This window comes from Ruegeria sp. CDSC042, assembly GCF_059610745.1.
Genome location: NZ_JBXWOF010000007.1, coordinates 108,157 through 163,973, shown reverse-complemented (window position 1 = coordinate 163,973; position 55,817 = coordinate 108,157). Strand labels below are relative to the sequence as shown.

The window sequence follows — 55,817 nt, the reverse complement described above, 5'->3', positions numbered from 1 at the left end:
TGCGCCATCTCAAGTGCGCGGTTCATCTGGCCCGACACAAAGAAATGCGTCCATCGGCAGAAGGTTGCGGCAAACAGGGTTTCGCCCGCACCCAGCGCCTGTGCAAGATGCATCGCACGGGCTGCGGTCTGCCCAACCTGTGTGGATGACCAACCGTGTATCGCCATGAACGCAGGCAATACATTCATCTGAACGCCAAGCTCTACCCCATCTCGTTCGGGACCGCCGGGCATCGTTTCGATATTGCGCAATGCGGCCTGAAAAGCGGCAATCGCCGGTAGGTTCGCAAGGCGGCTGAGGGCCTGTTCACCCGCCAGAACCCAGTGGGTAACAGCCTCGCCCTTAAGACCGCCTAGATCGCAGTGATGCGCCACGGTATCCGGTGTAGGGTTACCAAAAGCCTTGTGACCGGCCAGCAATTCTTTGGCGATTTTCAGGTGAATCTGTTCCCGGTCTTCAAGTAAAAGCGACTGGTACGCTGTGTCCTGCACCAGCGCATGGTGGAACGTGTAAGTCGGCGCCCCGGCTTCGCTGGTGATGGATACCAGACCTGCACCGATCAGTTGGATCAATGCTGATTCCACATCCGTGTCCTTGGGTGCTACCGCATGGATCATCGCCGACGTGAAGCTGCGGCCAATCACGGATCCCAACTGCGCTACAGGTCGCGCATTTTCCATCCGGTCCAGCCGCGACATCAGCGAGTCATGAAGAGTTGCGGGGATACTGAGGGTTCCCATTACCCCGGCGTCGATGGGCACGTCCTGCGGCAGCTGATCCAGAACCGCCTTGGTCATTTCCTCGATATAAAGCGGCACACCATCGGCTTTTTCGACAATCTGTCTGACCAAAGTGACCGGCAGGCTGCGCGGTACGGCAACACGGCGCACCAGTTCAGACGCTTCGAGAACCGAAAGAGGTGTCAATTCGACGATTGACGCGCGGCCTTCAAAATGTTCCGGAGGCTCGTATTCAGGGCGGTGCGTCAGAACCACAAGGATGGGCAACTGGTCCAAGGCGTCGATCAGCGCGTCCAAGGCATCCAGCGTGGTTGCGTCCGCCCAGTGCACATCTTCGAATACCAACAGCAATGACCCGCGTTCATCGCAGATGCTCCCGGCACAGCGGATCAGCAAGTCCAAAGATTTGCGGGCTTTCTTGATCGGATCGGGTTCGACCGGAGCGTCAGTTTCAAACCCGGCCAAATCCAATAGCAGCGCAGCATCTTCTTCGGTCAAACGAGAGGCGTTTTCCGCGTATTTCCTGATCGACTCGGTTACCTTGTCGGTATCAGTCTCATCCCCTGCAAACCGCCGAAGCTCGGCACGCAGCGGGTGCAGGGGCAAACTGGCAAGATGCGGGACACATTGCAGGGTCATAGGCCTTTGTCCCAGCGTTTTGCTGAGGGAATTGATCAGGCGCGATTTCCCGATACCGGCCGGGCCACCAACCAGCGCAACCTGACCCGATCCGCGCAGCACATGATCCCAAAGCCCTGTCAGGCCGGTCAGGTCGTCTTCGCGGGCAACCAATTTGACCGTCGACTTGCCGGTGCGCGCGTCGAACCGGCTGGCGGCGATCTTTTCGTCAATAACGCGGAAGACCGAGCGCTCACCATCAAATCCCTTCAATTCGTGATTGCCGCGCGGTTCAAAGTTAAAGGCCCCTTTTGTCAGGCGCCATGTCTCGGACGAGACGACAACTTCACCGGGATTGGCCAACCCCTGAAGGCGCGAGGCAAGGTTGGCCGTTTCGCCAACAATGAAATCCTGTGTTCCCAGGCTGGCAGAGGAAACAACCCCGACAACGACAACTCCGGTTGCGATTCCCGCGCGCAGGTCCAGGTTTTCACCGAACTTGTTTTCCAGATTCTGAACCGCTTCGATGGTTTCCAAAACTGCACGCACCGCGCGCTCGGTATCATCTTCAGTGGCTTTCGGATATCCGAAATACATCATGATGCCATCGCCCTGCTTATAAGCCAGGTGGCATCCGTGTTGTTTCATCGTGCCGATGGCGGTGTCCAGATACAGATTCATGATCTGCATCAGCTCTTCCGGATCATGCCGCTGTGCTAATTGTGTGGACCCGACCAGATCGCAGAATACAAGCGTCAGCTGTCGCCGTTCGGCCACACGGGACATTGCGGGTTTGTCGGACGCTTCCTGAAGCTTCAGTTCTGCTTGTGTTTGCCGAAAACGTTTCCTTTGACCGACCGTCAAACCCAGATCTCGAAGTTCCGGGTCTGTCAATTCGTCCAATATTACGTCGTCTATCCCTTCTTCGAGAAACCGCGCGCTGAAGTCATGTAGATCGGCGTTTTGCAGAATAGTTGAAAGGCGTGTGGATTTCCCGATGACAGTCGTCATTGATCAGCGCTTGCCCCCTGGTACTTCTTCGGCACATCGTTGCATGCCTCATTCGCGTCAATATCGCGCCGAATCCAAAAGATTGACGTGGTATAAGACCAATTTGGTAACAAGTGTGGCAGATGTCGGGCCGAATTGCTATGATATTGCGGTCAAGCCTCCCAAATGAATGGTTTTGTTGTCAAATCGGAACCAGCCCAGTGTGGTCGCACCACTCAGACGCAATTTCGGTCGGTCCGAGGTTAATTGGCACCAGGTACAAGGCCTCAGGGGTTCAGGTTAATCCGGGCGGAAACCAGTGGCCTGACCGGATGGCTGTAAATATGCCGGTTGGTCACAAATGCGTCGCGAGCCCTTTCGCGGGCCATAGCTCTTGGATAAAAGAATAACGCGCCAGCACCGAAACGCCGGCCTTCGATGTCTTCATTGAATTACCGGGAGCATACCTGTGACGTCTTTCCGCCTGGCGAAACTAGCGATCCTTTGTCTTGGCATTCCAACCATGTCCCCTGCGCAATCCGCCGAGGACCCAAGCGCTGGGCTGTTGATGGAACTGAACAATCTGCAACAGGTCGATGGCAACTGCCGACTGTCATTTCTGGTGCAAAATCAGACCGGTGCCGAGATTGAGGCCGCCAATTTTGAAACCGTTATCTTTAACGCGGAGGGCAATGTTGTCAGCCTGTCGTTGTATAATTTCCGCGATATTCCTGCGGGACGTCTGCGGGTGCGGCAGTTCAGCATCGCGGACATGAGCTGCGGCGATGTTGGCCGGGTTCTGATCAACGGATCCAATACATGTACGGTCGAAGGCGCCGAAAGCGATCTTTGCGACGAAGCCCTTACGCTAAACAACCGAACAGATGTGGAGTTTCTCAGATGAGCCCGCTTGATGCTTTGCGTGCAATTGTTGCCCTTGGCGGGCCAGTGGTTGCGGTCCTGATCGCCATGTCGATCGTGACGCTGGCCGTCACGCTGTACAAGCTTTGGCAGTTCACGGTTTCCGGTGTCGGTCGGCACAAAATCCTGTCCCAGGCGCTTGCGGCCTGGGATGCCGGTGACACGCAAGCCGCAAGGGCCAAGCTGGCGGAAAGCCGCAGCTATCTTGCGCCGCTGGTCAGCACTGCCATGGATGCGCCCATCATGCCCGGGTTGGACCAAAGGCTGGATGCCGAGGCCGGGTTGGCCTTGGCGGGCCTTGAACGCGGCTTTCGCCTGCTGGACACCGTGGCACAGCTGGCGCCTCTGCTGGGCCTGTTCGGCACCGTCCTTGGCATGATCGAAGCGTTCCAGAGCCTTCAGACTGCCGGATCGTCGGTTGATCCCTCGCTGCTTGCGGGCGGTATCTGGGTAGCGCTGGTCACCACAGCGGTTGGTCTGGCCGTGGCGATGCCGACCTCGATGGTTCTGTCCTGGTTCGAAAGTCGCACTGCGCGCGAACGGGTTTTTGCCGACAAGGCCTTGAGGACCGTTCTTGTTCCGGGGCGGGGATCGTCAGACTCTGCCCAGGTGGCCGCTGTCCCAACGACAGCAGATCATGCGTAATCGGGCACCATTTGTGCGACGGCCAATGTCGATGACGCCGCTCATCGACATCATTTTCCTTTTGTTGCTTTTCTTCATGCTGACTTCGACCTTCTCGAAATATGCCGAGATCGAATTGAGCAGTGCGACCGGCGGCGCCTCGACCGACGAAGTTACGGGTCAGCGGGTGTTTCTGCAGCTGGGATCAGAGCGCCTGATCCTGAACGGTGTGCCGGTCACATTGGACGACGTGGTCGAACAGGTGAACACCGGTCAGGTCCTGGTCAGCCTCGACCCCGATACAACCTCGCAAAGGCTGGTCAATCTGCTGGTACGGTTGCGTGGCCGTGACGGGTTGAGCGTTCTGGTGCTGGAGTGAGGCGATGATCCGCAATATTCGACCCCGCCGCAAACGCGATTCGACCATTGCTTTGATCAATGTCGTGTTTCTGATGCTGATCTTCTTTTTGATCACCGGAACGATAGCGCCGCCGCTGGATCCGGATCTGCAGCTTGTTGATACGTCAGAACTGGAGGGCAGTGAGCCCCCCGACGCGTTGGTTCTGCACAAGAACGGATTGCTCAGCTTTCGGGGCCAGCCGATGACCCCCGAAGCCTATATGACCGGCCGCGACCCCGCGCCGGTGCGGATCGTGCCCGACCGGGATGCACCGGGCCACCGGCTGATCGAGGTGACGGGGACTCTGCGGCGGTTGGGGGCGACGTCGGTCTTTGTCGTGACCGAAAAGGCGCTGGAATGATCAGACGCTCGGTTGTCATTGCGACTATTGCGGTGCTGGTGTCGCTGTTGATTCACTTAGGCGGGTTGAGCGTGACAGCGCCCCATCTGACGGAAACCGCAGAACCCGCAGGCCCGGCCGATGCCATCGCGCTGGGCAATGAGTTCGAAGAGATTGCCGATGTCGTTGCGGACCCGGTTGAGCCCGAGCCCGCCCCCGAATCCGAACCGGAACCGGAAGAGCCGCTGGAGCCCGAACCGGCACCCGAACCCGAAGAAGTGCCGGTCAGCGAAGCATTGGTCGCCTCTGATAACCCTCAGCAGGTCCCTTCACCCGATCTGGGCAAGTCCGAAATCGTGCGCCCGGTGGTGACGGAAACGGTTGAGCCGTCGGAAACCACGTCTGAGACACCTTCGGAGACGAATGAGGCCGCCAGCCAAGACACGGATGCCACGCCTCTGGCCGAACCCAGTGAACAGGCCGAAACACCGGAGGGAGAGCCCGAAGCCAGCCCGGCGCAAGCCGAAGAACAGGCAGCGCTTGACCCGGCCTTGACCGAGGTTCCAACGCCCGAACCATCACCGGTTCCAGAGATACCGCTGATAGCTGAGACGCCCGAGGTCGACATCCCACTTGTCGAACCCGAACCTGAGGCGGAAGAAGAGACAGAGACGGCACTGACTTCTTCGGTGCGTCCGAAGCTACCGGATCAACGGCCTAGTTCCAAACCGCAGGGCGTCTTGCCGGGCTCCAACGATTTCAGTGATCTGCGGTTCCCTGAGAAAGAAGTCGAATCCCCGCTGTCGCAGTACAAACGCGCGGGGATTGACCCGTTCACACGCGGCAACACCAGTGCCGGTTCAGGGGGAAGGGGGCCAGGCAATTCCAGCAAAACCAACTATGCTGGCCGTGTGCTCATGCATCTGAACCGGGCGCCTTTGGTCTATGTTTCGGCGCGCGGTTTCGCTCAGGTCTTTTTTCAGATCAACCCGGATGGAACCTTGGCCTTTGTCGATGTGGTCGACAGCTCTGGATCCCCCGAAGTCGACCGTGCTGCCAAGGCGCAGGTTCGCGCGGCGTCGCCTTTCCCGTTGCCCCCTGGCGGTGTCAGCCGCAGCCTGTCATTTTTCTATAGCAGCAACTAGCATATGGTGCCGTAGCAGGATCGCATCCGACCCGAGGCGCGGCTGGGCATTATGCCGTCTGAATGGGCGTGGTCTTGGACGAGGCAATACCCGGAACGCGGACTCTCAGATTGCGACTCACCTGAAATTGGGCTGCAGTCACAACAGGGCTAGGGACCGAGAATCCCTGAATCATGCGACCTGTCAATAATTCCCGGTTTAAAGAGGTGGTCTGGCTTTTTTGCGTTCAAATTTTTGTAACGTTTCCAATGGGCGAACAAAGTGCTCGAAAAGCTTGAATATCTGCGCCCTGCGGCCTTTTTGCCCGGTGCAAAGTGGCAACACCGTTGCAGGCAGAGGGCGTGGAAAATCCCGTCTCGCTATTGTGCCCATGTTGAAATTATTCGACGAATTTAGCCGCCGCTTCGGTGGCACTACTCCTCTCAAAACTTATGGATTAACCATGAAAAACGTACTCATCGCATCGACCGCGCTGATTGCAACCGCCAGTGTTGCTGCCGCGGAAGTCAAATTCAGCGGCTATGGCCGCTTTGGTCTGGGCTATGAAGAAGACCGTTCAGCAACCACCACCACAACGACCGCGTCTGGTGCGGTCAATTCAAACAACGCCTCGACCGACGATACCATTTTGGTGTCGCGTTTTCGTCTGAACATCGACGCCAGTGCCGAAACAGATGGCGGCGTTGAATTCCAGGGCCGTGTTCGTCTGCAGGCGGATGACGATTCAAGCACCGGCGAGCAGAACGAAGCTGGCCTGAATGGCGCCCGTTTCTCGGTTATCTATGGCGGCCTGCGTGTTGACGCCGGTAACGTTTCGGGTTCGTTCGACAACCTGGATGACTACTTCGGTACCGAGCCGGGCCTGGAAGAATTCCTGGGTCAGTATTCGGGCGTGAACTATTCCTTCCTGGAATACAGCTCAACCGGCACGGGCGCGAATGCTGTGTTCTTCCGCTACACCGTTGGCGATCTGGCATTCTCGGCATCCTATGACCAGGACACAAAATTCCTGGGCGCAGGCATCACTGACGACCGTGATCGCTGGGACGTAAGCGCATCTTACACCTTCAACAACTTCACAGCCTCGCTGGCATATGGTGAAACTGATGAAGGCGCAGGCGTTGACAAGGAAAGCCTGACTGTTCTGACCCTTGGTGCAGAACTGGGCGATTTCTACGGCACCCTGTTCGTGGCTGACGATGACGTCAACAACGACGCCGAAGATGGCACCGCTTATGGTTTCTCGGTCGCCTATGATCTGGGTGCGGCAACCACGCTGCAGCTGGTTTACGGTGACGGTTCGGCTGACGACGACACCCGCAACATTGGTGTTGGCGCCATCTATGACCTGGGCGGCGGTGTATCGCTGCGTGGTGCAGTTGGCGAGATCAAAGACGGCGACGACGACGGCAAGATCCGTGCCGACTTTGGTGCTCAGTTCAACTTCTAAGCTGATCTGAACCAGATTGATCTAAGGGCGGGCTTTCGGGTCCGCCCTTTTCCTGTCTGATCTGATCGGGCGAATCTACTTTAGTGTTTCACTGCTCAGGCTTGCAGGAGAAACCAATGGTCGATTCCGTGAGGTTCGGTACTTGGTTTGCTGAAGCGATCGCTGACAACCTGACTACGGTTCGCCTTGGCACGATCGGGTATGCTCGACCGGCCCAATAGTCGGTCTCAACTTTTCGCCATTAGAAAGTGTCGCGCACCAGTGTAGCTTTTGTCCCTTGTCCCCTCTGGTATACCAGCCAAACTCGTCTTCACCTGGATGTGCAACGAAATCTGCAGCACGCGCTTGTTCGTTTAGTATGAACCTGTGCTCACCGGGTTTCCAACTTATCTTATCATTGAGTATTTCATCCGCAGAATTTTGGATCGTTAGTGCAAGGGAATCCGTCGTTTCTGAAACCTCGTAAGATCTAAGGCTTACTAGTTCCAAACTGTCACTAGCTGTTTCGAGTTCCAGAGCATAGTTATGCCCCAAACCCTTCATCCTTACTGTTGGATAGGAAATGCCGTTCATCTTCTCAAAACCGGGTACATGCCGACGTGTCTCCGGCTCCTTAGAAATAGGACCGAGGTGCAGACGAGCGATTTGTTGGGTAGCCTCGTAATCTGTGCAGTGGGCAAACACCAAAGCAATGCCTCTTTGGATAACATCGTCCTGATCGGGCAAATCTGACTTTTCCGATATGTTTGGCGGGTTTGATCCAAGAGATTGATAAACATCGAGAACACCATAACCAATATTCGCTGTAATAACTTGTTTAACAACTTTCCAACTGGCTACGACAAACTCGTCGCCTTTCTCAATTGCCCCCAACTCATGAAATAATGGTTCGATTGCATCGCAGGAATAGAAGACACTTTGACCATCCGAATTTGCTCTGCCGACTTTAGCATATTTGGCAGGTGGGGGGCCAATATCGGACAATTTTGCGCACTCGTTCCAAGACATACGCCGCGCGCGATACAGCCACATCCCTTCAGGTAAGATTTGAGCTGAAGCAACATACCCTACACGGTCCCACTCAAGAAAACCCTTGGCAGCATTGTTTATGAGGTCTTCATCCCTATAGCTGTCCAACTGGACGATTTTCTGCATCGTTTCAAAAATACTCTCTTTGCTGACCACACTTGACGCTTTCTCGCTGCTTCAAAAACCGTCTCAAAGAGAGCTAAAATTCACCAAACAGGCAATCAAAAACCACCGTCAGTACGCACCTAACGAACAGCAAACCAGCTTGCACTGATTTGAGCAAATTAGTGTAGTTTCGGATTTTCATTTGCAAGTGATGGCTTTTCAAAGAACAGGATGACCTCACCCAGCCGGATGCCATAGCGCGAGACATAGGCCCGGTTCAGCAGCCGGTCATCGCTCAGCAGCCACATCCAGTCATCGAAATCGACCCGCATGGTCCCGTCCTTGACGGGCAGGTCGATCTTGTAGGTCCAGTTGAACGTGTCACCACGCTCGATCCCGCTGGCGGTGCCCAGCACGCCGGGGGCTGTGCCGGTCCAGGTATCCTCGCCGGTTTTGGTCAGGGTCCAGGCGCGCTGCTCGGTTGCGCCGTCGTCATAGACGAAATCCTCGATCAGGGTCAGCGTCTCGCCATCCCATGTGCCATTGATATCAACAGTGAACCGGCGTGGCACATTGCCCAGAACATCCTGAAATTGACCATAGGCCACAGTCTGACCCTCAAAGAACTCTTCCAGGTTCAACTGCCGATCGGACAAAAAGGTCTTGGGGGTTCGGGGTTTCGCAGAGCAGGCAGCCAGAACGGTCAGCCCCAGAACAGCAAGGCCCGCGATGACAAGACGACGTGGTTTCATTGCAGCACCCGTGTTTCAGCGGCGGTGTCATGGCCATTCGCCCGGTCCAGATAGGTTGATTTGGTGGAGGGCGCCGGGCGCATGGTGGCTATCAGCTCGGCGACTTTGATGCCGAACTTTCGCATCTCGGATCGGTTCATGATCACGCCACTTTCCGTCAGGTACATCCAGTCGGTCACGTCCAGCGTGTGCCCCCCTGCGTCCTCAGGCAAGATGATCTTGTAGGTCAGCTTTACGGTCGAGCCCGAGACCGTGCCGCGCCCTTCGCCCACGATGTCATCTGCTGTCGCAATGAATGTGTTTCCTGTGCCCAGAGTCAGATACCATTTGCGGGCCATCTTCTTGCCGTTGGAATAGGTGAAATTCTCAGTCAGGGTGCCTGTGTTGCCGTCCCATTCCCCGACCATACGGGCGACAAAGCTGTTCGACATCTTACCGTCGGGGCCATAGATCAGCCCTTCGGACAGGATCTCCCCGTTCAGGTTTTCCGTCATCTTAAACGCGGGGCCGGTGCCGCTGTAATCCTCAGGCGATTGGGCCCGAAAGCTGAGATAGCGCCCTTTTGCGATGGACAGGGCGAAGATGATGAGCAGGGCTATAGCAAGTAGTTTCATTTGGCTGAGACCTCAGTTGGCAGCGTCAGGACCATTCCAAACGCGCCGAGTTTCAGGATGCACGGCAAAATGGCATAGGCGAGGTTGAGCGTTCGCAGCGCCTCGGCTGAATTTGCCTGTCCCGGAGTGAATCCGCTGCGTTCCAGCAATGGAAGGGTGAAAAAGGCCGCCAGGGCCAGCCCCAGCTTGCCCGCGAATGACCAGATGCCGAATGCGGCGGATGCGTTCAGACCTGCGCGTGTCAGAGCGACCGAGAACATGGCCGGCAGCACTACCATATCCGCCCCAAGTGCGGCGCCAGACGCAACGCAGATCAGGGCGAACCCGGCTAGGCTGCCGGTTGACAGCGTCGCGGCGCTGACAAAGGCCGCAATCGACAGCGGCATGGCGATCATTAGGGTCTGTTTCGGGCCAATCCGATTGCTGAGCCGCGCCCAAAGGGGCACGCTTGCCCCCGCGCTGAGGAAGAACAAGATCAACAGCGGTCCTGCCATGCCTGGCAGTTGCAGCCGGTCTTCGACAAAAAACAGAAACAGGGTAGAGGTGATGGCGACCGGCAAGCTGTTGATCAGCGCAAGAACCAGCAGGCGCATCGCACCGGCATCGCCGAGCCCGGAAAAGGTCAGGGCTTGTCCGGTTATCGGCGCGCGTCGCCAGATCGGGGCCGTCAGGACAAAGGTCAGAATGGCGATGAGGCCCAAAAACAGCCCGAACGCAGGATAGCCCTGCGCCTGCGCGCCAAAGGCGACAAACAGCGCGGGGGCACTTGCGGCAAGTATCACGCCGGTTAGCTGCCCGCCCTCGCGATAGGCGGCGAGTGTCATCAGCTCGGACGGGGTGGGCGTTTTGGCCAACGTGGCGCTGCGGCCATAGAGCAGGATGGTTCCCAGGCTGTAGGCTGAAAACAGCAGGATAAGGATGGCCACCAAACTGGCAACGGACGCGCCCTCAGACAGAGTGAACAGCAGCGGGAAGCCAACCGCCAGCCCAAGTGCGGCGAGGGCAGCAAACAAAAGCTGGCCACCAGGCCACCGGTCAATCGCCCAGCCAATCAGGGGATCCTGCACAAGGTCAACCAAACGGATCAGCAACAGGACGGCGCCGATCACCCCAAGGCCAATGCCCAGATTGACCGCCGCAAAACGCGGCAGGTGAATGTAAAGCGGGATGCCTGCAGCGGCGAGCATCAACGCATAGAGACTGACCCGGGGATACAGCATCACTGACCCTTCAACTGCCGGGTAAAGTTGGCCGATCTGGTGTTGCTGCCAAGAAAGATCGACATGAATGCGCGCGTGATGCCCGGGCTCGACAAGGTGCAGGTTCTGCTGCCATTGCGCCAGAACCCGATCTTGTCCGGCCCCTTCGAGATTGCCAAATAGCTGTCGCCTTTGCTGACGGCCTGAAAACAGGCCTGCAACTGATCGGCGGTTGGAGGCGGGTTGCCCTGTCGCACCATTTCGTCAAGCGTCGACTTTATCAGAGCCTTCTGCGCGATGGATTTGCGGTATGTCAGTTTCAGCCCAAACTCTTGATTCCAGTTAAACGGTGCGCCGCCGGGCGTATAAAGCCTGGCATCGTAAACCGGCAAACCCAGAAACCGGAACGTAGAGCTGCCCAGAACTTTTGGATCGCCCAACCGTTCAGCCAAAGGTGACGCCGCTAAACCGCAGGGCAGCACCATCGCCAGCGCCAGAATGGCCTGGCGCAACAGCTCAAATATCGGCCGCAACAGGTATGGCCGCGATCTGTTCGGGGGTGCCATTGTCTGCTCCGATGGTTTGCGGGCCGCCAGTGATCCGCTCGACGACATGCATGGCGCTGGCAATCCCGTCTTCGTGAAACCCGTGCCGGTTATAGGCGCCCGCAAACCAGGTGCGGTTCTGTCCCTGCATCTCGCGGATTTGCCCCTGTGCCCAAAGTGCGGCCTTGTCAAAAACCGGATGGGCGAATTCGACCTTATCATAGATCTTGTCGCCGGCGATCTCGGATGAGGCGTTCAGCGTCACAAACAGCGGGTCACTGTCGGGAATATTCTGCAGCCGGTTCATCCAATAGGTCACCCCGACATTCCCGGCCTGCGAGCGATAGGTCCAGCTGGACCAGCAGGCCCGGCGTTTGGGCATCTGCGACGGATCGCAATGCAGGATGGCCGTGTTGGGCTGATACTGGATCGCGCCAAGCGCGGCTGCTTCGGCTGGGGTGGCATCCTGGCCCAGAATGGCAAGGGATTGATCCGAGTGGGTGGCCAGAATGATCTCATCATACTGATCCGACTGGCCTTGGCTGTGAACGGTCACGCCTATCTCATTGCGCTGAACCCTCTGAACGGGGCTGGCCAGACGTATTTCGGCCCCGCGGGCACGCAGGGTGGCGTCAATCCGGCGGACATATTCAATGCTGCCGCCCTTGACCGTGTACCATTGGTGCTGATTGGCGCGGCCATTGGCCAGCAGAGCGTGATTGCGAAAGAACTGCACCAGCGACCGCGCCGGGAATTGATCCACAAATTCAACCGGGGTCGACCAGATCGCCCCGCACATGGGCATCAGGTAATTGTGCCGAAACCAGTGCCCCAACCGCAGCTGATCAACCAGCTCTCCGATGGTTGTGTCATCGTCCTTGGCTGCGTCCGGGGCCTCTCTGCCAAAACGCAGGATGTCGGCGATCATCTTGTAATAGGCCGGCCGCGCAAGATTGCGTTTCTGCGCCGTAAGAGTGCGCAGGTTGTTCAGCCCGTATTCGATGCGCCCGTTGTCGATGGTCGCACCAAAGCTCATCTCGGATTTTTCGACAGGCACGTTCAGCGTATCGAACAACCGTGTCAGGTAAGGGTAGGTGGCATAGTTGAAGACGATAAAACCGGTATCGACGGGCTGATCGCCATTTTTTCCCGCCGTGACCGTGCGGGCATGCCCGCCAAGCCTGGGTTCAGCCTCAAAGAGTGTCACGTCATTGTTTTCGGAAAGATAATAAGCCGCTGAAAGGCCTGAAATGCCTGCGCCAACTATGGCGATTTTTTTCCTGCCCCTTTGGGTTTCGTCGAACATGATAGCCTCGTTACGTGACGTTTTGATAATGAATACGCAGTAGGAGCAGGATTGGATCATTCAAGACAGGGGTTTTTCAGGTGCGGCTGCAATTTAGCGGCCTCACCGCGAGCAACCGAAGGTGATCCAAACTGGCCGTGTAACCGTATTGAAATAACACAATTCAGAAATGGTCGGCATGAACAGCTTTGACGGGAAAACTTATTGGATAGTCGGCGCAAGCGAAGGTCTGGGTCGTGCATTGGCGCAGGCTCTAAGCAATCGCGGCGCCCGGGTGATCCTGTCGGCGCGAAACGCGAAACGCCTGGATGAAATCTGCAGCATTCTGCCAAATTCAAAAGCCATTCGTTGCGATGTCGCCGATTTAGACTCTGTTCGACGTGCCGCTTCCGCTGCCGGAAAGGTGGATGGCCTTATCTATAATGCCGGGGCTTATGACCCGATGCGCAGCACCGAGTGGAACACCGAGGCCGCTCTTCGGATGTCCGATGTTAATTTTCAGGGCGCTTTGCGGGTTCTGGGCGAAATACTCCCTGGGTTTGTTAAGGCCGGGCAGGGGGAGATCACGCTGATCGGGTCGCTGTCCGGCTATCATGGCCTGCCATCTGCAGTCGGGTATGGTGCCAGCAAGGCGGCTTTGATTTCACTGGCAGAAACCATGCGGCATGATCTGGCGGGTTCGGGCGTCACGGTTCGGATCGTAAATCCCGGCTTCATCAAGACTCGCCTGACCGAAAAGAACAGTTTCAGGATGCCGATGCTGATGACGCCTCAGGGCGCGGCCCAGCATGTGGTTCGGGCAATGTCCCGCCACAGATTCCGCACAGACTTCCCAGCGCCGTTTTCATGGCTGATCCGCCTTGTGGGCTATTTGCCGGATTGGGTGATATATCGCGGAAGATAGGCCCTAACATTGGGGTTTTGAGCTTCTGCCAGGCTTAACCGCAGTTCAGATTCTGTATGATCCCCGAGCCGTCCACAAAGACGTTCAACCGGTCGATGCGATAATCCTGTGTGGCGATGTCATCTGGGCCTAAAACGCGCGACCGTTCGGGTAATTGCGACTGAATAGTCGATACAGGCTTGCCAATCGCATCGGCAAATGGCTCTCCTCTGCAAAAAGCCAAATCTACCGGGGTGGGTTCAAGTGGCAGTGGCGCGTCCTCAGGAGCGGGCGACTCCGTACATGCGACCAGCAAAATCAAAACAGGGGTCAAACGGCGCATTGGCGCTCCTCTTTCTGGCAATGTCGTTTCCGTAATATCAAATATTTAGCATTGCTGCCATCAAAGCGCAGTTGAAAAAACCCTGCATTTAACGCAGGGTCAGGCCAAATTTGACTGGGAGAAGTACATCATGCGCACCCGTGCCGCCGTTGCCGTTCAGGCCGGCAAACCTTTGGAAGTGATGGATGTGAACCTCGAAGGCCCCAAGGCGGGCGAGGTTCTGGTCGAGATCAAGGCGACCGGCATTTGCCACACCGACGAATTCACCCTGTCGGGTGCAGACCCCGAAGGCCTGTTCCCCGCCATTCTGGGCCATGAAGGCGCAGGTGTGGTGGTCGAGGTCGGCCCGGGCGTGACCAGCCTGAAGCCGGGCGATCATGTGATCCCGCTTTACACCCCCGAGTGTCGCGAATGTGAATACTGCCTGCATCCCAAAACCAACCTGTGTCAGGCGATCCGTTCGACGCAGGGCCAAGGGTTGATGCCCGATGGCACCTCTCGGTTCTCGACGCTGGATGGTGATCCAATCCTGCATTACATGGGCTGCTCGACCTTTGCCAACCACACGGTCCTGCCGGAAATCGCGCTTGCCAAAGTGCGCCCGGACGCGCCCTTCGACAAGATCTGCTATATCGGTTGTGGTGTGACCACCGGCATCGGCGCGGTGATCAACACCGCCAAAGTTGAAATCGGAAGCCGTGCGATTGTGTTTGGTCTGGGTGGCATCGGTTTGAACGTCATTCAAGGTCTACGATTGGCAGGCGCCGACCAGATCGTCGGCGTCGACCTGAACCCCTCCAAGGTGGAAATGGCCACCCGGTTCGGTATGACCGATTTCGTCAACCCGGCTGAGGTTGAAGGCGATCTGGTGCCCTATCTGGTCAACCTGACCAAAGGCGGCGCGGATTACACCTTTGACGCCACCGGCAATGTTGGCGTGATGCGCACGGCGCTGGAATCTGCCCATAAGGGCTGGGGTGAATCGATCATCATCGGCGTGGCACCTGCAGGGGCCGAGATCTCGACCCGCCCGTTCCAGCTGGTCACTGGTCGTTCCTGGCGCGGTACGGCCTTTGGCGGCGCCCGTGGCCGCACGGATGTGCCCAAGATCGTCGATTGGTACATGGAAGGTAAGATCGAGATCGACCCGATGATCACCCACACCATGGGCCTGGACGACATCAACCATGGGTTCGACCTGATGCATAAGGGCGAAAGCATCCGCTCGGTTGTGGTTTACTGAGAAAACCGAAATAGTTTCCGAGGGCGGGCTTTTGCTCGCCCTTTTTGGGTCTTACATTCCTCACTATGAATTAAATTTAAGGTTGAGGATTTCAGGTGACGACAGGAAAGACAGACCGTCTGGCGGTTCTGATCGATGCGGACAATGTCTCTGCAAAACATGCAGCAGAGATTTTCGAAGAAATTGCCACGCTCGGTGAGGCTGGTTTAAGGCGGATATACGGGGATTTCTCGAACGGATCACCGCAGGGATGGGAGGCCAAATCTCTGGCCGAATACGCCATCGTTCCGCATCAGCAATTCGCCAACACATCCGGCAAGAACTCCAGCGACATTGCCTTGGTCATTGATGCCATGGATATTCTACATTCGGGTCGGTTCAGCGGCTTTGTGTTGGTCTCGTCAGACAGCGACTTCACGCGCCTTGCCAGTCGGATACGCGAGCAGGGGTTGGATGTGTTCGGAATAGGAGAACGCAAAGCCCCCAAGGCCTTTGTGGCAGCGTGCAATCGGTTCATCTATATTGATAATATTGAGAAGCCAGCGGCACATAACCCACAGGCCAAAAAGTCCGAAAGCCCAAAGCCAAAGCAAGAGCTGAACCATGCCTATCAGCTTATTCGCAATGTCGTTCAGAATACCAATGAGCCGGACGGCTGGACCAGCCTTGGGATTGTCGGAAGTCAGCTGGGTAAGATGTATCCGGATTTTGATTCCCGCTCTTATGGCCACAAAAGGCTGAGCGATCTGGTGCGTGCCATAGACCGGTTTGAAAAGAGCGGCGAAAATGGTGGTCTCAGGATCAGATGCAAAGAGCCGTAAAGGCAGGGGTCATTCTCCTGGTCGCGTCGCCCCTGTATCCGAACGCGGTGAGCGAACCCGCAGAACCGGGGTGTTGGCTGAGGTGGTGTTCGACCGGCTCTCGCGCCAGACGACGAAGACACCAGATGCGATGATGATGCTGGCGCCGACGGCAACCCAGCCGTCTGGCTTTTCGCCGAAAAACGCCATGCCAAAGATCGTGGCCCAGATGATCTGGCTGTATTGGCTGGGGGCGATGACCCCCGCTGGCGCGGCACGATAAGCCAGAATAATCAGGTGTTGGGCAATGACAGAAAATACTCCGACCAGTGCCATCATGGCCAGATGCAACAAGGACGGAGGCTGATAAACGGCCGGTTGCGCGATGCTCATGACCACTATGGCCAGCAGCATCGGATAAAGGATCAGAACGGCCGAGCGTTCCTCATTGCCGATCTTACGGACCAAAACTGACGCGAAAGCGCTGCAGAACGCGGCCGTCAGCGCCGCCAGATGGCCTAGCGTGATGTCCGTGGTACCCGGGCGCAGAACGATCAACACGCCGATCAGGCCCACGCCAACCGCGGCCCAACGCTGGGCGCGGACCACCTCGCCCAATATGGGGATCGACAGGACCGTGACGATCAGCGGGAAAGAGAACAGGAGTGAATATACCTCGGCCAAAGGCAGGACCGAAAAGGAATAAAATGCGCAGGACATGCCTGTGACCATCAACCCCGACCGCAGCAGGACCAGCCAGGGATGGTGCGGAAGGAAGTTGCCGGTAGAGCGGTCTGTCAGGATTGTCACGGCCATCGGCACAAAGGAAAACAGCGTGGCGAAAAAGATGATTTGCATCACCGAATAGGTTCCGCCCAGCACCTTGATCAGCGCATCGTGGCTGGCAAAGACAGCAAAGCCCAGAAACGCATAGCCAAGGCCCCTGAGGGTGGTGTTTTGAGTGCTCATCGGTCTGGCCTTGGGCAGCGGAATGGTGGGTTCATCCGTTGCATAAACCCATTTTTCAGAGTCTGATAGCCCTTATTTTACCGCTAACATGGCAACCGGCCATGATCTGAGATCATCGCAGGATCGGTGGCGCGTCCTTTGGCTGGCGCGCGGATTGTACACCCACTTTCATCCCTACGCCGATGCGCCGGGCCAGCGCCACCCAGGGCAGCGCGGTTTCTGCGGGCAGGGTGCTATGGGCCACCTCCTCGAACAGGTCCAGCCAATGATCGAACAATTCGGGCCTGATATCAGGCCTTTCGATGTGAATACGCTGCGGATTTCCGTCATAACAACGCTCATGCAGAATGGCGTTGCGCCAGAACGCGGCGATCTTGTTCTCGTGCGGGGGCCAGTCGCTGACATGGTTTGCAAAGACCGGCGCCAGTGCCTCGTCCTGCCGGACGCGGGCGTAGAATGCGCTCACCTGCGACATGATCTGTTCAGCGGTGGCGGGAAACCTCGGAGGAATTCCTGGGCGGGCAGGAGAGGTAGGTTTGGACATGGGCGTTCCGAAACTGAATTGCGTCCCGTTCAGATCGGATTGTAGCCCGTGCTGTCAAGCCACGGCGCGTATATGTCGCGCTGTCTCAAAGAAGCGTTTGCGCAGGAAACGGGTCGGTTCCTCTCGCCGGGTCAGGCATCTTTTGTACAAAGAAGGAGACCTAACATGCACAAAATATCCGCCCTCCCCACCGCGCAGGTTCAGGCCTATCGCCAAGGTGCGCCTGATGGTTATGGCAACCCGCCCGAAAGGGCGATATCGAACGGGGAAGGAAACCCCTGCCGTCATTGCCTGACCTATATTCCCAAGGGAAAGGAAATGCTGGTGCTGGCCCACCGGCCCTTTCCAGCGACACAACCTTTTGCTGAAACCGGGCCGATTTACCTTTGTGTAGAGCCTTGTCAGCGCTATGAGGATCTCACCAACCTGCCCGAGGCGCTGACCGCCTCACTCAATTATCTGATTAAAGGGTACGGATCGGACGACAGGATTGTTTACGGCACCGGGATCATTACGCCGCAGGCGGAATTGCAAAACGCTGCCGGGGATATCTTTGCCCGCGCGGATGTCGCCTATATCCACATCAGATCCGCGTCGAATAACTGCTATCACGCGCGGATCGACCGCGCCTAAAGCTTAACCCGGTGCAATCCCCGGCGCGGCTGATCAAGATCAGCTGCCGGGACATCGCCCGCCCGGGTCGAGGTCAGGGCTAGGAACACATCCTCAAGATCTGCTTCTTCGGTGCGAACGTCCCGGATACGCATGCCCACGGCCCTGACGGATTCCAGAACCTGTTCGGCACTGGTCTGGGCACTGCGATAGCGCAGCACCAGGCTGCCATCGTCGCGCAGTGTGGCCTCGACTCCCTCGGTCGCAGGCAGTTCAGTGACGGGGCCATCCGGAATAATTACCATCGTCCGACCATCCATGCGGCCCAGCAGGTCTGCCGTGCTGTCCTGTGCGATCTTTTCGCCATGATTGATGATGGCGATCTGGTCGCACATCTCCTGTGCTTCTTCCAGGTAATGCGTCGTCAGGATGATGGTCATGCCCTGCTGGTTCAGCTTGCGCACGTTGGCCCAGAGCATTTGGCGCAGCTCGATATCCACGCCCGCTGTGGGTTCGTCCAGAACCAGCACTTTGGGGTTATGCACCAAAGCCTTGGCCAACAGCAACCGGCGCCGCATACCGCCGGACAGGGTGCGGGCATAGGCCTCGGCCTTGTCTCTGAGGCCAACCAGTTCGAGGATTTCATCACTGCGCCGCTGCGCCTTTGGTACCCCATATAGGCCAGCCTGAACCTCCAATGCACCGCGCGGGGTAAAGAACGGGTCCAGGTTCAGCTCTTGCGGCATAACGCCGATGGCAGCGCGAGATTGGCGCGGGTTGCGGTCTTGGTCGTGACCCCAGATCGACACATGGCCAGCCGATTTCACCACTAGCCCGGCCAGAATGTTGATCAGGGTTGATTTCCCGGCCCCGTTCGGCCCCAGCAATCCAAAGACTGAACCGCGCGGGATTGTCAGGTCAATGCCCTTCAGCGCCTGTTTTTCAGGCTGGCCCTTGCTGCCGCGATAGGTCTTGCGCAGCCCTTCGATCCTGATTGCCGCATTGTCCATGTGGCTCTTGCCCCCGGTTTGCTCATCGCTCATAAACGCACCTAATGCATGCCCGCGAGGCCGACAACCAGTGAAGGATCGCCAGCCGTGACAATCGAAGCGCCGGAAACCAAGATCGTCGAAACCTCTCGTGTCGCCTGTGATGGTGGCGAAGGTGCATTAGGCCACCCACGTGTCTGGTTACAGATCCCCGAAGACACCGGCTGGGTCGAGTGCCCCTATTGCGACTGCAAATTTGTCTTAAAAGGGCACGAGGCCAGCGCCTGATTGTGCAAAGCCGCGGGCAGGTTTGACCTCTGCCTGATCATTGGAGCTGTTGGCTATTTTCTGTCCGCCGCTATCTGAATGCTTCTAACCGGATCGGGAAATCGGGCGCAGGGCGATGATACGATCGAAATCACCTGGTCAGCGGGCCGATCTACAGGCCTCCTGGGTGCCGGGTTTTTTCGACCGAAATCAGTTTTAAGGCCAGAGGGCGTTTCAACGCGCTGCGAACCTGCCATGTCTGGGCCGGTGAGGTGCTGTGGGCTGCGAATGAAGACTTCGGCACAAGGATGCCATTGCCTTACTCGATCACTTTGTCCCGCTTGATAAACCAATCCGGCAAGGTCTAACCTGCCCAACTAATGTCGTGTTCTGACGATAGCTTTGCGCCGGCTCAATGGAGGAAGTGTGTTGATGGACGCCAGTATCCAAAATACCAACCAACCGGTCTTCGGATGGATTGGTTTTAGTGTTTCCGCAATGGCCCTGTTGGGCGCCCTGTTCCTGTTCTGGGCCGGGCCATTCGCACCGCAACAATCGACTGGCGTGTCTTTGGGAGAGCTTGCAGCCGAGCTTGGAAAATCCACCCTGCGCTCGGCCGCCGGGCTGGACCAACCCGAGCCGGTGGCCCGGGTCCGGGACCTGGATGACTATCTGCAGATCGGCATAGCCCTTTTGGGAGGATTGGCCGTCATCCTGTCGGCCATAGGCATTCTGCGCCACGAAAAACTGCGCCCGGCCATTGCGGGTATCGCAATCGGCATCGGCGCAATCCTGTTTCAGTTCTTTGCTTTTGCGTTTTTCGCTTTCCTCGGTGTGCTGGTCATCATGGCGCTGCTCAACAGCTTTTCGGATGTATTTGGCGGCCTGTTCGGCGGATAGTTCACCTTCTGTACTGGTCACCCGTGCGCCCCTGTGGCAGAACCATCCCTGACCGACAGGGAGCGCGCGCATGAGCAATTTCGGAAAAGGGTGTCACCTTCATCTTATTGACGGATCGGCCTTTATCTTCAGGGCCTATCACGCGCTGCCGCCGCTGACGCGGAAGTCGGATGGGTTGCCGATTGGGGCCGTGTCGGGCTTTTGCAACATGCTGCAGAAATATGTCGAAGGAAACACCGGGCCAGACGCGCCGACCCATGTGGCGGTGATCTTCGACAAGGGCTCTCATACGTTCCGCAACGATATGTATGACCTTTACAAGGCCAATCGCGAGGCCATGCCCGAGGATCTGCGCCCTCAGATGCCCCTGACCCGCGAGGCGACCCGCGCCTTCAATATCGCCTGCAAAGAGCTTGAGGGCTATGAGGCCGACGACATCATTGCCACCCTTGCCATACAGGCGCGTGAGGCGGGTGGTCGCGTCACGATCGTCAGTTCCGACAAGGACCTGATGCAGCTGGTCGGCGATGGGGTCGAAATGCTGGATGCGATGAAGAACAAACGCATCGACCGCGATGGCGTGTTCGAGAAATTCGGCGTCGGGCCTGAACGTGTGGTGGACGTGCAGGCGCTGGCCGGGGACAGCGTGGACAATGTGCCGGGGGCTCCGGGCATTGGGATCAAGACGGCGGCGCTTTTGATCAATGAATTTGGGGATCTGGAAACCCTGCTGGACCGCGCCGAAGAGATCAAACAACCCAAACGCCGCCAGACCCTGATCGACAAACGCGCCCAGATTGAGCTGTCGAAAAGACTGGTGCAGTTGGATGAGAATACGCCGCTGGATTTCACCCTAGACGATCTTGAGGTGCAAGACCCTGAACCGGACACTCTGCTGGGCTTTCTTGCTGAGATGGAGTTCCGCACCCTCACCAAGCGCATAGCGGACAAGCTGGGGGCCGAGGCACCGGTGATTGCAGACGCGCCTGCGCCCGTTGCAGATGTGGCCGAGGCTGAAGACATTCCATTCGACGCGTCGAAGTATGAATGCGTCCGCGACGCGGGGGCTTTGCAGAAATGGATAGACCAGGCATATGAGCGTGGCTGGGTTGCAGTGGACACCGAGACCACTGGGCTGAACGAGATGATCGCAGATCTGGTCGGCATTTCGCTCTGCATCGAGGCGGGCGAGGCCTGCTATATCCCATTGATCCATCGTCAAAGCGCCACCGACGATCTGTTCGGCTCGGACGCGCTGGCCGAGGGGCAAATGCCGATTGAACAGGCTCTAACACTGATAAAACCGATGTTAGAGGACCCGTCGATCCTCAAGATCGGGCAAAACATGAAATACGATGCCAAGATTTTTGCCCGCTATGGCGTGGATGTGGCGCCGATTGATGACACGATGTTGATGTCCTATGCGATGCATGGCGGCGAGCATGGGCATGGCATGGACACCCTGTCCGAGCGTTATTTGAACCACAAGCCGATTCCGATCAAACCGCTGCTGGGATCCGGCAAATCCGCGATCACCTTCGACAAGGTTCCGATTGACGAGGCCACGGCATATGCCGCCGAGGACGCCGATATCACCCTGCGCCTGTGGAGACTGTTCAAACCTCAGCTGCATCAGGTTCAGGTAACGACCGTCTATGAAACGCTGGAGCGCCCTCTGGTGCCGGTCCTGGCCGAAATGGAGATGCATGGCATCAAGGTTGACCGCGATGTCCTCAGCCGCATGTCCAACGCGTTTGCCCAGAAAATGGCCGGGTTAGAGGCTGAAATCCACGAGTTGGCTGGTGAAAGCTTCAATGTCGGCTCCCCCGCTCAGCTGGGCGAGATTCTGTTCGACAAGATGAGTCTGGAAGGCGGCAAGAAGGGCAAGACCGGTAAATATTCAACCGGGGCCGATATCCTTGAGGATCTGGCGACCGAGCATGAATTGCCGCGTCGGGTGCTGGATTGGCGGCAGCTGTCGAAACTGAAATCGACCTATACGGACGCGCTGCAGACCCATATCAACCCCGATACGGGCCGGGTGCATACATCCTATTCGATCACCGGGGCGAACACGGGTCGTTTGGCCTCGACCGATCCGAACCTGCAGAACATCCCCGTGCGCACCGAGGAAGGTCGTCGCATCCGCGAGGCGTTCATTGCCGAACCGGGAAATGTGTTGGTCAGCCTGGATTATAGCCAGATCGAGCTGCGGATTCTGGCGCATATTGCCGATATTCCGGCCTTGAAGCAGGCGTTTACCGATGGGCTGGACATTCACGCCATGACTGCGTCGGAAATGTTCGACGTGCCGCTGGATGAGATGACGCCGGATATTCGCCGTCAGGCCAAGGCGATCAACTTCGGTGTGATCTATGGCATCTCGGGTTTTGGTCTGGCGCGCAACCTGCGCATTCCACGGGCCGAGGCGCAGGGCTTCATCGACCGCTATTTCGAACGCTTCCCCGGCATTCGGACCTATATGGACGACACCGTCACCTTTGCCAAAGAGAATGGCTATGTGCAGACCCTATTCGGGCGCAAAATCCATACGCCCGAAATCAATGCCAAGGGGCCGCATGCGGGATTTTCGCGTCGGGCGGCGATCAACGCTCCGATTCAAGGCACCGCGGCCGACGTGATCCGACGCGCCATGGTGCGGATGCCGGATGCGATCCATGGGTTGCCCGCGAAAATGTTGCTGCAAGTGCATGACGAATTGCTGTTCGAAGTATCCGAGGACGCCGTAGACCCGCTGATCGACGCGGCGCGCGACGTGATGGAGGGGGCCTCGGACCCAGCGGTGAAACTGGATGTGAAACTCAGCGTTGATGCGGGACAGGGCGCGAATTGGGCCGAGGCGCACTAGCGCCGCCGTTCATCAAGCCCTGCGGGCCCTCTTCGCGGCGGGTCAGCCCTGTGGTCTGACCATGCGGTTGACCATCCGTTGCACGCTGGGGCCCAGCAGTAGGATAACTGTGAACGCGATGGGCCAGGAGAAAACCCATGAGCCCATCCAGTCGCCCAGCGTCGCGGGACCGAAGCCGACGGCCTTGGCCGTGGCGATACCGGTGACGATGCAGGACATCATGCCTGACATGATCAGGCTGAACAGGGCGCGGGCATAGCGGGCAGGGATCATCCGGACATCCTTGGTGTGAGGTGGCAATGATCTGCGCCATTTTTCCGGGTAATACCAGTGCGAGCGGACAATCAAAGGTGCATCCAGCCGAGCGTCTCGGCGGTACGTTGGATCGAGGGCTGATATTCGGCACTGACCCAGCCGGTGTAGCCGCTGTTATCAATCGCTCGGAATAGCTCGGCAAAATCCATTTCGCCACGGCCGGGCTCTGAGCGATCCGGTGCCGCTCCGATCTGGGCATGCACGATGCGGGCTTGGAACTGCTGCCAGACCTGCAACGCGTTGCCATGGATCATCTGGGCGTGAAAACTGTCATATTGCAGGCCAACATTGGGCCGGTTCACACGATCCAAAACCTCGGCGGCCAGATCGTAAGAGTTCAGGAAATATTCAGGCTGTGACACCGGGTTGAGCGGTTCGATCGTGAACGGCTGTTGGGGCGCGTGGTCTGCTGCCCATTGCAGGTTTTGAACAAAGCAATCCATAGCATCCACGCCCGAGGAATATCCGGACATGATGTGGATTTTTTCGGGCCGCAGCGCCTGAGCATAGCGTAGAACGCGGCGGATGTCGGACTGGAACCGAGCCTCACCGCCCGGAACGGCGGCATATCCGGGAGTGCCGCCGGTGTAGTTGGGTGGCGGCGCGTTGATCAGCACCAGGTCGAGCCCATTAGCCAGCAGAGCACGGCGGGTTTCCTTGGTAGCCAGATCATAGGGAAACAGAACCTCAACAGCCTTGAACCCGGCCTGCGCGGCAGCTTGAAACCTGTCGAGATAGGGCAGTTCGGCAAAGAGCAGTGAGATATTTGCAGCGAATTTGGGCATGGATGGCCTTTGCGTGTCTGTTCGCCGGACCATATCGGTCGGGTGATTTCAGCGAAAGGGACTGAAAACGACAGATTGTCGAAAATCTGCCAGATCACCCGGTTTAATTCAGTGACGTTCGGGACAATGCGGCGAATCATTTCTGGCGCCGCTTTGACCAGAGGTATGACCCATGGCAATGAGCCCTGACCCCGTGCGCGGGACCGATATTTCTATGTCCGCCGACCGCAACTCCGCCTTGTCTGGCAACGGGTTGGCGGTTGCCTCGATGCTGGCATGGGCCGCAGGCTTTCCGGCGGCAGAGGTCTTGTTGCAAAGCTGGTCGCCAGTGGGCTTGCTGGCGGCACGTCTGGGTCTGGCGGTTTTGGTGCTGCTGCCGATCTGGCTGATGCTGGACGGTCCCAGTCGTATTCTAAGGGCCAGATGGGGATGGGCCATGATCGTCGGAGCGTTTGGCTTTGGCTGCCCGATGTTCCTGCTGATCCTGGCGCAAAAGCTGACCGATCCGGTAACCGTCGTCATCATCGCCTCTTGCGCGCCACTAATCGCAACCCTGCTGGAGCTTAAGGCGGGCACACGTCGGCTGAGCTGGAATTTTGGCCTAGGCGTTCTGGTTTCAATTATCGGCGGGCTGATCGCCACCAGCGCCGTCGCCCCGGCGCAGCTGGGCCTTGGGGCCTTATGCGCGGTCGTGTCGGTAGTCTTTTTCAGCTGGGGCAGCATGACCACAGCGCGCGATTTCCCCGAACTCAGCCAGACCGGGCGCGCGACGATCACGTTGATCGGGGGCTTTGCCATGGCTGTGATCTTGTGCTTTGCCGCTGGCCTGATGGGCATGGAGGTGATCCCCGAGGTTGCCATTGACGGGCAGCAGATCGGGATGCTGGGGATCTATGCGCTGATTTCGCTGGGGCTGAGCCAGATCCTGTTCGTTGCTTCGGTTGGAAAGCTGGGCGTGGCGCTGGCCTCATTCCATATGAACATCGCGCCATTTTACGTGATGCTGATCATGATTGTGCTGGGAGATGAGTGGAATTCAACCCGCGCGCTGGGCGCGGGCATCGTGGCGGTCGCCGTTGTTCTGGCGCAGGATCGCAGGCCGCGCTCAGCCCAGATCGGCTGAGCGGATCAGCGGAAAGAACTGACCGCCCGACCACACCCCGAACCAGTCTTCATGATCGGTGCCGATCTCGACCAGCCGGTAAAAGCTTTTGCGGTCGATGCGCGCCTCAAGATTGGCGCGGATCAGAATATAGGGCGAGGGTTCCTGGGTCTTCGGATCAAACTCAACACGGATCGGGTGATCCGGTCCGGCCTTGGCCGTGTCACCCACATGGGTGCTGAAAGTCAAAATCTGCGCTGCGCCTGAGCCTGTGGCATCAAAGTCGACAGCGACGAACGGGACATCCTCGACCGTGATTCCCACCTTTTCGACCGGGGTCACCAGGTAATATTTGCCTTCTTCTTTCTTAAGAATTGAGGAAAAAAGCTTCACAAGCTCGAACCTGTTGATGGGCGAGCCTAAATAACTCCAACAACCATCTTTTGCGATCCTGATGTCCAGATCGCCACAAAACGGGGGATTCCACAGGTGAACAGGGGGTAAATCCCGTGTTTTCGCGGCTTTGACTGATGCCGCAATGCCATCAGGAGAAGGTGTCACAGGGATTTGTCCGCTCATTACTTTTGCCATTTCCTTTTCGCGCGATACACTTCAACCATACTCGTCCACGGAAGGGAAAGTCATGAGCGAACCTGCCGACCTCGTATCCGAGATCGAAGCGCTGGAAACTAAACTGCAAGAGGCCAAGGCCTCGATCACCCGACGCTTTATCGGGCAAGAGCGGGTCGTGGATCTGACGCTGGCCGCGCTGTTATGCGGCGGGCACGCATTGCTGATCGGCTTGCCCGGGCTGGGCAAGACCCGGCTGGTTGAGACTTTGTCGACCGTGATGGGCCTGCATGGCAACCGTATCCAGTTCACGCCGGATCTGATGCCGGCTGATATTCTGGGGTCCGAGGTTCTGGATACGGCCGAGGATGGCAGTCGCCACTTCCGGTTCATTCCCGGCCCGATCTTCTGTGAATTGCTGATGGCGGATGAGATCAACCGCGCCAGCCCGCGTACACAGTCGGCTTTGCTGCAAGCGATGCAGGAACGCACCGTCACCGTTGCGGGCGAGGATCGTGCGCTGGATGAGCCGTTTCACGTGCTGGCCACGCAGAACCCGATTGAACAAGAAGGCACCTATCCGCTGCCCGAGGCGCAGTTGGACCGCTTTTTGGTGCAGATTGACGTCGAATACCCGGATCGTCAGACCGAGCGGGATATCCTTCTGGCCACGACCGGTGTCGAAGAAGACGACGCACATCAGATTTTCACCAAAGAGGAATTGCTGGCGGCGCAACTTCTGTTGCGCCGGATGCCGGTTGGCGAGTCTGTGGTCGAACTGATTCTGGATCTGGTCCGCGCATTCCGCCCCGGCGAAGCAGGCGTGTCCGATCGTGTGGCCGAAACCGTGGCCTGGGGCCCTGGCCCCCGCGCGGCGCAGGCGTTGATGATGACGGTGCGTGCCAACGCCATGTTGCAGGGGCGACTGGCCCCCAACGCCGAAGATGTTCTTGAGATGGCCCGCCCGGTTCTCAGCCATCGTATGGCGCTGAACTTTGCGGCCCGGGCGCGCGGTGACAGTCTGGCTGATCTGATTGACTCGACCGCGCTTGGGCTGATCCGAACCGAGGCTGCGGCGTGAATGCCGGGCTGACCCTTCGTGAAAGATCCGAGGCCGAGGCATCCCGGCTGCCGCCCCTGTTGGCGCGGGCGGAACATCTGGCCGGAACCGTCCTGCTGGGTGACCATGGGCGTCGCCGATCCGGGATGGGCGATGATTTCTGGCAATACCGCCCGGCACAGGTTGGCGACAGCCGCCGGATGATCGACCACCGCCGCTCGGCCCGTGGCGATCAACAATTTGTGCGCGAACGCGAATGGCAGATTGCCCAATCGGTGATGCTGTGGGTGGATCAGGGCGCGTCGATGCGCTTTGCCTCGGACGCTTCGCTGCCCACCAAGGCGGATCGCGCGCGTTTGCTGGGGCTGGCAACTTCGATCTTGCTGGCGCGTGGTGGTGAGCGTGTGGGCCTGACGGGCACAACCCTGCCGCCCCGGCGCGGCAATGCCCAGATCATCCGGCTTGCGCAGGCCTGGTCCGAGGATGATCAAGCCGACTATGCGCCACCCGAACACCGCGCCATGATCCCTCATGCGCGGGCGGTGTTCATCTCTGATTTTCTTGGCCCGATGGAAGAGGTTGAACTGGCCCTGTCCAAAGCTGCGGATCGTGGCGTGCGCGGGGTGGTCCTGCAGGTGCTGGATCCCGGTGAAGAGAATTTCCCCTATCGTGGACGCACCATTTTCGAAAGTGTGGGCGGCTCGGCCCGGCATGAAACGCTAAAGGCTTCTGATCTTCGTGACCGATATTTTGCGCGCCTTGCCGAACGAAAGGATGCCTTGATGCGCTTGTGTCGGGTGACGGGATGGCAACTGGGGCTGCACCACACTGGCGACAGCGCACAGGCGGCTCTGTTATGGCTGTATCGCGCTTTGGACGGGGGCAGAGTATGACGGTTTTGGCTGGGATAGGCTTTACCGCGCCCTGGGTGTTGCTGGGATTGTTGACCCTGCCCATCCTGTGGCTGGTCCTGCGCGCTGTGCCGCCTGCGCCGATCCGGCGAATGTTTCCGGCCGTAACGCTGCTGCTGGGGCTGAAGGACGACGAGAGTGTTTCGGATCGGACACCATGGTGGCTGCTGCTGTTGCGAATGCTGGCGGCGGCGGCGATCATTATCGGTCTGGCCGGGCCGGTTTTGAATCCCTCGCGGGATCAGGTGGGTTCGGGGCCGCTGTTGTTGGTGCTGGATGCCAGCTGGGCAGGTGCAAGCGGCTGGCCATCGCTTCAGGACCAGCTTGATACGCAGCTGACCGAGGCCGGACGCGCCGGACGCACGGTGGCCTTGCTCAACTTGACGGAGCCAGAAGCCCCAGTCTTTCAGGCCGCCGAAGCGTGGCGGGGTCGGCTTCCGGGGGTGACTCCGATGCCCTGGCAACCAACTCAGCTGCAGATGGATCAGGTGCTCGATGTGCTGGATCAGCTTGATGGTGGTTTTGATACATATTGGTTCAGCGACGGTCTGGGATTTGCGGGTCGGGAAACGGTTCTGGCTGCGTTGCAATCGCGCGGGGAAGTGACCGTGTACCAGTCAGGCTCGCCTGTTTATGCGATTCTGCCCGCCGCCTATCAGGATGGTGTCATTCAACTGACGGCCCAACGCGCCACTGCTGGTCCGGAAAACATCCTGACCATTTTGGCACAGGGGCGCGATCCGGCGGGCGCAATGCGGGTTCTGCAATCCGCCAATGTCGTCTTTGCTGAAGGTGAAACGCTTGCTCAGGTGGAGCTGGCGCTGCCCTCGGAACTACGGGCCAGAATCACCCGGTTCGAGATTCAGGGCCAGCGGTCGGCGGGTGCCGTAACGCTGACCGATGACAGCCTGCGCAGGCGTGAGGTGGCCCTGCTTGCGGGCAGTTTGAACCGTGAAGGGTTAGAGCTGTTGTCGCCGCTACATTATCTGACGCAGGTTTTGGTCCCGACCGCAGATTTTGTCGAGGGCGGGTTGATGGATGTGTTGCCCGCCAATCCGGATGTGATTGTTCTGGCGGATGTGGCGAAATTGGCCGAAGCGGAACAACTGGCGGTGACCGAATGGGTCGAACAGGGCGGGCTGCTGTTGCGCTTTGCCGGGCCGCGCATGGCCGCTAGCGATCTGGGGCGGGATGTCGAGGATACCTTGCTGCCGGTGCGCCTGCGCAGCGGTGGCCGTTCGGTCGGCGGCGCGATGAGCTGGGGTGAGGCCAAAGGTCTGGCTCCGTTCCCCGAAACGTCTCCTTTCTACGGGCTGCGCGTACCACCGGATGTTTCCGTGACCACACAGGTCATGGCGCAACCAGACCCTAATTTGGCTGATCGGGTGATTGCATCGCTGACGGATGGCACGCCTCTGGTCACGCGCAAGGCGTTGGGGTTGGGGCAGGTGGTGCTGTTCCATGTCACCGCTGATGCCGAATGGTCGAGCCTTCCCCTCTCGGGCCTGTTTGTCGAGATGCTGGACCGGCTCGCCGTTGCGTCTGCTGCGAAATCCCGGGAAGAATCGCAACTACAGGGCACGACCTGGGAACCGCTGCAGGTCATGGATGGGTTCGGAGGTTTGTCGGATGCGGATAACCTGGCCGGTGTCGATGGGGTTGATCTGGCCTCGGGCGCAATCGGGCCGGACCTGCGGCCGGGCCTGTATGAAAGCGGCAAGCAAAAACTGGCGCTGAATGTACTGGATGCGGATACGGTGCTGACGCCAGCCATCTGGCCATCTGATGTGCCGATCAAAGGGCAGGAAATCAGCGCCGAAACGCCGGTCGGGGGCATTTTGCTTAGCCTCGCGCTGATCTTGCTGACGGTGGACGTCATTGCGTCACTTCTGTTGTCGGGGCGACTTGGGCTGGCCCGGGCCGCGGCGATGGCGCTGGGTGCGTTGCTGATTGCACCTGACCTTCAGGCTCAGACGCCCGAGGAAACCGATTTTGCCCTGATGGCAACGCAAGAGCTGGTACTGGCTCATGTCATGACCGGAAACGCGCAGGTTGACGATATCGCGGGCGCCGGGATGCGTGGCTTGGCGCAAACTTTGTTCTTCCGCACTTCGGTCGAACCGGCAGAGCCCATCGGCGTTGATCTGGAACGGGACGAGCTGGCGTTTTTCCCGCTGCTGTACTGGCCGATCACGCCGGAACAGCCGCAACCCTCGGACGAAGCCTATGCCAAGCTGAATGCCTATCTCCGCTCGGGCGGCATGATCCTGTTCGACACGCGCGACGCGGATGTGGCGCGTTTCGGTGCAGCAAGCCCCAATGGCCGCAAGCTGCAACAACTGGCCGCCCCGCTGAATATCCCTTCGTTAGAGCCTGTTCCGGATGACCATGTTCTGACGCGGGCCTTCTATTTGCTGCAGGATTTCCCGGGCCGATATGCTGGTACCGAGATTTGGGTCGAAGCCGCCCCGCCGGATGCGGAACAGATCGACGGCATGCCGTTCCGCAACCTAAACGACAATGTGACACCGGTAGTGATCGGCGGGAATGACTGGGCCGGGGCCTGGGCCGTCGACCGAAACGGGCAGGCCTTGTTGCCGGTCGGGCGCGGATATGCCGGTGAGCGGCAGCGGGAATTGGCCAATCGGTTTGGCGTCAATCTGGTGATGCATGTGCTGACCGGGAATTACAAATCGGATCAGGTCCATGTGCCTGCGCTGCTGGACAGGTTGGGACAATGACCGGAACCGTTATCTTTGACCCTCTGATTCCGTGGCCCGTTCTGATGGTCGTTGCCGCGATTGCCATATCAGGCGTTGTTCTAGCCCTGTGGCGGGGCCTGTCTGGCTGGGCTTTGCGCGGGTTGGCCGCCCTGGTCGTGATCGCGGCCATGGCGGGGCCTGTTTATCAGGTCGAAGATCGCACTCCGCTGACCGACATCGTGGTGATGATCGAGGATGAAAGCGCCAGCCAGACCCTGTCCGATCGCGCGGAACAGACCGCACAGGCCGCTGCCGAACTGGCGGCCGAGATCGACGCGCGCGACAATACCGAGCTGCGCCGGATCCGGGTGGGTGACAGCGATGGGGATGAGGGCACACAGGTCATGGCTGCGCTGAACAAAGTCCTGGCCGAGGAACCCCGTGCGCGCATTGCGGGGATCCTCGTGCTTTCGGACGGGATCGTGCATGACGTTGATCAGGCCCCTGACCTGCCTGCACCGATGCACCTGTTGCAGACTGGGCGGGCCAGCGACTGGGACCGCCGTCTGATCGTCCGCAATGCACCGGCTTTTGCCATTATCGGAGAGCCGGTCACGCTGACGTTGCGGGTTGAGGATAGCGGCGCAGTTCCTGTTGCGGCTGCGAATGCGCCTTTGGAAATTTCGGTTGATGGCAATGCGCCAGAGCATTTCACCATTCCAATCGGTGTCGATGTCGAGCTACCGGTCAAGCTGTCCCATGGCGGGCGGAATGTCATCCAGTTTACCGTACCCGGCGTCGAAGGAGAGTTGACCGACCGCAACAACACCGCACTGATTCAGATGAACGGTGTGCGCGACCGTCTGCGGGTGCTGCTGGTTTCGGGTGAACCGCATCCAGGTGGACGGACCTGGCGGAACCTTCTGAAATCCGACAGCTCGGTTGATCTGGTGCATTTCACGATCCTGCGACCGCCTGAAAAGCAGGATGGTGTGCCTGTGGACGAGTTGTCTTTGATCGCTTTTCCGACTCGAGAACTGTTTCTGGAAAAGATCAACGATTTCGATCTGATCATCTTTGATCGCTATAAGCGGCGCGGTATTCTGCCTGCGGTCTATCTGGAGAATGTCACCAATTACATCAATGATGGTGGTGCGGTTCTGATTGCGGCTGGTCCTGATTTTGCCAGCGCCGACAGTATCTTCCGCTCGCCGCTGGCGCCGATTCTTCCGGCGCAGCCTACCGCACGGGTCATCGAAGAACGCTTTGTCCCCACAGTTACAGATATGGGGCACCGGCACCCGGTGACCACGGATCTGGGCGATTCCGAGCATTGGGGTGCATGGTTGCGCCAGGTTGATGTCCTGTTCCGATCAGGTGAAACGCTGATGACCGGCGTCGATAACCGGCCGCTGCTGGTGCTGGACCGGGTCGGAGAGGGGCGCGTGGCAATGCTCGCCTCTGACCACGCTTGGCTCTGGAGCCGTGGCTTCGACGGCGGTGGTCCGCAGCTTGAACTGCTGCGGCGATTGGCACATTGGATGATGAAAGAACCCGAGCTTGAGGAAGAGGCTCTGTGGGCCGAAGCAAATGGTCAAATCATGCGCGTCATCCGTCAAACCCTGGGGGATGACGTCGGAGCGGTTACCATCACGCAGCCCAATGGCGAAACACTTGAGGTGACGCTGAACGAAGTTTCTCCGGGGCGGTTCGAAGCTCAGATCTTCGGCCCCGAGATTGGCCTCTATCGTCTGCAAGAGGGTGAACATTCGGCGGTGATTGGGTTGGGCCCTGCGGCCCCCAAAGAATTTGAGCGTACGATTGCTACCGATCAGATCCTTGAGCCGGTTCTGGCCGAATTGCGCGGCGGTGTGATCCGGGTCGAGGACGGTTTGCCTTCGATCCGCAATGTCCGCGCTGGGCGGCCAGCATCGGGGCGCGGTTGGATCGGGCTGACCCCGCGCGATGCCTACCAGACCAGCTCTGTAACACAGGCTGGTGTTCTACCGCCCTGGCTGGTGCTTTTGCTGGCCGGTGGGTTCCTTCTGGCGGGTTGGCTGCGTGAAGGTCGGCGTTAGGTCATTCGACCACAACGCTGATTGTGGCCCCAGCCGCCAGCATCATGTCATGGTAAAGCACCGTTTGAACCGGCTTTGCTGCGTCAGGTTTGTCGTGTAATCCCACACAATTTTTTGATCTGAGCGCCTGTAGCGCATTCAGAAACAGCAGATTTTGCGTTGAGTAGGAAAAGGCAGGTACTGGCGAGGCAGGCAGTTTTGAACGTTTGCGGCCTCTGAGCCTGCCATTGGTCTGTGGCAACAGGCAACGGCTTAAACACTTTTTCACGCTCTGTCGGGATGCTGTGGGCAGATTGTACCGGGATCACCTTTGATGAGTCTTGCAACCAAATTGGCACAGGAAAGACGCGCACGGCTTGCCGCTGAACGTCTGCTGGAGATGAAACAGGCCGAGCTATCAGCGGCCAACCGGAAATTGGGCCTGCACGCGATGGCTCTGACTAAACGCATTGGTGAAACGCGGGCCGAGGTTGAGACGGTGCGCGATGAAAATGAAAAAGTTAAATCGGACCTGACATTGGCCAATGCCAAGATCGAAGTGGCCGAACGGCGGCTATGGCATTCGATCCAGACCTTCCCAGACGGGTTTGCATTCTTCGACGAAGAGAGCCGGTTGATCGGGGCAAATGCCTCATATTTCAGCCTGTTTGAGGGGCTGGATGAAGTAGCGCCCGGCATCAGCTATGGCAGAATTCTGGAAACCCTCACGCAGGAGGGTCTGATTGATACCGTGGACGAGGCGCAGGATGATTGGCGCGCCAGGATGCTGGCCCGTTGGAAGTTGTCCAACCCGCCGTCAGAAATCGTCAAGCTGTGGAACGGGCTCTATATCAAGCTGATTGATCAACGCGGTGGCGGTGGCGATGTGGTCAGCCTTGCGCTTGATATAACCGCCTCGGTCCGGCATCAGGCCGAACTGACCGCGGCGCGCGAACGGGCCGAGGCTGCAAACCGCGCGAAATCTGCATTCCTGGCCAATATGAGCCATGAAATCCGCACGCCCATGAACGGTATCGTTGGCATGACCGAGTTGATGACCGAAACCGCGCTGGATGAAGAACAACGGCTCTATCTCAACACGATCCGCAATTCCGGTGAAGCCTTGCTGGTGATCATCAACGATGTTCTGGATTACTCGAAGATTGAGGCGGATAAGCTGGTCTTGCACCCCGAACAGTTCGATTTCGAACGCTGTATCCTTGAGGTGGCGATGCTGCTGCAGCCCAGTGTTCGTGACAAGGGTTTAAGCCTTTTAGTCGACTATGACCTGTTTTTGCCAACCCTGTTCGTGGGCGATCCGGGCCGGGTGCGTCAGGTCTTAACCAATCTGGTAGGCAACGCGGTCAAGTTCACGGCGGAAGGGCATGTCTTGATCCGCGTCACGGGGGTCCCCCGCGCGGAGGCCCAGGCCTGTGATATTCATGTTGCCATAGAAGATACGGGTATCGGTATCGCCGAGGATAAAGCGGCGCATATCTTTGGTGAATTCAATCAGGTCGAGGATGAACAAAACCGACAGTTTGAAGGGACCGGGTTGGGTCTGGCCATCACCAAACGACTGATCAAATTGATGGACGGTGCCATCTGGGTCGAAAGCGAGCCGGGCCAGGGGTCCTGTTTTGGATTTCGGATAACGCTGCCGACGGTCGAAGGTCCGCAACCCGCCCCCCCGAATCTGGAAGGATGTCTGCGCCATGTGGTCGTGGTTGAAGATCTGGCTGTCAATCGAGCGATCCTGTCAAAGCAACTTGGTCGCCTAGGTGCCAAGGTTACCGAATGTACCACCGGAACCGAGGCGCTGGCTACGCTTGATGACACGGTAGATCTGGTGCTGTGCGATCACGATCTGCCGGACATGGACGGGCTGGATTTGGCGGCCACGATAAAGGGCCGGGGGTGGACGGATACCTCTGTCGTGGTCATGTCGGCCAATCCCGGCGTGATTCATGCTCATCCGGCCTGCGAGCTTATTGACGGAGTGTTGCAAAAGCCGATCCCTCGTTCAGAATTATATGCACGTCTGACCGCTCTGGGACGATCAGCGGATTCGATATCGAATGGTTCCGACACGCAAAACCCAACGGTTGCGCAGGTCAGACCGATTGCCGGGGATCAAAGGCTCATGCGGGTTCTGGCTGCTGAGGACAACAAGACCAACCAGCTGATCCTGCGCAAAATGGTCAAGGATCTGAACATTGATCTTCGCTTTGCGGGCAACGGGCTTGAGGCGGTCGCCGCCCATCTGGAATTCGACCCGGATTTGATATTCATGGATATCTCGATGCCCGGAATGGATGGTAAACAGGCCACAGGTGAAATCCGCCGCCGCGAGGTTGAAACCAATCAGCACGTCCCGATCGTAGCCCTGACCGCACATGCAATGAGCGGAGATGATCAGGGTATTTTATCGGCTGGATTGGACTACTACCTGACCAAACCGCTGCAAAAACAGAAAATCCACCAGATGATCCTTGACCATCGGCCAGACGGAACGCAACCGGTTCTTGATGACGAAACCCGAGCGTTCTAGGCTGCCGACATGACTGATGACCGTGGATTTCACCCCCGCGCGCTGGGCGAGATTGCCATTCGCTGCGCAGATATGGCCGCTATGGTGCAGTTCTATGAACAGGTGATCGGCCTGCAGCGTCTGAGCGGTGACCATGACAGCGCTATAACCTTCTTCCGGATAGCCGAGGGGTTTGGCGGCCATACGCAAGTTCTGGCCCTGTTTCACTACAGCACCGCGCCACGACCGGGGCAACATCGGGCCGGTGCAGAAGGTCCCGTAACAGGAGCGGGATCGTCGCTGCATCATATCGCATTGTCGCTGCCCTTCGACGAGCAGCCGGCGGTCACGAGTTGGTATGACAAGATCGGCCAACCCTATCGCGTCGAGCAGTTCGGATGGGTTGGTTGGCGCGGAATTTTCACCGAAGACCCGGAAGGCAACACAGTTGAACTGGTCTCTTACGACCCGTCGATGCTGGCTGAGGCCTGATAGGGCCGGATAAAGACCGGCTTGTCGTTCTCTGACAGGTCGGGGCGGTATTCATAGCCGCCCGAGTCGAACTCTGTCAGGCTGGCGGGATCGGACAGACGGTGTTGAATGACATAGCGTGCCATCGCCCCGCGTGCCTTTTTGGCAAAGAAGCTGACGATCTTTGGTGTGCCGCCCTTGTCTTCCATGAAGACCGGCGTGATGACCCGTAATTTCAGCGCTTTGGGGTCTACTGCACCGAAATATTCCTGACTGGCGCAATTCAACAGCACATCGCTACCGATCCCGGCTGCCTGAGCGTTCAGCGCCTTGCTTAGTTGGTCGCGCCAATAATCGTACAGGTTCTTGCCGCGCCGGGTCTTCAGCCTACTGCCCATCTCAAGCCGATAGGGCTGAATGGCGTCCAGCGGACGCAATATGCCATACAGTCCGGACAGGATACGCAGGTGATCCTGGGCCCAGGCCATCTCTTCCACATCCAGCGAAGTCGCTTCGAGCCCCTGATAGGTGTCTCCGGCAAAGGCCAGTGCGGCCGGGCGTGTCGCCACAGCATCGGGGGCGTCCGAAAAGGCGCGATAACGGTCGCGGTTCAGGCGGGCCAGATCATCGCTCAGATCCATCAGCTTTTTCAGGTCGCCCAGCGTTAGATTGCGGGCGGTTTTCGACAGGCGGATCGCGTCATCCTGAAAGTCGGGTTGCGTGACCTCAACATTCCGTTCTGCCCAATCCAGCCGTTTGGCCGGGGAAATCACTACCAGCATAGTCGCCCTCGTTTCTTGCCTGTTGGTGGGTATCTAGCTTGCCATACGCAGCACGTCCAGAAAGGCGGCTCCAAACCTTTCGTGACGGCGGTCACCCAGAACCTGTTCGATGGCGCGCGGGTCGTCTGATCGCAACTGCGCCACCTTTGCCAGTTGCGAGGCGGTACAGGTCAGCGGCTTGTCGATTCCATCAGGGCCGCGCGACAGTTGCGACTGAACTTCGAGCAGGCGGTCGTAAATCTCACCCTGATCGCGCCCGGCCAGTTTGCGGCGGGCCGGGTGCAGTTCTTCGACCGCGCCGGTCAGAACCTCCAGAAACGTGGCCCCGTATCGTTCCAACTTTTTAGCACCGATCCCGCTGATCCGGGCCATATCATCCAGCGTTGCAGGGCGGGTTTCCGCCATTTCGATCAGCGTGCGATCGGGAAAAATAACATAGGCCGGGACCCGCGCGGATTCGGCCAGCGCACGGCGTTTCGCCTTGAGTGCGCTCAGCAGCGGTGCGTCTTCTTCGGATACCATCTCTTTGACCGCAGGCCGACGGGTTGCTTTGCGGATCGTGTCCTTACGCAGGTTGATCTGCGCCTCGCCTTTCAGGATCGGCTTGGCGGCCTCAGTCATGCGCAGCGCACCGTGGCGGTCGGGATCAGGACGGACCAGATCATGGCCCATCATCTGCCGGAAAATCGCTTGCCACTGGGGCCGCGACCAGTCCTTGCCGATACCGTAGGTGGACAGCGCATCATGGCGGCGGGCGCGGATCTTGTCGGTTTCATTGCCCAACAGGATGTCGATCAGATGGCCTGCGCCGAACCATTCCTCGGTGCGCAGGATCGCGGACAGGGCCATACGAACCGGGGTGGTGCCATCGAACACTTCCGGCGGGCTGTCACACAGATCGCATTTGCCACAGGGTTCGGTCTGTTCACCGAAATAACCCAGCAAAGTCTGACGGCGGCAGGCCAGCGCCTCGGCCAAGCCAAGCAGGGCGTTCAAACGGGCGTGATCGGCCATCCGCCGGTCAGACGGAGCAAGCCCCTCGTCTATCTGTGACCGGCGCAGGCGAATGTCATCTGCCCCAAACAGGGTCAGGGTTTCTGCCGGGGCGCCATCACGCCCGGCGCGGCCGATTTCCTGATAATAAGCTTCGATGGATTTGGGCAGGTCCGCATGGGCGACCCAGCGGATATCGGGCTTGTCTATGCCCATGCCAAAGGCAACCGTGGCCACCACGATCAGACCATCCTCGCGCGCAAAGCGGGTCTCGACGATGCGGCGATCCTCGGGATCCATGCCGCCGTGATAGTGACAGGCGGTGTGGCCTTCGGCACGCAGGGCCTGTGCCAGAACCTCGGTCTTGTTACGGGTGCCGCAATAGACAATGCCGGATTGGGTTTTGCGCGCGGCGGCAAAATCCAGGACCTGTTTGCGGGGCCCATCCTTGGCGGCAAAGGCCAGGTGGATGTTGGGTCGGTCGAACCCGCGCAGAAATTTGCGCGGGGCTGTACCGTCAAACAGCTTTTCGACAATCTCGTCCTGCGTTTCCGCATCTGCTGTGGCGGTGAAAGCGGCCAAAGGCACATCCAGCGCACGTCGCAGCTCTCCGATCCGAAGGTAGTCGGGGCGGAAATCATGGCCCCATTGACTGACGCAATGCGCCTCGTCCACCGCAATCAAGCTGACATTGATCCGCCGCAACATGCCCAGCGCCGATCCGGCGGCCAGACGTTCGGGAGCCATGTACAGCAGCTTGAGCCGCCCGGCCTCCAACGCCTCCCACACGGCATCGGTTTCTTCGGGGGTATTGCCGGAGGTCAGCGCGCCGGCCTCGACGCCTGCTTCCTGCAAGCCGCGCACCTGATCACGCATCAGGGCAATCAGCGGAGAGATCACCACCGTGACCCCATCGCGCATCAGCGCAGGCAGTTGGAAACACAGGGATTTGCCACCGCCCGTGGGCATGATGGCCAGCACGTTTTCGCCCAGCGTGACGGCATCGACGATCTCTTCCTGACCCGGACGGAAGTCGTCGAATCCAAAGACATCTCGCAGCAAAGGCGCGGCGTCAAACATGTGCGGGGGTGCCCTGTTTTAAGGTTATCTGCTCTTAAGACAGGACAATCACATACTAAGATTCACTGAACAAGAGGTCAGACAAAATAGACCATATTGTTGATCAGGATAATACGCAGCGCATAGACACCGATCAGAACCACCAGTGGCGTCAGGTCAAGCCCGCCCATTGCAGGCAGAACGCGTCGGATCGGGCCGTAAATCGGCTCTAACAGGCGGTTCAGCCCGTACCAGATCTGCGCAACCAACTGTTGATGCAGGTTCAGCACCTGGAAATTGATCAGCCAGCTCATGATGACATGGGCCAGAATGATGAACCAGACAATGTCCAGAATCAGCAGCAGAATTTGGATCAACGACAGCATGGGGCCTCCGGATTTCACATCTGCTGAGACCTAAGCGCCCCTGCACAAAAGAGCAAGTCCGCGCCAACAGAACGCTTGCGAATTGGGCCAAAGCCCCGTCTTATGACGCCAACAATAAAAAACGGGGCAGGTATGGCAGAGATTTCCAAGCGCAAACGCATCTGGGGCTGGTGGTTCTTCGACTGGGCAAGTCAGCCCTATCACACGCTGTTGGTGACCTTTGTTTTTGGGCCCTATTTTGCCGGGGTAGCCGCCGAGTATTATCTGAACGCCGGGCTGGGTTCCGATGCCGCAGACGCACGGGCGCAGACGGTGTGGGCGAACTGCATGACCATCGTGGGGCTGATCATCGCCTTCGGTGCCCCGCTGATGGGGGCGATGGCAGATGTTTCGGGCCGTCGGATTCCGTGGATATTCGGCTTTTCGATCATGTACGCGGTGGGCTCTGCTGCGCTGTGGTACACGTTGCCGGACGGGTCAAACATGTGGCTGATGCTGTCGGCCTTTGGCCTGGGTTTTGTCGGGGCGGAATACGCGCTGATCTTCGCCAATTCTCAGCTGCCCGATCTGGGTGATGACAGTGAGGTGGGCGAGATATCGGGTTCGGGTTTTGCCTTTGGCTATTTCGGCGGGCTTATCTCGCTGGCAATCATGCTGGCCCTGTTTGTTGAGCAGGGTAATGGCAAGACCCTGATCGGCATGGACCCTGTTTTTGGTCTGGACGCCGCAGCACGCGAAGGCACGCGATTTGTCGGGCCGTTCACCGCCGTGTGGTTCATTCTGTTCATGATCCCCTATTTCCTGTGGGTGCGCGACGATCCAGATGTCGAAAAGAAAGGCAGCGTCAAAGAGGCGCTGCAGCTGCTGGTCAAATCAGTCTCTAACCTGCGCAATCGCGTCAGTCTGGCCAGCTATCTGGGCTCGTCCATGTTCTATCGCGATGCGCTGAACGGTCTGTATACCTTTGGCGGCGTTTATGCGCGGCTGGTGCTGGAATGGGATCTGATCAAGATCGGCGTATTCGGGATTGTCAGCGTTCTGGCTGCGGCAGCCTTTGCCTGGCTTGGCGGCAAGCTGGACAAGAAATACGGCCCCAAACCTGTCATTCTGGTTGCGATCTGGGTGCTGATCTTTGTCTGTATCACCGTCGTGATGATGGACCGGACCCAGATCTACGGAATCACCCTGCCCGAAGGGTCGGGCCTGCCGGATCTGGTGTTCTTTGGTTGTGGTGTTCTGATCGGCGGCATGGGGGGTATCCTACAATCGGCCAGCCGTTCTCTGATGGTGCGCCACACCGATCCCGTTGCCCCGGTCGAGAGCTTTGGCCTGTATGGCTTGTCCGGCCGCGCCACCGCATTTGCGGCTCCGTTGTTGATCGGGATTGCCACAACCCTGACCGGTAGTGCGCGACTGGGGGTGTCACCCATAGTTCTGTTGTTTATTCTGGGACTGTTCCTAATGCGCTGGGTGAAACCGGAAGGGGATCAGAGCAGATGATTTTACTACGTTTTTTCGCGGTCATTGCCGCAATCACATTCGCCGGTACCGCAGGTTCAGAGCCGCTGGCCAAGCAGTTATTCGGAGGCCAAAAGCAAAGTTCACAACAAAAACCGGCCGCTTTCGGCAGTTATTCGCGCGGCTGTGCGGCGGGGGCGGTACAACTGCCCGAAACCGGACCCACATGGCAGGCTATGCGCCTGTCACGCAACCGCAACTGGGGCCATCCGCAGGCGATCGACTATGTCCAGGATCTGAGCCGGTTTGCGGCCAAGCAGTCAGGATGGAATGGTCTCTATATAGGCGATATCAGCCAGCCGCGCGGCGGGCCGATGACATCGGGCCACCGCAGCCACCAGCTGGGTCTGGACATCGATATCTGGATGCTGCCCGGTGACAACATGCGTCTTTCCCGCAAGGCGCGCGAGAATATCTCTTCGATTTCCCTGCGCCGCTCGAACGGTGCCTTCGTCAACGGCAGCTGGACCAAACAGCATCACGCAGTGCTGCGTGCAGCGGCAAAAGACAAGCGCGTGGCGCGGATATTCGTCTTTCCCGGTGCCAAGGTGCAGATGTGCAATGACGAAAAGGGAAACCGAGCTTACCTGCGTAAAATCCGGCCGTGGTGGGGCCATCACTATCATTTCCACGTGCGGTTGGCCTGCCCCAGAGGATCAAGCGGCTGCGTGAACCAGGATCCGCCGCCCAAGGGTGATGGTTGCGCCGAAGCACAGCAATGGGTGAACAACATCCTCAACCCGCCACCGCCCGATCCAAACGCGCCAGCACCCAAGAAGCGACGCGAATACCGGATGGCCGATCTGCCCAAGCAATGCACAAACGTCTTGCAATCCAACTGATCGCGGCGCTGCTGCTGACAGGTATGGTCTGGGCGGAGGGGGTAAAGCCTGCCGCTTTGCTGAACAATTTTGTCTGGCGACATCAGGCGGATTGGTTCGGCGGATATTCGGGCATTCACATCTTTGACGGTGGGACCCGTATGATCGCGCTGAGTGATCGCGCAACGATGTTGGACGCTCGTATTGATCGAAACGAGGATGAGATTACTGGCATCGAGATCCAGCGGCACTGGCCCATCCTGTCCAGCACCGGCAAGGTTCTGGTGGGCACTGCTGGCGATTCCGAAGGCTTGGCAATCGCCCCAGACGGTGGGGTCTATATCTCATTCGAGGGGGTGCACCGGGTGGCCTATTACCCCAACCCGACAGGCCCGGCGCAGGTCCTGCCGCGCCCCAAGGCCTTTTCGGGTCTGGACCATAATGGCTCGTTCGAGGGGCTGGCCATTGACGGGGTTGGGCGGCTGTACACCCTGACCGAAAAGAGCCGCACCGTATCGGGGGACATACCGGTGTATCGTTGGGATGGTCAGGCCTGGTCGACACCTTTTGTCCTCCCGCAACGGGGCAAGTTCCTGCCAGTAGCCGCGGATTTCGGCCCCGACGGGCGGTTCTATGTGCTGGAACGATCGGTGTCCCTGACAGGCTTTCGGTCGCAGCTCAGGCGTTGGGAACTGAATGGTGACACTCCGCAATCCGAAGAGATCTTGCTGCAAACCGCGCGCGGGACGCATGACAACCTCGAAGGCCTGTCGGTCTGGCGTGACGATCAGGGAAGGTTGCGGGTTACGATGATTTCGGATGACAATTTTCTGGCCCTTCAGCGGACGGAACTGGTGGAATATCTGCTGCCCGATTGACAGGCTCGAAACAAAGGTCTAAACGCACGGCTTGCCTTGGGACAGTCCCTTGGCCAAGTCGCCGCTACCTTGTCAAAACGGGCATCAAAATATGCAACGCGCTTTTATTCCCGGCATCCTTGCCATGGCCACCATCGTTGTGGCTTCGAACATTCTGGTCCAGTTCCTGATCCTTGACGGGCTGTTGACCTGGGGTGCTTTCACCTATCCGCTGGCCTTTCTGGTCACCGACATCATGAACCGCGTCTATGGCGCGGCAACCGCCCGCAAGGTCGTGTTTGCCGGGTTCGTCACCGGCATCATCTGCTCGCTGATCGGCAGCCAGATCATGCTGCAGGGGGATGGGTTCACCTATGCCGCTGTCCCGCTGCGGATCGCCGTGGCCTCGGGAACCGCGTTCTTGATCGCGCAGCTGACCGACGTCACCGTGTTCAACGCCATGCGCGGGGGGCGCTGGTGGCGCGCGCCGCTGGTCTCAACCCTGGTTGGGTCCGCACTGGACACCGCGCTGTTCTTCACCATCGCCTTTTCCGCCTCGATCGCGATCTTTGGCGCCAATGCAGACGCTGCGATCAGCTGGGCGTGGGAGCCTGTTCCCTTCATGCTGTCTGGCCCGATGGCACCCCTGTGGGTCACGCTGGCCTTTGCCGACTGGCTGGTTAAACTGTCGCTGGCGCTGGTGGCGCTGATCCCCTTCAAGGTGATCGTTGCGCGCCTGACCGCGCAGCCCGTGTAAAAAACGCTTTGAGAATGGCACAGCTTGTGTCACCATCCTAGTTAACCGCAACAGATAGAAAAGGAGGTGATCCAGTGTCGAGAAAGAGATTGGAGAGAGGTGTTGGAACAACCGGGGGGATCGCCCGTTAGGGCAGCCCTTGGCGGAGCGCTTGCTCCGGCTGGTCGATTGATCTAACCGACCCAACCTCCTGAACTTTCGAAGGGCCGTCCTGCTAGGGCGGCCCTTTTTGTTTCCGCGCAGCACTTGTAAGGTCCGCCCCATGTTGCGGATCAATGACGATATCACCCTGCAAGACTGGGAAATGACCGAAAGCTTTGTGCGCTCTTCCGGCCCTGGCGGGCAGAACGTGAACAAGGTTTCGACCGCAGTCGAGTTGCGGTTCGAAGCGGCGCGCTCGCCCTCACTGCCTGATCCGGTCAAGGCGCGGCTGAAACGGTTGGCTGGGCGGCGCTGGACCAAAGAGGGCGCGATCATCATCCAGTGCGAGGAAACGCGTAGCCAGGCCCGCAACCGCGAGATTGCGCGGGTGCGATTGGCCGAACTGATCACCCGCGCGCTGGTCAAACCCAAACGGCGTATCGCCACCAAGCCCACCTATGGCTCGGTCAAACGTCGATTGGCCGCCAAAAAGGCCCGTTCGGATGTCAAATCTCTGCGCGGCAGGGTCGACGAAGATTGATCTGGTAACTTCTTTGCGCCTTGCTACTCTGCCTTGACAGGCGACAAGGAGGCAAAGCTATGAGGTTGGAGGGAAAAACCGCAATCGTAACAGGCGGCGCGTCCGGGTTCGGGGCCGGTATCGCGCTGAAGTTCATTGCAGAGGGCGCACGCGTGATGATCGCGGATATCAACGGCGCTGCGGCCCGCGAAATGGCAGAAACGCTGGGCGCGCAGGCCATCGCGCAGCAGGTTGATGTGGCCAGCACGGCATCGGTTCAGGAAATGGCGGACACCGCCCGCGACGCCTTTGGCGGGCTCGACATCCTGGTCAACAATGCCGGAGTGACCCATCTGCCGACCCCGCTGGAGGACGTCTCCGAAGAGGATTTCGACCGTGTCTTCAACGTGAACATGAAATCCGTCTATCTGACCGCCCGCGCCTTTGTGCCGATGATGAAGGCACGCGGAACCGGGGCGATCCTGAACATCGCCTCAACCGCCGGGCTGTCCCCGCGCCCCAACCTGAACTGGTATAACGCGTCCAAGGGTTGGATGATCACCGCAACCAAAACCATGGCGGTGGAACTCGCCCCGTCCGGCGTGCGTGTCAACGCGATCTGCCCCGTTGCGGGCGAAACCCCATTGCTGAAATCCTTCATGGGCGAAGACACCCCCGAGATTCGCGCCAAATTCCTGTCGACCATCCCATTGGGTCGCTTCTCGACTCCCGAAGACATGGCCAACGCCGCCTGCTTTCTGTGCTCGGATGAAGCCACTATGATTACGGGCACCACGCTCGAAGTGGACGGGGGCCGATGCATTTGATCCGGACTTCATTTGGCTCAAAATATCTCCGCCAGAGGCAGCGCGCCGAGGCGCGCTTCCCTGCCCAACGTCAGAGGTTTCGATGACTCCCGGATCCAAAAACCTGATCACCGATGTCCCAGGGCTGAAGGTCGGCAACGCGCAGGACGAGGCGTTGAAATCGGGCACAACTGTTCTGACAGCGGACAAACCCTTTGTTGCTTCTGTCCATGTAATGGGGGGCGCGCCGGGCACGCGTGAAACTGACTTGTTGGCACCGGACAAAACCGTTGATCAAATCGATGCGATCGTGCTGTCTGGTGGCTCGGCTTTCGGGTTGGACGCCTGCTCAGGGGTTACGGATGGTTTGCGGGCCGACGGGCGCGGCTTTGCTGTCGGGAATGCGATTGTGCCCATCGTGCCGGGAGCAATTCTGTTCGATTTACTCAATGGCGGCGATAAAACTTGGTCCGAGAATCCATACCGCGCTCTCGGAAAGGCAGCCTACCACGCTGCCGCAGAACGTTTTGCGCTCGGTTCAGTCGGGGCAGGAACCGGCGCATTGGCGGCTATGCAAAAAGGTGGCCTGGGTTCTGCATCGTTGGTTCTGGACGACGGCATCACTGTAGGCGCGCTTGTGGCAGCCAATCCGGTCGGCAGCGTCACGACACCTGGGGATCGCCACTTTTGGGCGGCGCCATTCGAGATCGACAACGAATTTGGCGGCCTGGGGCCAGACCTCTCATCGGGTCAAGCACAGATTCAGCAAAGCCGCAAAGCTCTAGCTATGGGGCAGGTTGACCCGGACCGGGCCAACACGGCCATTGCAATTGTCGCAACTGATGCAGCGTTAACCAAGACACAGTGCCACCGCCTGGCGGTGACAGCTCATGATGGCATCGCTCGCGCGATTGTGCCTGCGCATACTTCACAAGATGGTGATCTGGTTTTCGGCATCAGCACCTCCGGTCAAGCTGTTGACCCAAGCGTGCTGCCTATGATCGCGCATGCAGCCTCGGTTTGCCTGTCGCGGGCGATCGCCCGTGCGATTTATCTGGCGTCACCCAGTGCAGGCGATCTTCTGCCCTGTTGGGCAGACGTACATGACTTAAGTTAAGGACGACCCGATCCCGGCTGTGACACAGTGCCATCGCGCGGCAATCTGCGCGTTGACTCTCTGCTGCGCCAGAGGTCCTTTCTGTGCAGCCAATTCGTATCGGAGCAAAAGTTATGAATCGTATCCTCGCGACCGCAATTGCCGGCCTACTGGCCCTTCCAGTCTATGCTGAAGGTGACACCGAAGCTGGCAAGAAAGCCTTCAACAAATGCAAATCCTGCCATCTGATTGCTGATCCCGATGGCGAGGTGATCGTAAAGGGCGGAAAAACCGGCCCGAACCTCTATGGGGTTGCAGGCCGTACTGCTGGGACGGTCGAAGGGTTTAAATACGGTGACAGCATTGTCGAAGCCGGTGAAAACGGCTTGGTCTGGGACGAGGCAACCTTTGTCGAATATGCCCAGGACCCCAAAGCCTTCCTGCAATCCTATCTGGATCAGACCTCGGCCAAGTCCAAAATGACCTTCAAGCTGAAAAAGGGCGCTGAGGACGTTTACGCCTATATCGTCAGTGTTTCGGGCGAATAACCTGGGAAACCACGCAATCGGTAAGACCAGAAAAGGCCGCAGCCCCTGCGGCCTTTCGTGCGGTTGATAACCGGATCAATAGACGCCAGTTTGGAATCGCGTGGTGCATTGCCCGCTTTGCACCACAGCCAAGCCTATCAGGCCAAAGCTATTCCGGAATTCCCGGTCGCACAGGCGGATCGGCAGCAGGAGACGACAAATGGGAATCATGATCCCGGCCTGGGTTGATGGTGAATTGACCCCCGTTGAAAAGCTTGAAGCCCATGAAAAGGGTCTGCGGCACAAAGCGGTGTCGGTCTTTGTTGTGCGCGGCACCGAGATTTTGCTGCAGCGCCGGGCGATGGGCAAATACCACACGCCGGGTCTTTGGGCGAATACCTGCTGCACCCATCCTGACTGGGGTGAGATGCCCTCGGTCTGTGCAGTGCGTCGCCTGCAAGAGGAACTGGGGATCACTGGGCTGTATCCCGAATATCGTCACCGGCTGGAATATCATGCCGATGTCGGCAATTCCCTGATCGAGCATGAGGTGGTGGATGTTTTCCTCGCTCATGTCCGCGGGCCATTGAAGATCGAGCCGAACCCCGAGGAAGTGATGGATATCCGCTGGATCGACTACCACGATCTGCTGGCCGAAGTGCAGCGCCATCCCGACCGGTTTACACCCTGGCTGAAGATCTACCTGCACAACCACGCCGACACGATTTTCGGCCCCGATCTGATTATCTCGGCCAAATCCTGATGCACCTGCTTGCAAGGCCCGCCCAAGGGGCCTAAATCAACCCGTCATGGCCAAGCAGAAGACAGACCCGAATTACAAAGTGATCGCCGAAAACCGGCGTGCCCGCTTCGATTACGCGATCGAAGAGGATATCGAGTGCGGCATCATGCTGCACGGGTCCGAGGTCAAATCCCTGCGGGCAGGCGGCTCTAACATCGCCGAAAGCTATGCCACGGTTGATGACGGAGAGCTGTGGCTGGTCAACAGCTATGTCGCCCCCTACGAACAAGCCAAGGTGTTCAAGCACGAGGAACGCCGTCGCCGTAAGCTGTTGGTGTCGCGCAAGGAACTGTCAAATCTGTGGAACGCGACCCAGCGCAAGGGCATGACCCTTGTGCCGCTGGTGCTGTATTTCAACCATAAGGGCCTGGCCAAGATTAAGATCGGCATCGCTAAGGGTAAGAAAAACCACGACAAGCGCGAAACCCAGGCCAAGCGCGACTGGTCACGGCAAAAGCAACGCTTGCTGAAAGATCACAGCTAAAGGCGCTCGACTATCGGTTGTCGGATGGATTTGATCCTCGCGTTCTCAATCAGGCTACCGGGGCTACAGATACGGCAGATGTCAGGTTTGAGCCCAAAACAACGAATGCAGCAACCTGCACCAATGGCTGCTTCGAGATTATCTGAAAAAGCGGCCAACGAGCCTCCGCTATGTTGGCTGGGCGACGTCTATCACCCAACCAACCTGTCGAGGTCCGCGGATCAGAAGGGCGCAAACCTGTCCGATGGATCGGTCGGGACCGTCCAGCGCGCGCGCGGATCGATTGTGGGCGCGAACGCACCAGGATGCGGGATCTGGCCGTTTTGACCGTAGAGCCACAGCACGAAATTGGAGCGTTGACCTTCGGTGATCGGTTCAGACGCATGGGGGACGCTGCCGTGGTGGATCAAGGCCGTGCCGGGCTCAAAGTGCAGTTTTTCGACCCGTCGCGACGCGGGATCAATGAAGCTGACAGCGGAGCCAGAAAAGGCCTCGTCCGGTAGATTTAGATTGATATTCAGCGTGACCGATGATGCGTCTGAGTGAGGCCGGAGCGACGTGTCGTTATCTGCTTGCCACTGGATGGAAAACCCGAAGGTCTGCGTGTCGTATCCCATCACATCCGGGAACAAGAGCCGTGAGATGGGCCGCATATAGGTGTTCATCAGGTCGCGGTAGAACGTCTGGAAGGCTGAGGTCCCAAGATGCCCTTCCGAGCGCGGGTCAAGCATTGCACCGCCCCGGTTGAGGGAAATGCCATAGGGCGGGCGCAGCGGAATGCCTGCATCGGCGACACTGTCCAGATAGCTGCGCAAAACGAACAGCCGTTCGGGGTCAAAGAACTGGGTTTTGTAGACACCAGGGAAGACCTCTTCCCATAGTTTTTTCACTTCGCCTTCGGTTGCCGGGTCTTTCCAGGCCCCCTCGACCGCTGCGCGGAGACGGTCGTCATGAACAGATGCATCCAAGGCGGTTTGATTGGCCTGCTCCCATTCCTTCCATGCGTGTTTGAACAGCTCCTGGTTGTCATTCCAGAATTGCGCGACTTGCGGGGCGCGTTGCAGCATTGCTTCGCGTGTGGGGCGTTCCACGGCGCGTGCGCGCTCTAATGCAGATTGTGTCATGTCCTGTCTCAACTTTCTGATGGTCAAGCCTGTTGCTTCCGAGACATTAGATATTACCCTTAGATTGCGTATAAATGGACATATTTTTGATAACAGAATTCGTTTTATCTACATAATAGAGGTGTGGCGCCTAGGAGCCGGCCCAAGCCGCTGACCGTCCGATCTGTTGGATCAGATAGTCCATGAAGACGCGGACCTTTGCGGAGACTACGTTGCTTTTGGGGTAGATCAGCCAAAGCGCCGGATTGTCCGCCAGTGTGTACCCGGGCAGCACCTGCACAAGGGACCCATCATTCAGCTCGCTGTGGACCGCCCAGAGGGAGTTAATCGAAATGCCGGCACCCTTGAGCGTGACACGCACTTGTGTCAGCCCGTCGTTCACGATCAGCCTGTGGGAGGCTTTGTGGAGGTCGAATGTTGCTTTGGCTCCGTCATCTGACACCAAGGCGCGCGGCTCCAGATCCTTGAAGGCGACCAGACGGTGCGCCGCGAGGTCATCCGGTGTGCCGGGCACCCCATGTGTTTCCAGATAGTCTGGTGCTGCACAAAGAATACGTGTGTCGTTTGCCAGTTTGCGCGCCGTCAGACTGCTGTCCTCCAGAATAGAATTGCGGAGGGCCAGATCATAGCTGCCCTCAATCAGGTTGAACTGGGTATCTGATAAATGCAAATCGAGCGTCAGGTCTGGATAGGCATCCATAAAAGCGGGCAACAGGGGCGCGATATAGAGCTGGGCAAAGGTGCTTGGAGCGGCAAAGCGCAATGTCCCGCTCACCTCGGCCTTGCCTTTGCCGAATGCGGCGAGGGCCGCTTCTTCCTGTTCGATCATCTCTCGGGCGTACGGCAAGAAGTCCTGCCCCTCTAGGGACACCGAGACTTTCCGCGTGGATCGATGCAACAATTCGGCGCCCAGCAGTTTTTCAAGCTTTGCGAGCCGCGCGCTGGCTACCGCCGGTGCCATCCCTAGCGTTCGGCCCGCCGCGCTGATGTTCAGCGTTTCAGTAGCAAGGACGAAGAGGCGGAGGCTTTGCGTATCCATATTGTATATTTTTCCAGAAAACTGAATTCGATTATCTACCGTTTATATATCTGCGCAGCGGTATAGGTCAAAGCTCAAGACAGAGCGGAGAGCGGAATGCCTCAGACAGCGACAGTGAATTATCACGTCCACAAACCGGAGCGTCAGGCGTTCGAGCTTGATGCCGGTGGCATCGTTGGCAATCTGATCGCGCCAGAACTCACCCCAACCGAAGTGAAAGTGCGCGACGCGCGCAGGTCAGCCACAGACCCATCATTCGAGGATGACGCTGTCGCGTTTTCTTTCGTCCCAACAGCGGTCTCGTTCGCGCAAGACGATGATGCCTGGCAAGCGGAGTACGACGCAGAGCTGACGTCGCTTCTGACGACCAAGCTGGACGCGCAGGAGGTGATCATCTTTGATCACACGATCCGGGTGGATGACCCTGACGCCGCGCGCAAGCCCGCGCGAAACGTCCACAGCGACTACAGCCCTGACGGCGCAGAACAGCGACTGATCGACATTCTTGGTGCTGATACAGCGGCAAAATGGAGCGCGGGGCACTACGCCTTCATTAACATCTGGCGACCGATCGAGGCGGCGATCAACTCAGCCCCGCTCGGGTTTATCCTGCCGTCGAGCGTCGCCCCGGAAGACTGGATCCTGCTTGATCTGATCTATCCCGACCGCAAAGGACAGATCATGGGGTTGGCGGCAAACCCGAATCATCAGTGGATCTACATGTCGAAGATGACCCCGGATGAGGTCGCCTACTTCAACATCTTCGACAATCAGGGACGGCCCTCCATTGGGCACTCCGCGTTGGACATGGTCGAAGACCCAAACGTCATGACCATCCGCAAAAGCATTGAGAGCCGCACCCTAGTGCGTTTTGCCTGATCCCATCATCGGACCCACGAAACACGAGCAAACGGAGAGAGACAATCATGACCAAGACAATTCTTATCACCGGATCAACAGACGGCATCGGTCTTTTGACGGCGCAGACCCTCGCAAAAGAGGGGCACAAAATTCTGCTTCATGGACGCGGTGCAGCCAAACTGGAAGCCGCCGTCAACGAGGTCGGCGGCGACGTCGAAACCTATGCCGCTGACCTGTCGCGTATGGCCGATATCCAAACCTTCGCGGCAGAGGTGCGCGAGAAACACGACCGCCTTGATGTGCTGATCAATAACGCGGGCGTGCTGAAAGTCGCGGAGACCCAGACCGAGGCCGGCCATGATGTGCGGTTCATGGTCAACACCTTGGCGCCCTATGCGCTGACCCGCGCGCTTCTGCCGATCATTCCGAAAGACGGGCGGATCGTGAATCTATCCTCTGCCGCGCAAGCGCCGATTGATTTGGCTGCTATGCGCGGGGAAAAACAGCTTGGCCACAATGACGCCTACGCGCAAAGCAAGCTCGGCATCACGATCTGGACCCGCGAATTGGCGAAGGAGTTGACCGACGGACCCGTCGTCGTCGCCGTCAATCCCGGATCGTTGTTGGCTTCGAAGATGGTCAAGGAAGGCTACGGCATCGCGGGCAACGATCTGTCCATCGGCGCGAACATCCTGCGTGAAGCGGCGCTCGGGTCGTCGTTCGCGGATGTTTCGGGCAAGTATTTTGACAATGACAGCGGCCAGTTCGCGCAGCCACATGCGGCTGCACTGGACGCAACTCATTCGGCGCAGGTGATGCAAGGCATCGAAGATGCTTTGAAATCTCTCAGCTGATCCCACTGACGCCCGTCTGACGTCGGGCGTCTTTTACACCACCTGAAACTGCAACCCTCCGGCGACATGCGTTGTCCGGACCCAAGAAAGGACTGACTGATGAAATACGAGAATTTTCAAACCTTTGACGTGAAGGTCCAAGACGCCATCGCAACGGTGGCATTCGATTTTGGAACAGTGAATGTGCAAGGCCAGGAAATGCTGGCCGACCTCAACAGCCTTGCCATGCGGCTGGAGCGGGACCGCGATACCAAGGTGGTCATCTTCCAATCCGCGAACCCCGAGGTTTGGGTCTGCCACTACGACACCGAGCTGCTCAAGGACATGTCGACCGAAGCTGTCTCCCGCGATGAAGCCCAGCTGCTCGATTTGCAAGCGGTCTGCGAACGCATCAGCAAGGTGCCTCAGGCCACGATCGCGAAGCTGGAAGGCTTCGCACGCGGTGGTGGCCACGAGTTGGCCCTGGCACTGGACATGCGCTTTGCGGCGCGTGGCAAATTCAAGTTCATGCAGATGGAAGTCGGCATGGGTATCCTGCCCTGCGGCGGCGGTGCGTCCCGCATGGCCCGTCAGACCGGTCTGGGCCGCGCGCTGGAAATCATCCTGAGTGCCCGAGACTTTGACGCCGATGAAGCCGAGGCAATGGGCACGATCAATAAAGCGTTGGATGCTGATGAGATCGACGACTACGTAAACACCTTGGCGCAGCGGATTTCCAAGTTCCCGGCAGAGTCCATCAATGCCTGCAAGCAGATGGTCTACGAGTCGATCGACAAGCCTATCGATGAGGCCCTGAAGGCCGAGGCCTATTGGCTCTACCAGGCAACGAGCAAAACATCAGCCGTTAAACGCTTCACGATCGCAGACGAGCAGGGCCTAGAGCACGACATGGAAAACCAGCGGAACTGGGAAAACCTGGTCATGGATGTTCAGGATATCAACTGAGATTGATTGGATTAAGCGGACATCCGGCCTTGTGCGTCGGATGTCCGTTTTGTCCCGCGGTCCCGACATTGACCAAAAGCCTTACTCGCAGCATTGACTTGCCGTAGAAATTCACCGTTCGCACAGGTGGCCCCATAAGAACCCAACTTTGAACAAAGCAGAGCCCAAATGCGGCTGCGATCAGAACGCCATGGCCGCCTGAACAGCGCGTTGCCAGCGGTCATAGGCGGCGTCGCGTTCCTCTGTGGAGAGTTTGGGTTCGAACCGGCGATCCAGCGCCCAGGTTTCCGCGAATTCCTGTTGATCAGGGTAGATGCCCGCGCGCATACCGGCCAGCCAGGCCGCGCCCAGTGCGGTGGTTTCCTGCATCACGGGTCGGTCGACCTCGGCGCCGAGGTAATCCGACAGGCCTTGCATCGCCCAATCAGATGCGCTGGCACCGCCGTCGACGCGTAAGATGACATCGGTATCTGCGCCCCAATCGCCCTGCATGGCATGCCACAGGTCTCGGGTCTGATAGGCGATGCTTTCCAGTGTTGCCTTGGCAAATTCTGCCCGCCCGGAATTGCGGGTCAGGCCAAAGACCGCGCCCCGACAATCTGGTTTCCAATAAGGCGCGCCCAATCCGGTAAACGCGGGCACCAGCACAACATGCTGGTTGGGGTCGGCCTGCTGCGCCAGCTCGCCACTTTCCGGGGCTGTTTCGATGATTTGCAACGCATCGCGCAGCCATTGCACCGCAGCCCCTGCGACAAAAATCGAACCCTCAAGGGCATAGGTTCTTTGTCCGTCCAACTGATAGGCGATCGTCGTCAGTAGGCGGTTCTTCGAGGCGACCGGCTGTGGCCCGGTATTCAACAGCGCAAAACACCCCGTCCCATAGGTCGATTTCATCATGCCGGGCTGGAAACAGGCCTGCCCGATGGTCGCGGCCTGCTGATCGCCCGCAACACCCAGAATCGGGATATTTCCCCCAATCAGAGTCGTTTTTCCGAAATCCGAGGCGCAATCCTGTACCTCGGGCAGCATGGACATGGGCACATCCAACAGATCGCAGATCTCGGTGCTCCAACAGCCTTTGTGGATGTCGAACAGCAGTGTGCGGGCAGCGTTGGTGGCGTCTGTCACATGGTTGCAGCCTTCGGTCAGGCGCCAGATCAGGAAACTGTCGATGGTGCCGAACAGTAGATCGCCTGCCTCGGCGCGGTCGCGGGCGCCGGGGACATTATCCAGTAGCCATTTGACTTTGGTGCCCGAAAAATACGGGTCCAGCAACAGCCCGGTCTGCTGGGTTACGTCATCCTCGCAACCGGCCTGCTTGTAGCGGGCGCAGATATCGGCGGTGCGGCGATCCTGCCAGACGATAGCATTGTAAATCGGCTTGCCGGTCTGCTTGTCCCAGACCACGGTTGTTTCACGCTGGTTGGTGATGCCGATACTGGCAATCTGATCGGGGGTTGCGCCAACGCTCTGCATCACCTCGCGGCAGACACGTAGGACGCTGTCCCAGATTTCCTCGGGATCGTGTTCGACCCAGCCTTCTTGTGGGAAATGCTGCGTGAATTCATGCTGCGCGGTGCCTGCCCGTTGCATGTCCGCGTCGAACAGAATGGCCCGTGATGATGTGGTGCCCTGATCAATGGCAAGAATATAGGTCACGCCTGCGCCCCCCTTCGCATTTGGTTTTGCGAGACTTTAGCGCAAACAGTCGGTTGCGTACCAGAGTGTTCAGACGGGAATATTGTCGATTAGACGCACTCCATCCGCCCAGGCCGCTGCAAACAGGCGGGCGGGTCGGTCGGCATGTGTCAGCGGGTTCAGAGATTCCGCACAGCGCAGTTGGATATATTCCACTTGTGTAAAACCTGCGGCCAAAAGATCGGTACTGGCCTGTGCTGCCAGTGTGTCGAACGGGGCGCCGTTCTTTAGCGCGTTGGCAAGATCCAGCATGATGCGGTGTTTGTGCGCTGCAATCTCCATTCCCTCGGGCGAGAGGCGCTGATTGCGTGAGGACATGGCCAGACCCGAAGGTTCACGCACCGTGGGGCAGCCGATCACCTCGATCGGGATATCCAGATCACGCGCCATGCGGTGCACGACAAGCAGCTGTTGATAGTCTTTTTCCCCAAAATAGGCTCTGTCTGCCTGGGTTTGCAGGAACAGTTTGGCGACCACAGTGGCGACGCCATCGAAATGACCGGGGCGGAATTCGCCCTCCATCACATTTGTCAGGCCAGTTACAGATACGGTGGTGGCAAAGCCTTGCGGGTAGATCTCGTCCGGGTCCGGCACATAAATCGCATCAACGCCATAGGGCGCCAGTTTCTGAGCATCTTCGATTTCGGTGCGCGGATAATTGGCCAGATCCTCGGGGTTGTTAAACTGCTTTGGGTTCACGAAAATTGTCACGATAACTCTGTCGGTGCCATTTTTTGCCGCCTCAACCAGAGACAGATGCCCCGGATGCAACGCGCCCATAGTTGGGACGACGCCGATTGCCTCACCTTTCTTGCGCCAGTTGGCGGTCAAGGCGTGCAGATCGGAGAGGCGACGCAGGATCGGAGCGGTCATTTAGCTGAGCCCTGTGACGGAGCCTGATCGGCAAAGACATGTTCATCGGCGGGGAAAGCGCGTGCGCGCACTTCGGCGGCGTACTCGGCGATGGCGGCCTCGGCCAGTGGCCCCAGCTCGGCATATCGTTTGACGAATTTCGGTTTGAAAGCGGTGAAAAAGCCGACCATGTCGTCCACCACAAGTATTTGCCCGTCACATTCGGCGGACGCGCCAATGCCGATAGTAGGGATGGCGACCTCGGCAGTGATTTGGTTGGCTAGACCCTGCGGGACCTTCTCTAACACAAGGGAAAAGGCGCCTGCATCAGCCACGGCATGGGCATCGGCCAGTACCGTCTGTGCCTGATCATCACGGCCCTGCACCTTGTATCCACCCAGCGTGTTGATCGACTGTGGGGTCAGGCCGATATGCGCCATCACCGGGATGCCGCGCTTGACCAGAAAGCGGATGGTCTCGGCCATTTCGACACCGCCCTCAAGCTTGACGGCACCGGCACCGGTTTCGGCCATCAGGCGGGCAGCATTGCGGAACGCCTGTGCGGGGCTTTCCTCGTAACTGGCAAAGGGCATGTCGATGACCATCATCGCCTTGTCCAGCCCGCGAGCAACAGCCTGACCATGCAGGATCATCATCTCCATCGTCACGCCAAGGGTGGATTCCAACCCGTGTAGCACCATGCCGACACTGTCACCGACCAGAACAAAGTCGCAATGATCATCCATCAGTCGGGCCATCGGAGTTGTATATGCGGTCAGACTGACCAGTGGCTCGCCACCTTTTCGGGCGCGAATATCCACGGCATTCGGGGCTCTTTTGCGGGCGGTGGCGCTCATGCTCGCTCCTCGCGGTTCATGTTGCAGTGCGGCATAGCAGATTGGGCCGGGCCAAAGATAGCCCGGTTGCGCGAACATTTCCTTGATTGACCTAAGGTTTAAAGGGACATTGGTCCGCAGACCGGTCCGCGACATGCAGGACCACGCAGTTTCAGTGGGGAGACAACGATATGACAAAGCAGATGTTTCGGTCTTTTGCATCGGCGCTGGCGATTGGAGCCAGTTTGATAGCCACCCAAGCCCTGGCCAAATCCGACATCACCATCGCAATGCAGCTTGAGCCGCCGCATCTGGACCCGACCAGCGCTGCGGCACAGGCCATCGATTCGGTTGTCTAT

56 protein-coding genes (2 of these 56 only partly in view) are annotated in these 55,817 nt (G+C 58.4%); 34 read left to right on the top strand and 22 right to left on the bottom strand.

The annotated features are described in order from the left end of the window. On the bottom strand, positions 1-2,369 hold the 5' portion of the coding sequence (locus AC2FHX_RS15220) for an adenylate/guanylate cyclase domain-containing protein (RefSeq protein WP_496702450.1). It extends 835 nt beyond the left edge of the window; only the first 2,369 of its 3,204 coding nucleotides appear in the window; its start codon is at positions 2,367-2,369; its stop codon lies off the left edge, out of view. A gap of 448 nt (positions 2,370-2,817) precedes the next feature. Here AC2FHX_RS15220 and AC2FHX_RS15215 point away from each other — a divergent pair, with 448 nt between their 5' ends. From AC2FHX_RS15215 to AC2FHX_RS15190, 6 genes are all read left to right on the top strand, one after another. Then, positions 2,818-3,252 carry a hypothetical protein gene (locus AC2FHX_RS15215; RefSeq protein WP_496702452.1) on the top strand — a complete coding sequence of 145 codons (435 nt, stop codon included), beginning with the start codon at positions 2,818-2,820 and terminating at the stop codon, positions 3,250-3,252. Then, positions 3,249-3,914, top strand: a complete 666-nt coding sequence (locus AC2FHX_RS15210; protein ID WP_496702454.1) for a MotA/TolQ/ExbB proton channel family protein — start codon at positions 3,249-3,251, stop codon at positions 3,912-3,914. Before AC2FHX_RS15215 ends, AC2FHX_RS15210 begins: the two co-directional genes overlap by 4 nt. Then, the gene (locus tag AC2FHX_RS15205) at positions 3,907-4,272 is read left to right on the top strand and encodes a biopolymer transporter ExbD (RefSeq protein ID WP_271951790.1); all 366 of its coding nucleotides are present in this window, start codon (positions 3,907-3,909) and stop codon (positions 4,270-4,272) included. Before AC2FHX_RS15210 ends, AC2FHX_RS15205 begins: the two co-directional genes overlap by 8 nt. A 4-nt stretch (positions 4,273-4,276) precedes the next feature. After that, the gene (locus AC2FHX_RS15200) at positions 4,277-4,654 is read left to right on the top strand and encodes an ExbD/TolR family protein (protein WP_271951792.1); all 378 of its coding nucleotides are present in this window, start codon (positions 4,277-4,279) and stop codon (positions 4,652-4,654) included. Beyond that, entirely contained in the window at positions 4,651-5,778 is a 1,128-nt protein-coding gene (locus AC2FHX_RS15195) for an energy transducer TonB family protein (RefSeq protein ID WP_496702456.1), read from the top strand. Before AC2FHX_RS15200 ends, AC2FHX_RS15195 begins: the two co-directional genes overlap by 4 nt. A 442-nt stretch (positions 5,779-6,220) precedes the next feature. Next, positions 6,221-7,228 (top strand): porin, encoded by a 1,008-nt coding sequence (locus AC2FHX_RS15190; protein ID WP_496678480.1) that lies wholly within the window; start codon positions 6,221-6,223, stop codon positions 7,226-7,228. Positions 7,229-7,402: 174 nt separating this feature from the next. Here the strand turns inward: AC2FHX_RS15190 and AC2FHX_RS15185 are convergent, their stop codons facing one another. The 6 genes from AC2FHX_RS15185 to AC2FHX_RS15160 form a co-directional block, all read right to left on the bottom strand. Next, positions 7,403-8,413, bottom strand: coding sequence for a hypothetical protein (locus tag AC2FHX_RS15185; protein WP_496678478.1), 1,011 nt, complete (start codon positions 8,411-8,413; stop codon positions 7,403-7,405). A 128-nt stretch (positions 8,414-8,541) separates the two neighbouring features. Continuing rightward, positions 8,542-9,114 carry a DUF3833 domain-containing protein gene (locus AC2FHX_RS15180; RefSeq protein ID WP_496678476.1) on the bottom strand — a complete coding sequence of 191 codons (573 nt, stop codon included), beginning with the start codon at positions 9,112-9,114 and terminating at the stop codon, positions 8,542-8,544. Further along, a complete protein-coding gene (locus AC2FHX_RS15175) occupies positions 9,111-9,728 on the bottom strand; it encodes a DUF3833 domain-containing protein (protein WP_281995739.1) in 618 nt (205 codons plus the stop codon). The genes AC2FHX_RS15180 and AC2FHX_RS15175 overlap by 4 nt, the downstream gene beginning before the upstream one ends. Next, positions 9,725-10,948: an MFS transporter gene (locus AC2FHX_RS15170; RefSeq protein ID WP_496702459.1), complete on the bottom strand. Its 1,224-nt coding sequence runs from the start codon at positions 10,946-10,948 to the stop codon at positions 9,725-9,727. Before AC2FHX_RS15170 ends, AC2FHX_RS15175 begins: the two co-directional genes overlap by 4 nt. Beyond that, positions 10,948-11,493, bottom strand: a complete 546-nt coding sequence (locus AC2FHX_RS15165) for a hypothetical protein (RefSeq protein ID WP_496702461.1) — start codon at positions 11,491-11,493, stop codon at positions 10,948-10,950. The genes AC2FHX_RS15170 and AC2FHX_RS15165 overlap by 1 nt, the downstream gene beginning before the upstream one ends. After that, a complete protein-coding gene (locus AC2FHX_RS15160; protein WP_496702463.1) occupies positions 11,444-12,778 on the bottom strand; it encodes an NAD(P)/FAD-dependent oxidoreductase in 1,335 nt (444 codons plus the stop codon). The genes AC2FHX_RS15165 and AC2FHX_RS15160 overlap by 50 nt, the downstream gene beginning before the upstream one ends. 178 nt (positions 12,779-12,956) lie before the next feature. On the opposite strand from AC2FHX_RS15160, the gene AC2FHX_RS15155 reads away from it, so the two are divergent. Further along, entirely contained in the window at positions 12,957-13,682 is a 726-nt protein-coding gene (locus AC2FHX_RS15155; RefSeq protein WP_142638532.1) for an SDR family NAD(P)-dependent oxidoreductase, read from the top strand. 34 nt (positions 13,683-13,716) lie between these two features. Here AC2FHX_RS15155 and AC2FHX_RS15150 read toward each other — a convergent pair whose 3' ends face one another. Continuing rightward, the gene (locus AC2FHX_RS15150) at positions 13,717-14,004 is read right to left on the bottom strand and encodes an I78 family peptidase inhibitor (RefSeq protein WP_496702465.1); all 288 of its coding nucleotides are present in this window, start codon (positions 14,002-14,004) and stop codon (positions 13,717-13,719) included. Positions 14,005-14,134: 130 nt separating this feature from the next. Here AC2FHX_RS15150 and AC2FHX_RS15145 point away from each other — a divergent pair, with 130 nt between their 5' ends. Both AC2FHX_RS15145 and AC2FHX_RS15140 read left to right on the top strand, forming a co-directional pair. Further along, positions 14,135-15,247, top strand: a complete 1,113-nt coding sequence (locus tag AC2FHX_RS15145) for an S-(hydroxymethyl)glutathione dehydrogenase/class III alcohol dehydrogenase (RefSeq protein ID WP_496694302.1) — start codon at positions 14,135-14,137, stop codon at positions 15,245-15,247. 95 nt (positions 15,248-15,342) lie between these two features. Then, entirely contained in the window at positions 15,343-16,068 is a 726-nt protein-coding gene (locus AC2FHX_RS15140; RefSeq protein WP_496692811.1) for an NYN domain-containing protein, read from the top strand. 9 nt (positions 16,069-16,077) lie between these two features. Here the strand turns inward: AC2FHX_RS15140 and AC2FHX_RS15135 are convergent, their stop codons facing one another. After that, positions 16,078-17,016 (bottom strand): DMT family transporter, encoded by a 939-nt coding sequence (locus tag AC2FHX_RS15135; protein ID WP_496690284.1) that lies wholly within the window; start codon positions 17,014-17,016, stop codon positions 16,078-16,080. Between the two features lie 112 nt (positions 17,017-17,128). After that, the gene (locus tag AC2FHX_RS15130) at positions 17,129-17,560 is read right to left on the bottom strand and encodes a group III truncated hemoglobin (RefSeq protein ID WP_142638539.1); all 432 of its coding nucleotides are present in this window, start codon (positions 17,558-17,560) and stop codon (positions 17,129-17,131) included. Between the two features lie 165 nt (positions 17,561-17,725). Here AC2FHX_RS15130 and AC2FHX_RS15125 point away from each other — a divergent pair, with 165 nt between their 5' ends. Beyond that, positions 17,726-18,193: a DUF1203 domain-containing protein gene (locus tag AC2FHX_RS15125; RefSeq protein ID WP_496702466.1), complete on the top strand. Its 468-nt coding sequence runs from the start codon at positions 17,726-17,728 to the stop codon at positions 18,191-18,193. Here the strand turns inward: AC2FHX_RS15125 and AC2FHX_RS15120 are convergent. Continuing rightward, a complete protein-coding gene (locus AC2FHX_RS15120; RefSeq protein ID WP_496702606.1) occupies positions 18,190-19,182 on the bottom strand; it encodes an ABC transporter ATP-binding protein in 993 nt (330 codons plus the stop codon). The two genes, AC2FHX_RS15125 and AC2FHX_RS15120, sit on opposite strands and share 4 nt — an antisense overlap. Positions 19,183-19,269: 87 nt before the next feature. On the opposite strand from AC2FHX_RS15120, the gene AC2FHX_RS15115 reads away from it, so the two are divergent. From AC2FHX_RS15115 to polA, 3 genes are all read left to right on the top strand, one after another. Next, positions 19,270-19,449, top strand: a complete 180-nt coding sequence (locus AC2FHX_RS15115) for a zinc-finger domain-containing protein (RefSeq protein ID WP_142638543.1) — start codon at positions 19,270-19,272, stop codon at positions 19,447-19,449. A 411-nt stretch (positions 19,450-19,860) separates the two neighbouring features. Beyond that, on the top strand, positions 19,861-20,328 hold the full coding sequence (locus tag AC2FHX_RS15110) for a hypothetical protein (RefSeq protein WP_496702467.1): 468 nt from the start codon (positions 19,861-19,863) through the stop codon (positions 20,326-20,328). 70 nt (positions 20,329-20,398) lie between these two features. After that, positions 20,399-23,197 carry a DNA polymerase I gene (gene polA, locus AC2FHX_RS15105; RefSeq protein WP_496702469.1) on the top strand — a complete coding sequence of 933 codons (2,799 nt, stop codon included), beginning with the start codon at positions 20,399-20,401 and terminating at the stop codon, positions 23,195-23,197. Between the two features lie 42 nt (positions 23,198-23,239). Here the strand turns inward: polA and AC2FHX_RS15100 are convergent, their stop codons facing one another. Together AC2FHX_RS15100 and AC2FHX_RS15095 are read right to left on the bottom strand one after the other, a co-directional pair. After that, the gene (locus AC2FHX_RS15100) at positions 23,240-23,470 is read right to left on the bottom strand and encodes a DUF2798 domain-containing protein (protein ID WP_142638700.1); all 231 of its coding nucleotides are present in this window, start codon (positions 23,468-23,470) and stop codon (positions 23,240-23,242) included. Positions 23,471-23,541: 71 nt separating this feature from the next. Continuing rightward, positions 23,542-24,297: a hydroxypyruvate isomerase family protein gene (locus AC2FHX_RS15095; RefSeq protein WP_496702471.1), complete on the bottom strand. Its 756-nt coding sequence runs from the start codon at positions 24,295-24,297 to the stop codon at positions 23,542-23,544. 178 nt (positions 24,298-24,475) lie between these two features. Here AC2FHX_RS15095 and AC2FHX_RS15090 point away from each other — a divergent pair, with 178 nt between their 5' ends. Further along, positions 24,476-25,420 (top strand): DMT family transporter, encoded by a 945-nt coding sequence (locus tag AC2FHX_RS15090; protein ID WP_496702473.1) that lies wholly within the window; start codon positions 24,476-24,478, stop codon positions 25,418-25,420. Here AC2FHX_RS15090 and AC2FHX_RS15085 read toward each other — a convergent pair. Further along, positions 25,403-25,978, bottom strand: coding sequence for a DUF1285 domain-containing protein (locus AC2FHX_RS15085; protein ID WP_271951822.1), 576 nt, complete (start codon positions 25,976-25,978; stop codon positions 25,403-25,405). The genes AC2FHX_RS15090 and AC2FHX_RS15085 overlap by 18 nt on opposite strands. 64 nt (positions 25,979-26,042) lie before the next feature. On the opposite strand from AC2FHX_RS15085, the gene AC2FHX_RS15080 reads away from it, so the two are divergent. The 6 genes from AC2FHX_RS15080 (at position 26,043) to AC2FHX_RS15055 (ending at position 35,721) form a co-directional block, all read left to right on the top strand. Then, on the top strand, positions 26,043-27,050 hold the full coding sequence (locus AC2FHX_RS15080; RefSeq protein WP_271951824.1) for an AAA family ATPase: 1,008 nt from the start codon (positions 26,043-26,045) through the stop codon (positions 27,048-27,050). Beyond that, a complete protein-coding gene (locus AC2FHX_RS15075; RefSeq protein WP_496690277.1) occupies positions 27,047-27,922 on the top strand; it encodes a DUF58 domain-containing protein in 876 nt (291 codons plus the stop codon). Before AC2FHX_RS15080 ends, AC2FHX_RS15075 begins: the two co-directional genes overlap by 4 nt. Beyond that, entirely contained in the window at positions 27,919-30,681 is a 2,763-nt protein-coding gene (locus tag AC2FHX_RS15070) for a DUF4159 domain-containing protein (protein WP_496702475.1), read from the top strand. Before AC2FHX_RS15075 ends, AC2FHX_RS15070 begins: the two co-directional genes overlap by 4 nt. Next, a complete protein-coding gene (locus AC2FHX_RS15065; RefSeq protein ID WP_496702477.1) occupies positions 30,678-32,720 on the top strand; it encodes a hypothetical protein in 2,043 nt (680 codons plus the stop codon). Before AC2FHX_RS15070 ends, AC2FHX_RS15065 begins: the two co-directional genes overlap by 4 nt. 313 nt (positions 32,721-33,033) lie before the next feature. Then, positions 33,034-35,250, top strand: coding sequence for a response regulator (locus tag AC2FHX_RS15060; protein WP_496692801.1), 2,217 nt, complete (start codon positions 33,034-33,036; stop codon positions 35,248-35,250). Positions 35,251-35,259: 9 nt separating this feature from the next. After that, positions 35,260-35,721: a VOC family protein gene (locus tag AC2FHX_RS15055; RefSeq protein WP_496702480.1), complete on the top strand. Its 462-nt coding sequence runs from the start codon at positions 35,260-35,262 to the stop codon at positions 35,719-35,721. Here the strand turns inward: AC2FHX_RS15055 and yaaA are convergent. The 3 genes from yaaA to AC2FHX_RS15040 all read right to left on the bottom strand — a co-directional run bounded on the left by yaaA (position 35,691) and on the right by AC2FHX_RS15040 (position 38,920). Further along, positions 35,691-36,482, bottom strand: coding sequence for a peroxide stress protein YaaA (yaaA, locus tag AC2FHX_RS15050; protein WP_496702482.1), 792 nt, complete (start codon positions 36,480-36,482; stop codon positions 35,691-35,693). The two genes, AC2FHX_RS15055 and yaaA, sit on opposite strands and share 31 nt — an antisense overlap. Before the next feature lie 33 nt (positions 36,483-36,515). Next, on the bottom strand, positions 36,516-38,555 hold the full coding sequence (gene recQ, locus AC2FHX_RS15045) for a DNA helicase RecQ (RefSeq protein ID WP_496702483.1): 2,040 nt from the start codon (positions 38,553-38,555) through the stop codon (positions 36,516-36,518). Between the two features lie 77 nt (positions 38,556-38,632). Beyond that, positions 38,633-38,920, bottom strand: a complete 288-nt coding sequence (locus tag AC2FHX_RS15040) for a YggT family protein (RefSeq protein WP_271951835.1) — start codon at positions 38,918-38,920, stop codon at positions 38,633-38,635. Positions 38,921-39,052: 132 nt separating this feature from the next. Between AC2FHX_RS15040 and AC2FHX_RS15035 the strand changes: the two genes are divergently transcribed. The 10 genes from AC2FHX_RS15035 to smpB all read left to right on the top strand — a co-directional run bounded on the left by AC2FHX_RS15035 (position 39,053) and on the right by smpB (position 47,249). Beyond that, entirely contained in the window at positions 39,053-40,420 is a 1,368-nt protein-coding gene (locus tag AC2FHX_RS15035; RefSeq protein ID WP_496702608.1) for an MFS transporter, read from the top strand. Beyond that, entirely contained in the window at positions 40,417-41,280 is an 864-nt protein-coding gene (gene mepA / locus AC2FHX_RS15030; protein ID WP_496702485.1) for a penicillin-insensitive murein endopeptidase, read from the top strand. Before AC2FHX_RS15035 ends, mepA begins: the two co-directional genes overlap by 4 nt. Further along, positions 41,253-42,137: an esterase-like activity of phytase family protein gene (locus tag AC2FHX_RS15025; RefSeq protein WP_496702487.1), complete on the top strand. Its 885-nt coding sequence runs from the start codon at positions 41,253-41,255 to the stop codon at positions 42,135-42,137. Before mepA ends, AC2FHX_RS15025 begins: the two co-directional genes overlap by 28 nt. A gap of 91 nt (positions 42,138-42,228) precedes the next feature. Next, positions 42,229-42,873 carry a queuosine precursor transporter gene (locus AC2FHX_RS15020; protein WP_496702489.1) on the top strand — a complete coding sequence of 215 codons (645 nt, stop codon included), beginning with the start codon at positions 42,229-42,231 and terminating at the stop codon, positions 42,871-42,873. 262 nt (positions 42,874-43,135) lie between these two features. Further along, positions 43,136-43,555 (top strand): alternative ribosome rescue aminoacyl-tRNA hydrolase ArfB, encoded by a 420-nt coding sequence (gene arfB, locus AC2FHX_RS15015; RefSeq protein ID WP_142638575.1) that lies wholly within the window; start codon positions 43,136-43,138, stop codon positions 43,553-43,555. A gap of 59 nt (positions 43,556-43,614) precedes the next feature. Then, on the top strand, positions 43,615-44,361 hold the full coding sequence (locus AC2FHX_RS15010) for an SDR family oxidoreductase (protein WP_496702491.1): 747 nt from the start codon (positions 43,615-43,617) through the stop codon (positions 44,359-44,361). A gap of 82 nt (positions 44,362-44,443) precedes the next feature. Next, positions 44,444-45,457 (top strand): P1 family peptidase, encoded by a 1,014-nt coding sequence (locus tag AC2FHX_RS15005; RefSeq protein ID WP_496692793.1) that lies wholly within the window; start codon positions 44,444-44,446, stop codon positions 45,455-45,457. 113 nt (positions 45,458-45,570) lie between these two features. Continuing rightward, positions 45,571-45,984 carry a c-type cytochrome gene (locus tag AC2FHX_RS15000; RefSeq protein ID WP_142638581.1) on the top strand — a complete coding sequence of 138 codons (414 nt, stop codon included), beginning with the start codon at positions 45,571-45,573 and terminating at the stop codon, positions 45,982-45,984. Positions 45,985-46,183: 199 nt separating this feature from the next. Continuing rightward, positions 46,184-46,726 (top strand): isopentenyl-diphosphate Delta-isomerase, encoded by a 543-nt coding sequence (gene idi / locus AC2FHX_RS14995; RefSeq protein ID WP_271951847.1) that lies wholly within the window; start codon positions 46,184-46,186, stop codon positions 46,724-46,726. Between the two features lie 46 nt (positions 46,727-46,772). Further along, entirely contained in the window at positions 46,773-47,249 is a 477-nt protein-coding gene (smpB, locus tag AC2FHX_RS14990; RefSeq protein ID WP_142638585.1) for an SsrA-binding protein SmpB, read from the top strand. Positions 47,250-47,470: 221 nt separating this feature from the next. On the opposite strand, the gene AC2FHX_RS14985 is transcribed toward smpB, so the two are convergent. Both AC2FHX_RS14985 and AC2FHX_RS14980 read right to left on the bottom strand, forming a co-directional pair. Further along, the gene (locus AC2FHX_RS14985; RefSeq protein WP_281996103.1) at positions 47,471-48,373 is read right to left on the bottom strand and encodes a 2OG-Fe(II) oxygenase family protein; all 903 of its coding nucleotides are present in this window, start codon (positions 48,371-48,373) and stop codon (positions 47,471-47,473) included. A 130-nt stretch (positions 48,374-48,503) separates the two neighbouring features. After that, positions 48,504-49,412 (bottom strand): LysR family transcriptional regulator, encoded by a 909-nt coding sequence (locus tag AC2FHX_RS14980; protein ID WP_271951652.1) that lies wholly within the window; start codon positions 49,410-49,412, stop codon positions 48,504-48,506. A gap of 96 nt (positions 49,413-49,508) precedes the next feature. Between AC2FHX_RS14980 and AC2FHX_RS14975 the strand changes: the two genes are divergently transcribed. The 3 genes from AC2FHX_RS14975 to AC2FHX_RS14965 all read left to right on the top strand — a co-directional run bounded on the left by AC2FHX_RS14975 (position 49,509) and on the right by AC2FHX_RS14965 (position 52,072). Further along, the gene (locus tag AC2FHX_RS14975) at positions 49,509-50,291 is read left to right on the top strand and encodes a CmcJ/NvfI family oxidoreductase (RefSeq protein WP_496702495.1); all 783 of its coding nucleotides are present in this window, start codon (positions 49,509-49,511) and stop codon (positions 50,289-50,291) included. A gap of 47 nt (positions 50,292-50,338) precedes the next feature. Continuing rightward, positions 50,339-51,127: an SDR family NAD(P)-dependent oxidoreductase gene (locus tag AC2FHX_RS14970; RefSeq protein ID WP_142640333.1), complete on the top strand. Its 789-nt coding sequence runs from the start codon at positions 50,339-50,341 to the stop codon at positions 51,125-51,127. 99 nt (positions 51,128-51,226) lie between these two features. Further along, positions 51,227-52,072, top strand: a complete 846-nt coding sequence (locus AC2FHX_RS14965) for an enoyl-CoA hydratase/isomerase family protein (protein ID WP_142640334.1) — start codon at positions 51,227-51,229, stop codon at positions 52,070-52,072. Positions 52,073-52,252: 180 nt separating this feature from the next. Here AC2FHX_RS14965 and glpK read toward each other — a convergent pair whose 3' ends face one another. The 3 genes from glpK to panB all read right to left on the bottom strand — a co-directional run bounded on the left by glpK (position 52,253) and on the right by panB (position 55,479). After that, positions 52,253-53,731 carry a glycerol kinase GlpK gene (gene glpK, locus AC2FHX_RS14960; RefSeq protein ID WP_496702497.1) on the bottom strand — a complete coding sequence of 493 codons (1,479 nt, stop codon included), beginning with the start codon at positions 53,729-53,731 and terminating at the stop codon, positions 52,253-52,255. A gap of 69 nt (positions 53,732-53,800) precedes the next feature. Continuing rightward, positions 53,801-54,643: a pantoate--beta-alanine ligase gene (gene panC, locus AC2FHX_RS14955; protein ID WP_496702499.1), complete on the bottom strand. Its 843-nt coding sequence runs from the start codon at positions 54,641-54,643 to the stop codon at positions 53,801-53,803. After that, the gene (panB, locus tag AC2FHX_RS14950) at positions 54,640-55,479 is read right to left on the bottom strand and encodes a 3-methyl-2-oxobutanoate hydroxymethyltransferase (RefSeq protein ID WP_496702501.1); all 840 of its coding nucleotides are present in this window, start codon (positions 55,477-55,479) and stop codon (positions 54,640-54,642) included. The genes panC and panB overlap by 4 nt, the downstream gene beginning before the upstream one ends. Before the next feature lie 170 nt (positions 55,480-55,649). Between panB and AC2FHX_RS14945 the strand changes: the two genes are divergently transcribed. Next, a protein-coding gene (locus AC2FHX_RS14945) for an ABC transporter substrate-binding protein (RefSeq protein WP_142638604.1) crosses the window boundary here: on the top strand, positions 55,650-55,817 show its beginning. It continues 1,320 nt past the right edge of the window; 168 of the gene's 1,488 nt are visible here — the first part of the coding sequence; its start codon is at positions 55,650-55,652; the stop codon falls past the right edge of the window.

What these genes read in the sequence shown, in the direction of transcription:
- panC (WP_496702499.1), bottom strand. Translation starts at nt 54,643, where the DNA reads ATGACCGCTCCGATCCTGCGTCGCCTCTCCGATCTGCACGCCTTGACC.
- AC2FHX_RS15155 (WP_142638532.1), top strand. Translation starts at nt 12,957, where the DNA reads ATGAACAGCTTTGACGGGAAAACTTATTGGATAGTCGGCGCAAGCGAA.
- AC2FHX_RS15060 (WP_496692801.1), top strand. Translation starts at nt 33,034, where the DNA reads ATGAGTCTTGCAACCAAATTGGCACAGGAAAGACGCGCACGGCTTGCC.
- AC2FHX_RS15010 (WP_496702491.1), top strand. Translation starts at nt 43,615, where the DNA reads ATGAGGTTGGAGGGAAAAACCGCAATCGTAACAGGCGGCGCGTCCGGG.
- AC2FHX_RS15025 (WP_496702487.1), top strand. Translation starts at nt 41,253, where the DNA reads ATGCACAAACGTCTTGCAATCCAACTGATCGCGGCGCTGCTGCTGACA.
- AC2FHX_RS14965 (WP_142640334.1), top strand. Translation starts at nt 51,227, where the DNA reads ATGAAATACGAGAATTTTCAAACCTTTGACGTGAAGGTCCAAGACGCC.
- AC2FHX_RS15205 (WP_271951790.1), top strand. Translation starts at nt 3,907, where the DNA reads ATGCGTAATCGGGCACCATTTGTGCGACGGCCAATGTCGATGACGCCG.
- AC2FHX_RS15095 (WP_496702471.1), bottom strand. Translation starts at nt 24,297, where the DNA reads ATGCCCAAATTCGCTGCAAATATCTCACTGCTCTTTGCCGAACTGCCC.
- AC2FHX_RS15120 (WP_496702606.1), bottom strand. Translation starts at nt 19,182, where the DNA reads ATGGACAATGCGGCAATCAGGATCGAAGGGCTGCGCAAGACCTATCGC.
- AC2FHX_RS15180 (WP_496678476.1), bottom strand. Translation starts at nt 9,114, where the DNA reads ATGAAACCACGTCGTCTTGTCATCGCGGGCCTTGCTGTTCTGGGGCTG.
- AC2FHX_RS14985 (WP_281996103.1), bottom strand. Translation starts at nt 48,373, where the DNA reads ATGACACAATCTGCATTAGAGCGCGCACGCGCCGTGGAACGCCCCACA.
- AC2FHX_RS15035 (WP_496702608.1), top strand. Translation starts at nt 39,053, where the DNA reads ATGGCAGAGATTTCCAAGCGCAAACGCATCTGGGGCTGGTGGTTCTTC.
- polA (WP_496702469.1), top strand. Translation starts at nt 20,399, where the DNA reads ATGAGCAATTTCGGAAAAGGGTGTCACCTTCATCTTATTGACGGATCG.
- AC2FHX_RS15210 (WP_496702454.1), top strand. Translation starts at nt 3,249, where the DNA reads ATGAGCCCGCTTGATGCTTTGCGTGCAATTGTTGCCCTTGGCGGGCCA.
- AC2FHX_RS15195 (WP_496702456.1), top strand. Translation starts at nt 4,651, where the DNA reads ATGATCAGACGCTCGGTTGTCATTGCGACTATTGCGGTGCTGGTGTCG.
- AC2FHX_RS15005 (WP_496692793.1), top strand. Translation starts at nt 44,444, where the DNA reads ATGACTCCCGGATCCAAAAACCTGATCACCGATGTCCCAGGGCTGAAG.
- idi (WP_271951847.1), top strand. Translation starts at nt 46,184, where the DNA reads ATGGGAATCATGATCCCGGCCTGGGTTGATGGTGAATTGACCCCCGTT.
- recQ (WP_496702483.1), bottom strand. Translation starts at nt 38,555, where the DNA reads ATGTTTGACGCCGCGCCTTTGCTGCGAGATGTCTTTGGATTCGACGAC.
- AC2FHX_RS15100 (WP_142638700.1), bottom strand. Translation starts at nt 23,470, where the DNA reads ATGATCCCTGCCCGCTATGCCCGCGCCCTGTTCAGCCTGATCATGTCA.
- arfB (WP_142638575.1), top strand. Translation starts at nt 43,136, where the DNA reads ATGTTGCGGATCAATGACGATATCACCCTGCAAGACTGGGAAATGACC.
- AC2FHX_RS15130 (WP_142638539.1), bottom strand. Translation starts at nt 17,560, where the DNA reads ATGTCCAAACCTACCTCTCCTGCCCGCCCAGGAATTCCTCCGAGGTTT.
- smpB (WP_142638585.1), top strand. Translation starts at nt 46,773, where the DNA reads ATGGCCAAGCAGAAGACAGACCCGAATTACAAAGTGATCGCCGAAAAC.
- AC2FHX_RS15170 (WP_496702459.1), bottom strand. Translation starts at nt 10,948, where the DNA reads ATGCTGTATCCCCGGGTCAGTCTCTATGCGTTGATGCTCGCCGCTGCA.
- AC2FHX_RS15090 (WP_496702473.1), top strand. Translation starts at nt 24,476, where the DNA reads ATGAGCCCTGACCCCGTGCGCGGGACCGATATTTCTATGTCCGCCGAC.
- AC2FHX_RS15065 (WP_496702477.1), top strand. Translation starts at nt 30,678, where the DNA reads ATGACCGGAACCGTTATCTTTGACCCTCTGATTCCGTGGCCCGTTCTG.
- AC2FHX_RS15070 (WP_496702475.1), top strand. Translation starts at nt 27,919, where the DNA reads ATGACGGTTTTGGCTGGGATAGGCTTTACCGCGCCCTGGGTGTTGCTG.
- AC2FHX_RS15040 (WP_271951835.1), bottom strand. Translation starts at nt 38,920, where the DNA reads ATGCTGTCGTTGATCCAAATTCTGCTGCTGATTCTGGACATTGTCTGG.
- AC2FHX_RS15055 (WP_496702480.1), top strand. Translation starts at nt 35,260, where the DNA reads ATGACTGATGACCGTGGATTTCACCCCCGCGCGCTGGGCGAGATTGCC.
- AC2FHX_RS15145 (WP_496694302.1), top strand. Translation starts at nt 14,135, where the DNA reads ATGCGCACCCGTGCCGCCGTTGCCGTTCAGGCCGGCAAACCTTTGGAA.
- AC2FHX_RS15110 (WP_496702467.1), top strand. Translation starts at nt 19,861, where the DNA reads ATGGACGCCAGTATCCAAAATACCAACCAACCGGTCTTCGGATGGATT.
- AC2FHX_RS15125 (WP_496702466.1), top strand. Translation starts at nt 17,726, where the DNA reads ATGCACAAAATATCCGCCCTCCCCACCGCGCAGGTTCAGGCCTATCGC.
- AC2FHX_RS14980 (WP_271951652.1), bottom strand. Translation starts at nt 49,412, where the DNA reads ATGGATACGCAAAGCCTCCGCCTCTTCGTCCTTGCTACTGAAACGCTG.
- AC2FHX_RS15135 (WP_496690284.1), bottom strand. Translation starts at nt 17,016, where the DNA reads ATGAGCACTCAAAACACCACCCTCAGGGGCCTTGGCTATGCGTTTCTG.
- AC2FHX_RS15150 (WP_496702465.1), bottom strand. Translation starts at nt 14,004, where the DNA reads ATGCGCCGTTTGACCCCTGTTTTGATTTTGCTGGTCGCATGTACGGAG.
- AC2FHX_RS15175 (WP_281995739.1), bottom strand. Translation starts at nt 9,728, where the DNA reads ATGAAACTACTTGCTATAGCCCTGCTCATCATCTTCGCCCTGTCCATC.
- AC2FHX_RS15000 (WP_142638581.1), top strand. Translation starts at nt 45,571, where the DNA reads ATGAATCGTATCCTCGCGACCGCAATTGCCGGCCTACTGGCCCTTCCA.
- AC2FHX_RS15165 (WP_496702461.1), bottom strand. Translation starts at nt 11,493, where the DNA reads ATGGCACCCCCGAACAGATCGCGGCCATACCTGTTGCGGCCGATATTT.
- panB (WP_496702501.1), bottom strand. Translation starts at nt 55,479, where the DNA reads ATGAGCGCCACCGCCCGCAAAAGAGCCCCGAATGCCGTGGATATTCGC.
- yaaA (WP_496702482.1), bottom strand. Translation starts at nt 36,482, where the DNA reads ATGCTGGTAGTGATTTCCCCGGCCAAACGGCTGGATTGGGCAGAACGG.
- AC2FHX_RS14970 (WP_142640333.1), top strand. Translation starts at nt 50,339, where the DNA reads ATGACCAAGACAATTCTTATCACCGGATCAACAGACGGCATCGGTCTT.
- AC2FHX_RS15020 (WP_496702489.1), top strand. Translation starts at nt 42,229, where the DNA reads ATGCAACGCGCTTTTATTCCCGGCATCCTTGCCATGGCCACCATCGTT.
- AC2FHX_RS15200 (WP_271951792.1), top strand. Translation starts at nt 4,277, where the DNA reads ATGATCCGCAATATTCGACCCCGCCGCAAACGCGATTCGACCATTGCT.
- mepA (WP_496702485.1), top strand. Translation starts at nt 40,417, where the DNA reads ATGATTTTACTACGTTTTTTCGCGGTCATTGCCGCAATCACATTCGCC.
- AC2FHX_RS15085 (WP_271951822.1), bottom strand. Translation starts at nt 25,978, where the DNA reads ATGAGCGGACAAATCCCTGTGACACCTTCTCCTGATGGCATTGCGGCA.
- AC2FHX_RS15190 (WP_496678480.1), top strand. Translation starts at nt 6,221, where the DNA reads ATGAAAAACGTACTCATCGCATCGACCGCGCTGATTGCAACCGCCAGT.
- AC2FHX_RS15080 (WP_271951824.1), top strand. Translation starts at nt 26,043, where the DNA reads ATGAGCGAACCTGCCGACCTCGTATCCGAGATCGAAGCGCTGGAAACT.
- AC2FHX_RS14975 (WP_496702495.1), top strand. Translation starts at nt 49,509, where the DNA reads ATGCCTCAGACAGCGACAGTGAATTATCACGTCCACAAACCGGAGCGT.
- AC2FHX_RS15160 (WP_496702463.1), bottom strand. Translation starts at nt 12,778, where the DNA reads ATGTTCGACGAAACCCAAAGGGGCAGGAAAAAAATCGCCATAGTTGGC.